Origin of the sequence: Rhizobium sp. S96, from assembly GCF_030382195.1 — a bacterium.
GTDB lineage: Bacteria > Pseudomonadota > Alphaproteobacteria > Rhizobiales > Rhizobiaceae > Rhizobium.
The window spans coordinates 57,672-100,170 of record NZ_JAUDRY010000003.1 but is presented as its reverse complement, the minus strand read 5'-3'; the positions used below and the strand labels follow the sequence as shown (position 1 = coordinate 100,170).

The window sequence follows — 42,499 nt, the reverse complement described above, 5'->3', positions numbered from 1 at the left end:
GCCTTTGCGCTGATGGCTGCAAGTTCGTCCGTCGAGAAGAGCGCGAGTTCGTCGCTGCTCAGCGTTGCAACCTGTGCGGAGCTGAGGCCGGCGATCTGATCCGAGTTCAGGGCCTGGATCTGGTCGGTCGACAGAGCAGCGAACTGGGTCGAAGAGAGGGCTGCGACCTGTGTCTTGCTCAGGGCGGCAACACCGTCAGTGCTCAGCTTGCTGACATCGAGACCTGCAAGAGCCTTGGTGCTGATGGCCTTGATTTCGTCAGAGGAGAAGGTAGCGAGGCTTTCAGAAGACAGCGAGCTGAGCTGTCCCGAGGACAGACCTGCGATCTGCGTCTTCGTCAGAGCCGTTGCATTGTCGGAGCTGAGGTTTGCAAGGGCGTCGGTGCCGAGGCCTGCGATTGCCTTTGCGCTGATGGCTGCAAGTTCGTCCGTCGAGAAAAGCGCGAGTTCGTCGCTGCTCAGCGTTGCAACCTGTGCGGAGCTAAGGCTGGCGATCTGATCCGAATTCAGGGCCTGGATCTGGTCGGTTGACAGGGCGGCGAACTGAGTCGAGGAGAGGGCCGCGACCTGTGTCTTGGTCAGAGAGGCAACACCTTCAGTGCTCAGCTTGCTGACATCGAGACCTGCGAGAGCCTTGGTGCTGATGGCAGCGATCTCGTCGGAGGAGAAGGTGGCGAGATCGTCGGAGGAGAGCGAGTTAAGCTGTGCCGAGGAAAGACCCGCGATCTGCGTCTTCGTCAGGGCCGCGGCGTTTTCGGTGCTGAGGCTTGCAAGGGCGTCGGTACCAAGGCCTGCGAGAGCCTTTGCGCTGATGGCGGCGATCTCATCGGTGGAAAAAAGCGCAAGTTCGTCGCTGCTCAGCGTCGCGACCTGTCCGGAGCTGAGGCCGGCGATCTGATCCGAAGTCAGGGCTTGAATCTGTCCGGTAGACAGGCCGGCGAACTGGCTGGTGTACAGCGCCGTAACCTGGGCCGCGGAGAGGCTATTGATCTGGGCGGAGTCCAAGACCTCAATCTGAGACAGCGTCAGCCCCTTGACGGCCGTCACCGAGATGGCGCGCAGGTCTTCGGAGCTGAAAAGAGCGAGGTTGTCGGTGCTCAGGGCAGCGATCTGCGAGGAGCTCAGCGCCTTGATCTGGGCGCTGCCCAGAGCATTCACATCATCCGACGTCAGGCCAGCAATTGTCGAGGTAGAAAGCTTGGAGATCTGTACGGCGGATAGTGAGGAAAGAATCGAAGTCATGAACGTGTCCTTGATACCGGTTAGCGACGGAGCACGCCTATCTGCCGCCAGACACCGCCATTGCTGGCAACAATCCGACTTCCGCAAATAAAGCGAAATGGTGGGGAACATGGCTCATGTGAACCTGCGCTGGAAAAGGCATCATGCAATACGAGCCGGAGAAAAGGGCCCGGATTTTCCGCGCTAGTTTGTGCGAGTGCCGCCTGACAATTTTCGCGACTTGGATGCCATAGCAGGCGAACGATTAAAGCCGAGTTAATGTCGACGGCAGTACCTTTATTTCTTAAATATCATGCATTGTAAAAATTTATAAAGTATAAAATGCAGAAATTATTCATGATCTGATTGGTAGTCGAAATGCGGCGCAGCCACATATTCGCGTATCTCGGACAAGTAGCGCCGCTAGCATGATCGCGACGAGAGTGGTAAAGCCGGCATCGGATTGGTTGGACTTGGCGTATCGCGGCGCGATATAGCCTTTGTTCTCGATCGTTTCATAAAGATCGCAGTTCTCTTTGAGCGCAAGGGTATGAGAAATACCTGCGATGGTCCCCGCCCAATTGTTGACGGCCCCGGCAGTTAAGCGCCGGCCATCGGCAGATCGTGAATGTGTTGCGCGAAACAAGATCGTGGCCCGAAGGCGTTTGTCTTATCGGTTGGCGTCGCGCTCAAGATCTGTGACGCCAACCGGCTTGGAACGAATCAGATGTCCGTTACCGCAGGACGTCGAACTGTTCTCTTGGGGTATCCTCTACCGACATCAGCCCGGTGCGTGGTGCGCGCGCCGGCACGTCGATATGGTCGGGCGCGAGACCGGCCTTGGCCCGTTCCGCCATCATTTCGTAGGCGTCTTCGAGATGCGCCGTGAAGCGGTCCGCGTCGAACAGCGGATACATGAAGCGGTTCGCTTCGAGCCGGGTCCGGTAACCCCGAACGGTTTCGCGATCGTTGGCAAGTGCGACCGCCATATCCTCGTAGCCGGCGGTATCCGCCGCCACGAGTTCCGGGAGGCCTACCGCATTCAACAGGCTCTCGCTGACGCGCGAGGCAAAGTTGGTGCCCTTCTTGGTCAGGACCGGCAGCGCCGCCCAAAGCTCTTCGGACGATGTGGTGTGGCCGTTATAGGGCCAGGTGTCGAGCGCAAGATCGGCAGCTGCCAGACGGCTGATGTGGTCGGCGTATTTGGCACGCTCGCAGAAAATGACGCGAGCGGCTGCAATGCCGCGTTGACGGAAACGCAGCGAGAGATGGGCCTTGCTCTTCTCCGACGTGACCATCAGCCACAAGACGCTGTCAGGTGCACGCTTCAGGATGTTGCACCAGGCGTCGACGACGGTCGACGTGACCTTGCGGTTGGCGTTGAAGGAGGCAAAGACAAACTTGTCTTCCGGCAACCCCAGCTGGGTCCGCGTGACAGGGCTCGGAGCTGGTCTGTGAACGGGATCGTTCGGCTGGTAGGTGTCTGGCAGGCGCACGAATTTTTCGTGGTAGTGCTGCTTTGCGATCTCGGGCAGCACGTAGCGGTCACCGATGACATAGTCGACGTCCATGCAGACAGTACTGCCGGGGTAACCGAGCCAGGAAACCTGGATGGGTGCCGCGTCATGGTTGAGCACCTCATAGCGGCTGTCGGAGGTGGGGCCCTTGAGATCGACGAAGATGTCGATGCCGTCGCGCCGCATCAGCGCGCCGATCTCGCTGTTCGACATTCCGCCGACTTCCACGACCCGACCCCAGCGTGAGCGGTCGGCGGTGTTGCGAGCCAGCTGGTCGGCCGGCGTGTGGCAATAGAGTGTGATCTCGAAACGCTTGCGGTCATGCTGTTCCAGCACGCGCTGCAGAAGTTTCATCGTTGCGTGCCCGTCCCAGTAGTCGGAGGACAAGTACCCGATGCGAAGCTTTTCGGACCAGCTGTGGGCGCGGGCGTGACGAGCCTTGGTCTGCTCTTCGGTGATCGGCGGCTTGCCCGCGACCGCAAGCTTGTTGAGCGCTTCGTCTTCGCACCATTGCAGATTGTAGAAAGCGCTCTCATGCCGGAAGAACGAGAGATTGCCCTGTGCGACCAGCGCATCGATCATCGGCTGATACCTGTCGGTCGCTTCGAAATCGCAGGTTTCGCGGCTGATGATGAGATAGAGCAGGCGCAGTGCGACGATCTGGGGGAAGCGACTGAAGAGGGCGCGAATGAGCTCGTCGTTGCTTCGGTCGTGCGGGTCGTTGCTCAGGAGGAAGAGTGAAAGCTTCACATGCTCCGGATTGTCGCTCTCGGCGAGCACCTTTCTGAAGGGGCTGAGCAGATCCATGCGCCCGCGCTTCAGATAGATTGACGTCAGGATGAATGCGATGTCGCGGTCTTGAGGGGTCTTGGTCATCAGCCGCAGCGCGAGAAGCAACGCTTCGTCTTCGTTCCCGCACTCGAAATGCAGCATCGCCGCACGGCGCACATGCTCGATACCGGCCTTGCCTTCGAGATTGCCCGCCAGCGCAAATGCCTTGGCCGCGTCTTCCTTCATCCCCAGCTGCAGAAGATTCTTCGCGATCAGGGCATAGGTCTTGGCATCCTTCTGTTCGCTGAGGAGTACATTCAGCGTTTCCAGGGACTGCAGAAAACGACCGCCTTGGTAATCTTTCGATGCGGTGGCGAATGAGACTTTGCTGTTCAAGACGAACTCCGTGGAGAAAACCGTGGCAATGCTGCGCGCTGGCTTTCGTCGTTTGCCCGAGCCCTTTTGGAGACCGTTCAGCGCTGAACGCAGCTTCGCTCATGCCACATTGCCCGACGAACCTTGCATGAAACAGGTGGTTCGCAAGGGTGCAAGCTGCTGTTAACCATCGCACTGTTTCCGCTCGATATTTCGCCGCGGCGTTAAGTAGTTCGCAAGCATTGCCTGCGACATTCACCCTCACATGACGGGTTTGGTTCCAAGGAAAAACGGACCGAGGGGCATGAGGCTGTTCCGTCATCACCGGTATTCAAGTCCGGTAATGTCCTCCTTTTGTATCTAGTTTTGGGGACAACCATGACAAGCATTAACACCAACAACTCCGCAATGGCAGCTCTCCAGACGCTGCGGAATGTCAACAGCAACCTGTCCAAGACGCAGAACCACGTTTCGTCTGGTCTGCGCGTTGAAAAGGCTTCCGACAACGCTGCGTACTGGTCGATCGCAACCACGATGAAGTCCGACAACGGCGCTCTGTCTGCTGTTTCCGACGCTCTCGGCATGGGCGCTGCCAAGGTTGACACCGCTTACACCGCCGTCGACAGCTCGATCGACGTCGTCAACCAGATCAAGTCCAAGCTCGTAGCCGCTACCGAAGAAGGCGTTGACAAGGACAAGGTCCAGGACGAAATCACTCAGCTGCAGGACCAGCTGAAGAGCATTGCAAGCTCGGCTTCGTTCAACGGCCAGAACTGGGTCCAGAACACGGTCGGCACCACGATGAGCGTTGTCTCCTCGTTCGTTCGTGACTCCTCTGGTGGTATCGCGGTCAACACGACGTCCTACGTTTCGACGGCAAGCGACCTGCTGCTCGACGACACCGGCACTGACGGTATCCTCGGTGCCTCGGGTGCTGCCTCGACCCAGTCGATCGTCGGTTTCTCCATCGGCAGCAGCACCACCAAGGGTGACATCGACAACCTGCTGACGGACGTCGAATCTGCGTTGAGCAGCATGACGGCTCTGGGCTCGAAGCTCGGCTCGATCTCGACTCGCATCGACCTGCAGTCGAACTTCGTTTCTTCGCTCAGCGACGCAATCGACACCGGCGTTGGCCGCCTCGTCGACGCCGACATGGAAGAAGAATCCTCCAAGCTCAGCGCCCTGCAGACGCAGCAGCAGCTGGCGATCCAGTCGCTCTCGATCGCTAACTCTTCTTCGCAGAACATCCTCTCGCTGTTCCGCTAAGACAGGCGCTAGTTCAAAACCAAAGCTTTTTGCGGCCGGGTATCCCCCGGCCGCAAATGTTTTAACAAGCAGTTAATGTTTTCGCCGCTAACCCACGGATTTTTTTACAAATTTTCTTATCCAATTTAGTAATTCTTAACCATGTTGCGGTCATATGTCCTCATCGAAACGGTGAGTTGACCCGCAACAAACGAAGGCGGTCAACAGGCATGAAGCTGAGCGCCGTTCCCGGTCAAGATCCGGATGTCCCTGTCTACATATTGCCGAACAAGGGGCACTTTACATGACGAGCATTCTTACCAACAATTCCGCAATGGCAGCTCTCCAGACGCTGCGGAACGTCAACAGCAGCCTGTCCACGACGCAGAACCACGTCTCGTCTGGTCTGCGCGTTGAGAAGGCCAAGGACAATGCTGCGTACTGGTCGATCGCGACCACGATGAAGTCCGACAACGGCGCTCTGTCTGCTGTTTCCGACGCTCTCGGCATGGGCGCTGCCAAGGTTGACACCGCTTACACCGCTGTTCAGAGCGCTATCGACGTCGTCAGCGAAATCAAGTCCAAGCTCGTAGCCGCTACCGAAGAAGGCGTTGACAAGGACAAGGTTCAGGACGAAATCACTCAGCTGCAGGACCAGCTGAAGAGCATTGCAAGCTCGGCTTCGTTCAACGGCCAGAACTGGGTCCAGAACACGATCGGCACCACGATGAGCGTTGTCTCCTCGTTCGTTCGTGACTCCTCTGGTGGTATCGCGGTCAACACGACGCAGTACGTTTCCACGGCAAGCGACCTGCTGCTCGACGACACCGGCACTGACGGTATCCTCGGTGCTTCGGGCGCTGCTTCGACCAACTCGATCGTTGGCTTCACGATCGGCGCAAGCAGCACCAAGGGCGACATCGACAACCTCCTGACGGACGTTGAAACCGCTCTGACCAGCATGACGGCTCTGGGCTCGAAGCTCGGTTCGATCTCGACCCGCATCGACCTGCAGACCAACTTCGTTTCTTCGCTCAGCGACGCAATCGATTCGGGCGTTGGTCGCCTCGTCGACGCCGACATGGAAGAAGAATCCTCCAAGTTGAGCGCTCTGCAGACACAGCAGCAGCTGGCAGTCCAGTCGCTCTCGATCGCTAACTCTTCTTCGCAGAACATCCTCACGCTGTTCCGCTAGTAGCAGGCGCCCCAGGCGTTCAGCAAAGACATCCGCCGGTTCGCCGGCGGTCAAAAAGAAAGCCGCTCTCGACCGAGGGCGGCTTTTTTATTTTGGCCGTTAACGCATCGTTAACCAAACTCATGTTTTCTGCCGTCAACGAAACGGTATGTTAACCAAGCTTAAGAAGCGGTTAGCAGGCATGACGCTAATGTCCGTTGCCGGTGGCGGTCCGGAATGTCCCTTTTATAAATTTGCCAACAAGGGGCGACTTTTTCATGACAAGCATTTTGACCAACGTGGCGGCAATGTCCGCACTCCAGACCCTGCGCAGCATCAGCGGCAGCCTAGAGGATACGCAGAACCGGGTTTCGTCCGGCTACCGCGTCGCAGAGGCCAAGGACAATGCTGCCTACTGGTCGATCGCGACCACGATGCGCTCGGACAACAAGGCCCTTTCGGCCGTCTCCGACGCGCTCGGCCTGGGTGCGGCCAAGGTTGATACAGCCTATTCGGCGATGGACAGCGCCATCGACATCGTCTCCGAGATCAAGGCGAAGCTTGTCGCCGCGACCGAAAACGGCGTCGACAAGACGAAGATTCAGGACGAAATCTCGCAGCTCCAGCAGCAGCTGTTGAGCGTTGCGCAGTCCGCGTCGTTCTCCGGCGAAAACTGGGTCGCCGGCAACACCACCAAGAGCGTCGTCTCCTCGTTCGTTCGTGACTCCAACGGCCAGGTCTCCGTGCAGACGACGCAGTACGTGCTGGACGACGCCTCGGACGGCAACGTGCTCTTCGGCGTGGACTCCACCGGCGGGATCGACACGTCCACCGGCATCATCGGAACGTCGACCGGAACGATCGGTTCTATCTTCGAGATGGATATCACCTCCTTCACTCCGGCTGATATTAACGATGCATTGACCGCTGTGGAAGGTGGCCTCAGCGCCCTTACTAAGGCGGCTTCCCAGCTCGGCTCGATCTCGACCCGCATCGACCTTCAGGAGAGTTTCGTCTCCAGCTTGAGCGACTCGATCGACTCCGGCGTGGGCCGCCTCGTCGACGCGGACATGGAAGAAGAATCGTCCAAGCTCACCGCTCTGCAGACCCAGCAGCAGCTGGCAATCCAGTCGCTCTCGATCGCGAACTCCAGCGCTCAGAACGTGCTTACCCTGTTCAAGGGCTAAGGCCGGCAAAGCCACGCGCAGGCGCTTTCGGCGCCGCCCGGACTATGAGAGAGCCGTATCCGCCGATACGGCTTTCTCTTTGTTTTTGAAACGAGATTTAAGGTTGCGCGAGGCTTGCGCGACAGTTTTACGACCCTTGCACAACCAGCAGGCCTTGGTTACCTTCCCTTAACAATTGATTTGTTTCAGCGACAACCGGCCACGAGCCGGGGCATGACGCCAAGTCGGTCGCTACCGGTAGTCCGGTCTGTCCCGTTCCCTACCTCAGAGCCCGAACATGACCTATAAAATCACGAGCGCCGCCCAGGTAAACGCCCTTGCCGCATTGCGTATCATCAACAAGGATGCCGCGACCGCGCAGCAACAGGTCTCATCGGGCTATCGCGTGGAAACGGCAGCCGACAACGCGACCTATTGGTCCTTTGCGAGCGTGCTCCGTTCGGATAGCAGCTCGTTGACGAATATTCACGATGCGCTCGGCGTCGGCGCATCCAAGGTTGATACGGCCTATACCGCAATGGACAGCCTGATCGACCAGCTCGGTGATATAAGGGCGACGCTTGTGACCGCCCAGGAAAGCGGCGTCGACAAGGACAAGCTCAACACCTCGCTGACCGAGATGAAGACGCAGATCCAGACGACCGTCCAGACAACCAGCATCGCCGGCGAAAACTGGCTGTATAACCAGGACCCCACTTTGCCGACCTCGCGATCGGTGATCGGCGGGTTCACGCGCGGTGCGAACGGCGAATATCAGGCGCAGATGATCAGCTATCCGGCCACACAGACAGTGATGGTCGATACCGTCGACCCCAGCCGTGGCCTGCTGACAAAGGCGACTGACGTGCTGAATGCCGACGGCACCTCGACGGGGCGCAGCTACTATCTGCTCGGCGCCGGCTCCGCGACTTCGACGGGCACCGAAATCAAGCTGGATAGCACGACGACGCCGGAAGAAATCGCCGACATGCTGTCCGCTGTCGATACGATGCTCTCCACGCTGACGACGACGGCTGCCGGCCTCGGCACCATGAGCGCTCGGATCAGCGATCGCGTCGACTATACCGCGAACCTCTCTGACTTGATCGACAAGGGTGTCGGCTCTCTCGTCGATACGGATATGGACGAGGCATCGACCCGTCAGAAGGCTTTGGAGACGCAGCAGCAGATGGGTGTGCAGGCGATCTCCATTCTGAACACGGCGGCCAGCAAAGTTCTGATTCTGCTGCAGTGATTGCATGAGGCGCTTGCCGCGCACCTTTCCGCCGGTGTGCTTCATTTTCGCACAAGTTTGACTTCCTAGGGTCGAACCATGAGGGCGTCGTGTGAAGCGGCGCCGGAAGAGTTGGCTGGTGCAAATTGAGGCAGGGCATGTTGCAGGTGTCTGCAGATACGAGGTGGTTTCGGTGAGTGCGCAGCTTTCTCGTTATCTGAAAGACTTTGGCGAGCCCGTTGTGGTGGCGCCGGTTGTCGAAGCGAACGATTTTTCGGACGACTTCGGCGACTTTCCCGAGATGCCCGCCGCGCCGGTGGTCGATGTTGAGGCGGAGCGCCATGATGCACATGCGCAAGGCTATGCCGAGGCGACCGCCGCGCTGACGGAGAAATACGAGTCCGAAGCGCAGACGGTTGCGCTGGTGCACCAGCGTGAGATCGAGGAGCTTCGGGAGCGCTACGAAACCGAGCTTGCGGCGCATATCGCCGCCCGCATCGAGGCGATTTCCGCCGAGATGGCCGATCTCGTCAGCGCGACGGTGGCAAAGGCGCTCGCGCCCGTGATGACGGACGTTCTGTCGCAAAGGGCCGCCGTTGAACTCGCGGCAACACTGCGGCAGGCGCTGCAGGAGGGTGATGCCGGAACGATCACAGTGCGGGGACCGACCCACCTGTTCGATGTTCTGAAGAACCAGCTTGGCGAGAAGGCAGGCCTTCTGCGTCATCAAGAAACGGCCGATATCGATTTGACGGTTGAATTCGGCGACGCGGTGCTTGTGACCCGCATGTCTGCCTGGACGGCGAGCCTGAAGAAAGTTCTGGAATGAGTGACAGCGAGAACCATCACCACGGCAAGAACGAAATCATCATCGTCAAGCGACATGGTGGTGGCGATCACGATGGCGCTCACGGGGGTGCCTGGAAGATTGCGTACGCCGACTTCATGACGGCAATGATGGCCTTCTTCCTCGTCATGTGGCTGGTCAACGCCGCCAACGAGGAGACCAAGGCGTCCGTCGCGACCTATTTCAACCCGATCAAGCTCGCTGACGAGAAGCCGACGCAGAAGGGCTTGAAGAAGCCGGTCGATCAGGCCGACGGCGAAGAAAAGCAGGACAAGTCGAAAGAGAAGGAAGATCAGCCCAACAAGGGCGCCGCCGCGGCGACCGGGGAAGATCAGACCTCCACCTCGGGCGACCAGACGAACTATTCGGAAGCGGATTTCTTCGAGAACCCGTATTCGGTTCTGGCCGAGATTGCCCAGGAAGTCGGCCAGCAGGCCAACGTCAGCGCCAAGGGCGAGGGCGGTGCCGCCGATTCCGGACCGGCTACCGGTGCCGATGGCGGTGAGGCGTATCGTGATCCCTTCGATCCCGACTTCTGGACGAAGCAGGTTCAGGTATCCAGCGCAAACAAACAGCAGCCGGCGGCAAGCGACACGGCAGCCGACACGCCTGTCGACAATACCGAATTCGCCAAGGCGGAGCTGCAGAAGCCGGATGAGCTGACCAAGGCGGAGAACCAGGACGCCAAGTCCGGTGAAGCCGCTGCAAAGGCGACTGCCGACAAGGCAAGCGACAAGGACGGCATCGAGAGCCAACCCACGCCGGAAATCAAGAAGGTGATGGAAGAGAAGCAGGCCCAGGACCTGCAGAAGGAAATCGCCCAGCAGATCAGCGGTGTTGCCGGCAAACTCGCCGAAGGCCTCACGGTAACGCCTGCGGAGGGCGGGTTGCTGGTCAGCATTTCCGACCAGAACGACGATTCCATGTTCAACGTCGGCTCGGCTGTTCCGCGCAAGGAAATGGTCCTGGCCATGGAGAAGATTGGCGAGATCCTGAAGGGACGGCCGGGCACGGTCGTCATTCGAGGCCATACCGATGGACGCCAGTACAAGGGCGAGAACGGGAACTGGCGCTTGTCCATGGATCGCGCGCAGGCAGCCTACTACATGGTCGTGCACGGCGGCCTCGACGAGAAGCGTATCTCGCAGGTTTCCGGCTTTGCCGATCGCAAGCTCAAGGACAGCGCCGATCCCTTCAATGCGTCCAACCGGCGTATCGAAATCCTCGTCCAGGCGGATCAGGGGTAATTGATGGCTCGTCGGCAGCGTCGTGATCTTCTTCTTTTGCTGATCGGCCTCGCGGTGGCTGCGCCTGGCGCAGTCCGCGCCGAGGAGCAGGAAGACCTCGTTCCTTACAAGATGCTGCGGTCGCTGCAGTTCGTGCAGGATTCCGTCGTGCTCGGCGATCATTCGGCCGCCGAGATGCAGCGTTTCATGCTCGGCACCATCGACAAGCGGCTTCGGTCGGTCGATCCATCGGTGTTCGATGATGACCGGAACGTTGACGCTGCTCTGATTTACGCAATGAGCGGCGGCAATCCGCAAACGCTCGAGTATCTCGTCTCGCGCGATGTGAACGGCTATTTCGACAATCGCGTAACTGACGTCCTGCGTAAGTACCTGAGCGGCAAGGGCCTGCTGGTAGCCAAGACGCTGGTCGATACCGCCAATGAATACAAGGACAAGAAGATCGGTCCTTATCTTGCGTTGGTCGGCGGCAACGTGACGATCGCCAAGAGCCCTGCCGAAGCGCTGAAACTCTACGATCAGGCTCGCCTCAACGCGCCGGGAACCATTGTAGAAGAGGCGGCGTTGCGCCGCTCCGTGGCCATCTGCGTTGATGCGGGCATGCTCGACAAGGGCCTGGAATACTCCCAGCGCTATGTCCGTCGCTTCCTGCACTCGCCTTATGCCAGCCAGTTCGCGGATCTTTTCGTAAAACTGCTGGTCGAGCATGACCACGAGGTCAAGCCGGACGACGTGGTCGACATCCTGTCGTTCATGGATGAGCCTCGGCAGCGGGAAATCTATCTCAGGATAGCACGCGCTGCTGCCATTGCCGGCAAGGGCAAGCTTGCCCAGATGGCCGCGGGCAAGGCGCAATCGCTATCCGGCGATTCCGGTAATGCCTTTGGCGCCCTGGCCGACTTCTATGGCGGAATGGCTGGAATTCCGACGGACAAGATCGACAGCGCGGCAAAGAGCATCAGCACGATTCCGGACGCTGACCTGTCGCCGCGCGACAAGGCCCTGAGGGCTGCAGCCAAGGCGGTCGCGGACCAGGTTCTTCGCGAACCGGACTCTGCAAGCCTGACGCAAGCCTCGACCCCTAAATCTAGTGACCAAGAAATTACTTCTGAGCAGGCTGCCGCAAATAATGCGGCGGAGGAGGGGATGGTACCCAATACCACGCCCGAGCCTGCTGTCGGAGCCGAGGCGCAAGTGCCGGTAGCCGATGCGGGGGGGCAACAGGATGCTGACCCTTCATTTAGTTCGTTTGTCACGTCAAGCCGATCGAAGTTGGATGAGATCGATGGCCTGTTGAACAAAGAAAGCTATTGATGATGGATATTAACGTTTCAGCGGGCGCGCCCGCTACGGATGCTGTCGCAGTTGCAAAGTCCGGTCGTCAAGCAGGTAAGGGCGATGCAAGCGGCAATGGGGGATTTGCCGACGTCCTGAACAAGGCCAACGGCTCTAACCGCCAGGGTGCCGGTTCCGCCGGCGATCAGTCGGATGGCGCGGCCACGAGCGCAAGCACCGCTGCGCCGACCGCCCCCCACAAGACGACCGCGAAACCGATCGTGGATGTCAGCGATGCCTCCCTGGTAGCCCAGGTTGAAGCAGACGTCAGTGCCACCGACGAGGTCATCCAGAAAACGGCTGATGTCGACCTCAAGAACGTCCGCAAGAAGATCAGCGGCAAGACGTCGGATGCCGACGCCGACAAGGTTGACGATGAACTGGCGGCTCATGGCACCAAGAACCCGAAGCCGTCGAAGACAGACAAGACGGAGATGGCGGCCGACGTTGCCAGCGACGGCACGGCTGCCTCCGATGTGCTGAGCCTTCTCAAGCAGGCGCCTGTCGACACCTCTTCGGCTGCGGCCGCGGCGGCAGCCCTGGCAGCGCAAAAGCAGGCCGGCAACGCGGTTCCCGATGCCAAGGACAAGTCCTCCGGCAACGGCAAATCGACGAACGATGCCGTTTCCGACGTAGCGAGCGCTCTGACAGCGCGGAGCACGGCCGAAACGGATGTCGAGATGCCGGCCACCGAGGCGACCGACAGCAGCAATGGCCAGACCTTCAGGCTGACCCGCGCCGATGGCCGCAGCGTCTCGATGGACATTCACCTGGGCAACGACAAGGACACGACGGCGAGCGGAAAGGCCGACGTCGAGTCGGTGACCATCCTCGATTCCCGCCGCTATATCGGCCTCGCGCAGAACACCAACTCCGCAGCCGTCACCGCCGCCATTTCAGGGGACTCTGAGTGGGCGCATGCGATGCAGGCAAGTTCGGCGCTGTCGAACGCTGCGGAGTGGACGAGCACCGGCAAGGTGGTCAACACGCTCAAGATCCAGATGAACCCGATCGACCTAGGCTTGGTGACCGCCACGATGCGTCTTCAGGGCGATGCGCTCAACGTCGATCTCAAGGTGGAGACGGGGGCGGCCTACAGGCAGCTCAAGGAAGACCACAGCAGGATCCTCGAGTCTTTGCGAAGCCAGGGCTATACGGTCGACAACATCACGATCAGCATGGCTCCAGTCGCCACGTCGGACACGAGCAACCAGACCAACACGCAGGGGCAGTCGCAGCAGCAGGCCTTCGCCCAGAACCAGGGCGGCGAGGCGCGCGAACGTCAGAACCAATCGGGACAGCGAAACGCTGGAGGCTTCAATGTTGAAACCGGTGTTGAGAGCGCTTCTTCTGGGAACGCTGGTAGCAGCGGCACAGGCGACGTTTACCTCTAGCGCGCAGGCCGCTGACGGCGCGTGTGAACAGGAGATCCAGTCGGCCGCACTGAAATACGGCATCCCCGAGGGCATCCTCTATTCCGTCGGACTGACGGAGACGGGGCGGAAGGGATCGCTCTACCCCTACGCGCTGAACATCGAGGGCAAGCCGGTCTTCCCGCCGTCCGAGCGGGATGCCTTGCGGCAGTTCGATGTCGCCCGTCACGCCGGCGCGAAGCTCATCGATATCGGCTGCATGCAGATCAACCAGTACTACCACGGTGAGAACTTCCGCTCGCCGGAGGAGATGTTTGACCCGCGCCGGAACGTGGAATACGCCGCGAAATTCCTGCGCAACCTGCACGACCGCCACGAAACGTGGACGATGGCCGTCGCCCGATATCATGCCGGACCGAACAACGACCCGGCACAGAAGCAATATGTTTGCCGAGTCATTGCGAATCTGGTCGCGACCGGGTACGGCAAGTGGACTCCCAATGCGAGCAATTTTTGCCGCGGCTGACTCAATCAAAAAGAGCAAAAATAGAACAAAACAGAAATGTGTCATATTGTGGCAGGAATCTGTCTCAATGTGGCAAGGCAAGTCACGATTTATATTTCGTTAACTTTTCCACGAAATAATTGTGTGCATAATTCCGAAGACCCACTAGATGTAGGTCAAATCGGGACCCAATTCTTAATCAATTATTAATTTCTGCCTGTAAGTTCCTACAGCTTGTCCCAGAATCGTGCGATTCGTACCCATAGATCATCGATGTGCCACAACTGATTCGGAGGCGGACGAATGATCGTAGTGGTTGATGAGCGTGAGCTCGTGAAGGATGGTTACACTTCATTATTTGGTCGGGAAGGCATCCCTTCAACGGGGTTCGATCCTGGCGAATTCGGGGAATGGGTTCAGACTGCGGCAGATGCGGATATCGCAGCTGTCGAAGCGTTCCTGATTGGACAGGGGCAGCAGGCTTACGAGCTGCCGCGCGCGATCCGTGATCGCACGCAGGCTCCGGTGATTGCGGTCAGCGACCAGCCCTCCCTGGAAAACACCCTTGCACTTTTTGATTGTGGCGTCGACGATGTCGTCCGCAAGCCGGTGCATCCCCGCGAAATTCTTGCGCGTGCAGCCGCTATCCGGCGCCGCCTCAAGGCAATTTCCAGCCACACGGACATCGGCGCGATCCGCGTCTTCTCCGACGGCCGCGATCCAGAAATCAACGGAGAGGTCTTCGCGCTTCCCCGTCGTGAGCGTCGCATCCTGGAATACTTGATTGCAAACCGTGGTCGTCGCGTCACGAAGACGCAGATCTTCAACGCGATCTACGGGATCTTCGACGAAGAAGTCGAAGAAAACGTCGTTGAAAGCCACATCTCCAAGCTGCGCAAGAAGCTGCGCAAGAAGCTTGGCGTCGATCCGGTCGATTCGAAGCGGTTCCTCGGCTATTGCATTGATTGGGAATAGTTTTTTCAGATGGGCCTGATGGGCTCGGCTTGCCTGGAATTGCTTTCGGCAGATGCGCCAACTCCATACAGCTTCACGCAAGGCCCACCAAATACTCTCAAGCCTACTAAGGGAATCGAGGTTTTCAGATGAGCATTTTTGGCAGCATGAAGACGGCCGTGTCCGGTATGAGCGCTCAGGCGAACCGGCTCAGCACCGTCGCGGACAACATCGCGAACGTGAACACGACCGGCTACAAGGCAGTCTCGACTGCTTTCTCCTCGCTGGTCCTGCCTTCCACGTCCGGTAACTACAATTCTGGTGGCGTTCAGACCTCGGTTCGCCAGGCTGTTTCCGAGCAGGGCGACATCTCCTACACGACGTCGAACTACAATCTGGCGATCTCCGGCGACGGCTTCTTCATCGTCCAGGGCGGCGACGGCGTTCCGGTTCTGACCCGCGCAGGTGACTTCTCCGTCGACTCGAGCGGCAACCTGGTCAACAGCGCCGGCTTCACGCTGATGGGTTACTCCTACAGCGCCGGTACTCCTGCTGTTGTCGTCAACGGCTTCGATGGCCTCGTTCCGATCAATGTCGCGCAGTCCGGTTTGACCGCTGTTGCGTCCACCTCGGCTTACTTCACCGGTAACCTGAACTCGAACGCGACGGTCGTCTCGGATCCGACCACGCTGCCGAGCGCCAACGATGCGACGACCTTGACCAGCGACACCAAGAAGATGTCGCTCGTGGCATACGACAAGGTCGGCAATACGGTTCAGTACGACTACTACTACACCAAGACCGGTGTCACCACCGACGCCAGCGGCGCCGTCACGGGCAGCACCTGGGAAGTCGCGGTTTACCGCAAGGATGATGCGACGACCGGCGGCACGACCTCGTTCCCATACGCCGATCCGCCAGGCGCAGTCAGCGTTGCCACGCTGAACTTCGACGCCAGCGGTCAGCTCACCAGCTCGACGGGTACCGACATCGTCGATCCGGTCACGGCACAGACGATCACGATGGACTACTCCGGCTTTACGCAGCTGGCATCCGATTTCGCCGCAACAGGCGCATCGGACGGCCAGGCGGCAAGCACGGTCAACTCCGTCAGCATCGGCAAGGACGGCACCGTCACGGTTTCCTATTCGAACGGCACCACGAAGTCGCTCTATCAGATCCCGCTCGCAAACGTCGCCAGCCCGGACAACCTGACCCTGCTCAGCGGCAACGTCTACAGCGCCAACGGCGCGTCCGGCGTGACCGTTACCGGCTTCCCGCAGAGCAACGGCCTTGGCTACATCCAGTCGGGTGCGCTTGAGAGCTCGAACGTCGACCTCGCTGGCGAACTGACCGAGATGATTGAATCACAGCGCAGCTACACGGCTAATTCCAAGGTGTTCCAGACTGGTTCTGACATCATGGATGTCCTCGTGAATCTGAAGAGATAACAAGGGAATACCGTAGTCCATGTCGCTTTCATCCGCACTCAACAGCGTACAGAGCATATTCAACAATACCGGCATTCAGAGCAGTGTCGTATCGACGAATATCTCGAACTCCGGGAACTCGGACTATGTGCGCCGTCAGGCGTCGGTCACGACATCGCTGAACGGCGCGCAGGTCGTCAAGATCGACCGGGCCCAGGAAGATGCGCTGCTGAAGCAGTATCTGAAGAGCAACTCTCAGGACACCGCGCAGCAGACCTTGCTGAGCGGTCTCGAAGACCTGAAGTCGCTGATGGGCGGCAACGACTACGAAACGTCCCCTGCAACCTACCTTTCGGCATTTCGGGACGCGCTGCAGACTTTCAGCGCGTCTCCGAGCAGCACGACCGCCGCGCAGGCCGCGGTCACCGCTGCCACCGACGTCGCCAATTCGCTGAACAACGCTTCGGCCTCCGTTCAGAAGATCCGCGCCGACGCTGACAGCCAGATCGCGACCGATGTTGCTTCGCTGAACAGCTTGCTGGCGCAGTTCCAGACGGCCAACGACGCGGTCAAGCAGGCGACAGCGACGGGTACGGATACTTCCGCTGCGCTCGACGAGCGCGACAAGGTCCTGAAGCAGATTTCCTCCATCATCGGCGTTAACGCGGTCACCCGCGACAACAACGACATGGCGCTCTACACAACGGACGGAACGACCCTTTTCGAAACGACGGCGCGCAGCGTCACGTTCCAGTCCACCAATACGTATGTGGCGGGGATGTCCGGCAACGCCGTCTACATCGACGGCGTGGCGCTGAAGGCCGGCGACGGCTCAAGCACCACAGCGCAGGGCAGCATCCAGGCTGAACTCCAGATCCGCGACGAAATTGCGCCGACCTTCCAGTCGCAGCTCGACGAAATTGCGAAGACCCTCGTTTCGATGTTCTCGGAGACGGATGGCACGACGACCGCGCCTGGCCTCTTCGTCTGGACGACGTCGACGGGCGCAGTCGGCGGAACGCCGACGACCGGTAACGTGATCGACGGCATCTCGGCCACCATTTCGGTGAACACGAGCGTCATCACGAGCCAGGGCGGCGATCCGATGAAGCTTCGCGATGGATCGATCAGCGGCCTGACCAATCTGAATACGGACGGCAGCAGCGGTTTCTCTTCGAACCTCGATGCACTCTACTCCGCACTCGGAACCGCTCAGAGCTTCTCGTCCGACGCCGGCATTTCGTCGAACGTCAACCTCATGACCTATGCGACGAACTCGATCGGCTGGCTTGAGCAGTATCGCAGCGACGCGACGACCGCTTCGGAGAATACTTCCGCTGCGCTGTCCCGCTCGAACGAAGCTTATTCCAACGAAACGGGCGTCAACCTCGACGAAGAACTGACGCTGCTGCTCGATATCGAGCAGTCCTACAAAGCTGCCACGAAGATACTGAACGCCATCGACGAGATGTTGAAGTCGTTGCTGGATATAGCGAGTTAAGCCATGAAGAGCTCATTCATTTCTAGTTCGGCAATTCAGAATGCCATGCGGTTGACGATCCGTCAGTCGCAGCAGCAGCTGGTCACCTCCTCCCTGGAGGCGACGACTGGCGTTTATGCCGACATTGGTGTCTCGCTGGGCTCCGGCGCCGCAAAGAGCGTCAACTTCACGAGCGAAATCAGCCGTATTGCCGCGCTGAAAAGCAGCAACTCGGTCGTTAACATGCGCCTGGAATCCTCCCAGCTCGGCCTCACGAGCATGAAGGACGCCGGTGACGCGCTGGTCTCCAAGCTGACGGCGCTGCAGGGCAGCCAGGACGCGACCAGCATTACCGTTGCGATCCAGTCGGCGAACGATGCATTGTCCTCGCTGATGGATACCGCCAACACGATGGTCAACGGCGAATATCTGTTTGCCGGCGTCAACACGGATGTCCAGCCGCTGACGAACAAGTCGGCGGCCGCATCCAGCGATATCACGACGGCGCTGACCAGCTATGCCACCGGACTTGGAAAGACCGTTGACCAGCTGACCGGCACGGAGATGGACGACTTCATCACCAATACCGTCGAGCCGATGTTCTCCGAGGCCAACTGGACCGATCCGACGAACGGCTGGTCGAGCGCCTCGAGCCAGGACATGACGAGCCGCATCAGCAGCTCCGAGGTCATCACGTCATCGACCAACGCCAACTCCGAGGGCATGCGCTACTTCGCGATGGCGTCCGTGATGACATCGGCCTTGTTCAGCATGAACCTTGGTGCCGACGCTCTCAGCTCGGTCACCTCGAAGGCGATCGGTTACGCTGCGCAGGCGACGAGCGGCATCGTCACGCAGGCCAGCCAGCTCGGTCTGTCGCAGGAGCGCGTCGAGAAGGCAAACGACGCCCTCGATGCACAGTCGAACATCATCCAGAACAAGCTCGTCGATCTTCAGGGCGTGGATACCTCCGAAGCATCGACACTCGTCAACACGCTCCAGACGCAGCTGGAGACCGCCTACACGATCGTATCGAAAATCCAGCAGTTGAGCCTCGTGAATTACCTTTGATGATCAAAGGGCTTAGTACAAAGAAGGATGCATGAATGTATCAGTTCTCTTACGCCGAGGTCATGCAGGACTCGGTGGCCGATGCGAAGGAGCGGGAACGTCAGGTTCTCGACCGGTCGATCGAGCTGCTGTCCGTTGCGCGGGACAGAGGGAAATATAGTCGGGAGGCGATCGATGCATTGTTCTACACCCGCCGAATTTGGGTGAGCTTTATCGAGGACCTCAAGCATCCCGACAACCAGCTTGAAGTGCAGCTGCGGGCCAATCTCATCTCCATCGCCATCTGGATTTTGAAAGAGTGCGATCGGATCAGGCGGCGGCTATCGACGAATTACCAAGGCATTATTGACGTTACCACCATCATCAGGGATGGACTTAAATGAAAAGTACACTTCGAATCTCTCTTAAGGCCGGGGAAAAGATCTTCATCAATGGTGCTGTTCTGCGCGTTGACCGCAAGGTCGCGCTGGAATTCCTGAATGATGTAACGTTCCTTCTTGAAAACCATGTTCTCCAGCCTGAGGACGCCACCACGCCTCTGCGCCAGCTCTACTTCATCGCGCAGATGATCCTCATCAATCCGGAAGGCAAGGAACAGTCGACGGCGATGTTCCGCAAGTCGGTGACGATGCTCTTGACCTGCTTCAGGAACGAGGAAGTTCTTGCCGAGCTGAAGCGCATCGACGGTCTCGTCTCGACCGGCCGCGCCTTTGATGCCCTCAAGGCGATCCGCGGGCTCTATGCCATCGAGGATAACATCCTGAACAACCACGAAATGCCGACGACCATGGTCGAGCAGATTCGCAAGGAGATCGCACCATGGCGGTAGACGCAACAGGCTCGGCCACATCGACGACCTCTACGACGTCGACCGCCGCAAAGTCTGCAACGCTCAACTACGACAATTTCCTGCAGCTGCTCATCGCCCAGATGAAGAACCAGGATCCGACGGATCCGGTCGATGCCAGCGAGCAGATGTCGCAGCTGGCAAGCTTCTCCCAAGTCGAGCAGACGATCCAGACGAACACCAAGCTGGACAGCCTGCTGGCAAGCTCGAGCCTGACGCAGGGCAGCAGCTACATCGGGAAATACATGACCAGCGCCGACGGCACCGTCAAAGGCACGATCGCTTCGGTCAAGGTTTATTCCGACGGCATCGTTGCTACGACGACGGATGGGGGTAATATCCTCGTACAGGCGGGAATCACTCTGTCTGATTCCGCACCGGCAGACACGTCGACGTCGAGCTGAGCTGCAAACGACTGAACACAACGGTCCGGCCCGCATGGGGACGGACCGAAAGGCGATATGAGGTTGCCTGAGTATGAATGAAGCTGATGCACTCGATCTGTTCCAGGCGGCGATCTGGACGGTACTTGTTTCTGCCGGCCCTGCCGTTGCCGCGGCAATGATCGTGGGCCTTGTCATCGCGCTGATCCAGGCGCTGACGCAAGTGCAGGAAGCGACGCTCACCTTCGTTCCCAAGATCGTAGCTGTGCTGGTTACCATCGGCATCTCCGCACCGTTCGTCGGATCGCAGATTTCGATCTTCACGAACCTGGTGTTTTCGCGCATTCAATCCGGCTTCTGAGCCACCTTCGCGCAAGCTTCGCCATTTAACTCTCGATCCGAATTGGTGGGCATCATGCCCGCACCTCTCATGAAGAGACGGAATCGAAATGGCGCAACCTCCTGCACTTCCCCTCCCGAAAGCCGGACCTAGCCTCCGCGATATCGGATTTGCCCTCGGCATCATCCTGATTATCTGCGTGCTCTTCCTGCCGATCCCGCCGTTCTTGATCGATATGGGCCTGGCCTTCTCGATCGCGTTCTCGGTGCTGATCCTGATGGTCTCGCTCTGGATCCAGAAGCCTCTCGATTTCTCGTCATTTCCGACCATCCTGCTGATCGCGACCATGACGCGATTGTCGCTGAACATTGCGACGACGCGCGTCATCCTTTCGCACGGCAACGAAGGACATAACGCCGCTGGCGGCGTGATCGCGGGCTTTGCAAGCCTCGTCATGTCCGGCGACTTCGTCATCGGTCTGATCGTCTTCCTGATCCTGATCACGATCAACTTCATCGTCATCACCAAGGGTGCGACACGTATCGCGGAAGTCGGTGCGCGCTTCACCCTCGACGCCATCCCCGGCAAGCAGATGTCGATCGACGCTGACCTCTCGGCCGGCATCATCGACGAGAAGGAAGCCCAGCGCCGCCGTAAGGAACTCGAGGAAGAAAGCTCCTTCTTCGGTGCCATGGACGGTGCGTCCAAGTTCGTGCGAGGCGATGCGATCGCCGGCCTGCTGATCACCTGCATCAACGTCTTCGGCGGCATCATCATCGGCTACTTCCGCCATGGCATGCCGATCGGCGAAGCAGCCGACGTTTTCGTCAAGCTCTCCGTCGGCGACGGCCTCGTCTCGCAGATGCCGGCCCTTATCGTGTCGCTCGCAGCCGGTCTTCTCGTGTCGCGCGGCGGCAACACCGGTTCGACCGACAAGGCTGTTGTCGATCAGCTGAGCGGCTATCCGCGCGCTCTGTCGGTCTCGGCCGTCCTCATGGTTATCCTAGGCCTGATGCCCGGCCTGCCGTTCCTGCCTTTCATGGTCCTTGGCGGTCTGCTCGCCTTCGGTAGCTGGTTCATCCCGCGCCAGGCCGAAGCTGAAAACAAGGCGCGCCGCGAACAGGAAGAAAAGAGCGTCGTCCAGAACAAGGAACTGGAGAAGGACTCCGTCAAGTCGGTGCTGCGCACCTCCGAGATCGAACTCGCGCTCGGCAAGATGGTCTCCACCCGCCTGCTCGGCGCCCACCAGGAACTCGCCTTCCGTGTCGGCAAGATGCGCAAGAAGTTCGCGACGCAGTACGGCTTCGTCGTTCCCGAGATCAAGGTCACCGACGACATCGCGATTTCCGAGAAGTCCTACCAGATCCGTATCCACGGCACGACGGTTGCCTCGAACGCGCTGCGTGTCGGCGAAGTGCTTGTCGTGACCGGTTCCGGCCGCAAGCCGCGGATTCCGGGCGACGAGATTCGTGAACCCGCGTTCGGCATGCCCGCGGTGTCCGTGCTCGAGGCCTTCACCGAGGATCTCAAGCGCGAAGGCTTCCAGCCGATCGACAACGTCTCGGTCGTCCTGACGCACATGAGCGAAGTCATTCGCAACAACCTGCCGGCGCTGCTGTCCTACAAGGACGTCAAGGTTCTGATCGATCGGCTCGATCCTGAGTACAAGAAGCTCGCGGACGAAATCTGCTCCTCGCATATGTCCTATTCCGGCCTGCAGGCGGTCTTGAAGCTGCTGCTTGCCGAGCGCGTCTCGATCCGCAACCTGCATCTCATTCTCGAAGCCGTCGCCGAACTGGCGCCGCATGTGCGCAAGACCGAACAGATCGTCGAGCACGTTCGCGTGCGCATGGCTCAGCAGCTTTGCGGCGACCTTGCCGACAACGGCGTGCTGCGCGTCCTGCGACTCGGCAGCAAGTGGGATCTCGCCTTCCACCAGGCGCTGAAGCGCGACAACAAGGGCGAAGTGGTCGAGTTCGACATCGATCCGCGGCTCTTGGAAGAATTCAGCGAAGAGGCGACGACAGTTATCCGTGAATTCATGGACAGGGGACTGCCTTTCGCCCTTGTAACGTCGCCGGAAACACGATCCTATGTGCGCATGATCATCGAACGGCTGTTCGCAACGCTCCCCGTCTTGTCGCATGTGGAGCTCGCCAAGGGCATCGAGATAAAGATTCTGGGCTCTATTTCATGATAACTGACCCGCAAGGGACCGTGCTGGCGCTTTTCCTGGTTTTCTGCAGGATCGGCGGCTGCATCCTGGCGATGCCTGGCTTTTCGTCGGCTCGTGTTCCCATGATCTTGCGGGTTTTCATTGGTGCGGCTCTGTCGCTTGCGATCATGCCGGTGCTCTGGGATACGGTCTATCCTGCCGTACACACCTCGAGCGCCACCTACATCGGCTTCATCTTCAGCGAAGCGCTCATCGGTGTGATGTTCGGCATGCTTGCGCGCCTCTATACGCTCGGTCTGCAATTTGCGGCCAGCATCATGGGCATGATGGTTGGTTATACCCAGCCGAGCGCCGGCGATATTTTCGAAGACACGGCAGAAAGCGCGCTTTCCGGCTTCGTCACCTTCGCAGGCATGATGATCCTGTTCATGATGGATTTCCATCACATCGTCTTTCGGGCGCTGATCGATTCGTACACATCGATGCCCTTCGGCGGCCTCATTCAGATGCGCGCCACGCTGATATCGTTCACAGATACGCTGTCGTCCACGACCTTCATCATGTTGCGGCTCTGTAGCCCGTTCCTGATCTATGGCCTGTTGTTCAACATCGCCATCGGCTTCATCAACAAGCTCGCGCCGCAGATTCCTGTCTACTTCATCTCGACGCCGTACCTGCTCATGGGCGGTCTGTTCCTGTTCTATTTCTCCGTAGCGGCGCTGATCAGCCAATTCGGCCAGTCGTTCGCCAGCGTCTTTGTCGGCAGGTAGGGGCCATGGCGGAAAAAACACGCTCGCAAAAGCTCAAGCGGTTGGTAGCGGTCCAGCGTCATCTCGAACAGATGGCGGAGTATGATCTTGCCGAAACCAGCCGCCAGCGCGCCGAGGTCAATAACCAGATCGACAACGTCGTTCTGGCGCTGGGCTCGATGGATCCCGTGCACCACGCATTCTCCCAGAGTTATGCGGATCGGTTCAACCGATTGGGCATCAAGGACAAGCAGCTGAACGGCATGCAGGAAGTCCACGAAATGCGCGTCCGGCAGGAGCGTGCCAAGGGCGACCGCCTAGAGGACAACATGCGCGAGGCGCTCGACGGCGAACGGCGAGAGTCCGACGACAACGCGGTATATGATCTCATCGATCAAAAATTCGGTACACCAGCCTCCAGCAAGCTTCAAAAATCATAATCGTCACGATCTTAAATCAAGAGGATTGTGACTTGGCTATTTCACCTCCGAGTGATCTGGTCCTGGATGTTGTCAAAGCTGCCGACCCGCTAGAGGTCCAGGCGGCCCAGGAAAAACTGAAGGCGAACCAGGCGGCGTTTGCGGCCAACAGCCTTGCCGAAGCAGGCAATGGCTTTACGTCGGCGGTCGACGTACTCGATCGCGCGACAGGCAAGACCGGTCTCGGCGACACCAAGAACCGCGCCAAGACGGAAGAAATTCCGCAGACCTATCGCAAGTTCGAAGCGATGGTCCTGCAGAACTTCATCAAGAACATGCTGCCCAGCGACAGCGAGGACGTCTACGGCAAAGGCGCCACCGGAGATATCTGGAAGGGCATGATGGCCGAGCAGCTCGGCAACGAGATCTCCAAGGGCGAAGGCATCGGCGTCGCCAAGCAGCTTTATCACGATGCGCTGAAGAAGCAGGAAGGCCGGGTCGTCAACGCCTCCGCCGACCAGAACGATCGCAGTGTCGCGCTCAGCATGGTCGACGAATTCCAGCGCAAGACTTTCGGTACACCCACTGCGGACAACAAGTCCGCCAACGACGCCTAAGAAAATCGAGGAAAAGACATGGAAATAATCTCGAACGAATACCGCATCAAATCGGTTCTTGGACGCCTGGAAATGATCATCGAGAACGAGAACACGCGCATCGGCAACGATCCGCAGTTCGATCTCAAGGTATCGAATGCACACAAGAGCCGTTGCCTTTACGAGCTCTCGATGCTGTTCCGCGATACCGATCCCAAGGAATTGGCCGCTTCGCACCTCGATCAGCTGCACGGCCTGAAGAAGAAGCTCGTGCTGAACGCACGCCGCGTCGAGGCTCATCTGGAAGCCGTTCGCACGGTTGCCGACCTGCTGAAGAATGCTGTCCAGGACGCGGATGCTGACGGCACCTACTCGCAAGAGCAATTCGTAGCGCGTGATGCCTGATGATTAAGCTTGTTCTCACAGGTGTCTGGGTCTGCGCGGTTACGCTGGCATCGGTCTATTTTTCGGTGCACCTGGCGACGGCCCCTGCGCCGGCGCCGGATGAGTCCAAGCAGAGCCAGCTTGAGCTTGTGAAGGGCGAGAGTATCACCGTTCCCATCGTCCATGACGGTGCGGTTTCGGGCTACTTCCTCGGAAAAGTCTCGTTCATGATCAACAAGGATCTGGTCAAGAACGCTTCGCTGCCGCTGACCGAAATGACCACCGATGAGCTGTTTACGCTGCTCGTCGGCAACAAGATGGTCGACGTTTCGAACATGAAGGAGTTTGATCCGCAGGCCTTCCGCGACATGATCAAGAAGGACCTGAACCAGCATCTCGGCGGCGAATACATCGAGCAGGTGATGCTGGAGCAGCTCGACTACCTCTCGAAGGAAGACGTCAAGGCCAGCGAAACGGGCCAGCAGAAGAAGACCGGCAAGCCGGTCAACGTCGTTGCTCCCCAAGCGGTCAAGGATCCCGCCACGGAATAGTGGCAATGGCTTTTGACGTGAACGGCGCCTCTGGCGCCGTTTTGCGTTTCTGTCTTCCTCGGATGGTTAACACTTCCTTGAATAACGCCAGCGAATTCAATGGGTTTTCCTAAAGGTTGTTTGAATTTCCGTTGCTATAAGCTCCCTTGATGGGCTGACGTGTGCGCTTCTGGCGTGGACTCACACAATCCCAGGCGGACACGCTCGGGAGCTTCCCGGCGTGGATCAAGTCCTTTGTTGCCCGGGAAGCTGAACGCATGAAGCACTATCGTCAGGATGCAGGCATGAATCTGATTGCGAACTTCGCCGTCCTGTCGTCGCGTCGCACGATTTTCGATCTGCCGGTTTGCGACCTTGGATGGGATGACGCGCTGGTCTTCATCAACGAGCTGATCTCGATGCCGGTCGGACAGACGTCGATTTCATTCGTGAACGCCCACAATATTCTGATGACGCTGCGCGATAGCGAGTATCGCGGCATTCTCGCGCAAAACCTCGTGCTCCCTGATGGCATCGGTCTCAACATCGCTTCGCAGATCGAGCACGGTTCTCCGTTCCCGGCCAACCTGAACGGGACGGATTTCGTGCCGGCGCTGCTGACGTTCATGGAGCAGCCACGCCGTATCGGCTTGATCGGCGGTCGGCGCGAGGTCGTCGAAGCCGCCGCTGCAAACTTCCACCGCCATGCGCCCTGGCACGAGTTTGTGGTCGTCTCTGACGGCTTCTTCGACAAGGACAACCCTGTCGCCATCACCAGCGAGCTTGATCGCCAGAAGTTCGACATCATCATTGTCGGCATGGGTACGCCGCTCCAGGAAAAATGGGCGGCACGGCATATCCGTGCCGATCACGCCCGTCTGGTTCTCACAGTCGGCGCCCTGTTCGACTTCGTCTCCGGCAGCATTCCGCGCGCCCCGAAGGCTGTGCGGATGATGCGCATGGAGTGGGCCTATCGGTTGATGCAGGAGCCGACCCGTCTGTGGCGGCGATATGTTCTCGGCATTCCGCTCTTCCTGTACTTTGTCCTGCAGTACCGCTTCACCCGTCGCGGCCGCATTCTGGGGCAATCGCCCACCTATCGCCGCTGATCGCCGGTTAACCATTTCTTTGCCAAGAATGTTTAAGCTCGCTTAACCATCCGCAATCGCGGCTGGGGATCTATCGTTCTACGCATGAGATCTGGCGATGCGCGACCACCATTCGAAACGGCTGCCTCTTTCAAAGGCTGCGGTATCCCGCGGGCAGGAGCACGCTGGCGCGCCGGCTTCTGAAGACAAGGGTTGGTCGGTCGCCTCTCCGGAGGCGGAGTTGCTTCGCGTCATCGAGAAGACATTGCAGGCCCAGCGCGAACAACAGGAGCTTGCGGCCGATCAACAGCCATTGGTCAGCCGAATCGAGACCATCCTGGGTAAGCGCATCGAAGCGGCAAATGATGTCGGCACAACGGCCGAGCCGCTCACCGTCGAGCCACCAGCCGTCATTCAAGAAACGCACGCGATGGACCTTCGGACCCCCGCCGTCGCACGGCCGAAGACAACAGGGCGTTCGGCTTATGCGAGGTCGTGCGCGATCGTCGGCCTTCTGTGTGCCGCGGGTGCTGCCGGCGGTGCGCTGATGCCGGTCGAGCCATCTCGGTACCAGGCCGACGCCGTCTTCAAGGTCGACGCGCCCGCTGATACGCGTATGGCGTTCGCCCGGTCAGCCGAGAAGGCACTCCTGTCCCGACGGGCGATTGCCGCTGCTGTGACTGCGCTGCAGCTCGAACGCGATCCGGAATTCGCCGCCTCTGGTTCGGATGCGCTGACCGTGGCGGTCGACCTCCTCTCTGCCAGTGGCGCCGCGTCCGATCCGCTCTCGCGCGCTGAGGCATCGCTCGCCGCCGCTGTTCAAGCCACGACGGATGCGACCGGACAAACGATCGGTTTCAATGTCGTCACAGATTCTGCCGTCAAGTCCTCGAAGATCGCGGCTTACTTCGCGTCGACGATCGCTCGGCCCGTCGATGCCAACCACACGGAAGACGGTGCGCTGAAGAAGGCAAATGACGAGGCACAGCAAGCGCTCGCCGCCTTTACGCAGAGCAGCGGCGAAGGCAATGTCAAAGTCGCCGTCAGCCTGCAGCAGCAGATTGCCGATGCCGACGCGGAGCTCAAGGCGGCAGATCAACGGCTGCTGGACGCCAAGAGCAGGGCGGATCGCCTCGGTGGCGCCAAACTGGGCGATGTCCTGGCCGGTGCATTGCCGCCTGAAACCATGTCGCCCTCGCTCGAAGGACAGCGCAGCAAGTATGCGCTTGCAAAAAGCACGCTGGCTCAGCTCTCCGCGAGCCTGGGCCCAAGGCATCCGCGGCTGCTGGCTCAGCAGGCCGAGGTGGATGGGCTGACGACGGCGATCACGGCCGAGCTTGGCCGCTTGCAGCGGGACGCCGGCAACGACGCGAAATCCGCGGCAGCGGCAAAGCGAGCCCTGAACGATCGTCGCAACACGCTGATCGCACAGAGCCGCGATACGGGCGTCGACGTCGCGAAATTGACCGAACTGCGCGACAAGGCCAACGCCGCGCACACGCGCATGGAAGACAATATTCAGACGGGTAGCCTCTCGTCCGAAGCCGGGCACCTCTCGCTTGCCGGGGCGCCGCAGATCACCGCGGTATCGTCCGGCCGCGGCCCGTGGACGGCGCCTGTTCTTGGCGCCCTGGCTGGCCTGGTCTTCGGCATCGCCGCGACCTGGCGCCAGGCAAAGAACAAGCCGACGGCGAAGCCGATCACCGACGCTGTCGTTACCGAGCCATATCTCGACATGCCGGCACCAAGCCTGGAAACCGGCACTCCTGACGAAATTGAGGTCCTCCGCACGGAGCTCTCGGTCATGCGGGAAAAGCTGAAATCCTACGCTGCGGCATCGTGAATTCCGTCTTGGCTGCGGCACGATTGTTCTTGCATTTGTCGTTTTAAGCAGGATAGGGCGTGGACAGGCAAATAGCGCTGAACGCCACCGGCTAAGATGAGCGAAAGCAAGGGCAGGAGACAGTCTTGACGACAGTAATCGACGGTAAACAGGTCGCGGCTTCCGTAATTGAAACGGTCAAGGCGTCCGCATCGGCCCTTCACAAGCAAAGTGGCGTCCAGACGGGTCTTGCAGTCGTGATCGTCGGTGACGATCCGGCCAGCCACGCCTATGTCAATTCCAAGAGCAAGATGGCCAAGGAATGCGGCTTCAAGTCGATACAGCATACCTTGCCGGTCGAGACGACCCAGGAGGAACTGGCGGCGCTCGTTGCGACGCTTAACGCTGATCCCTCGATTCACGGCATCCTTGTCCAGCTGCCGCTGCCGAAGCACCTGAAATCTGAGCCGATCATCCAGTCGATCTTGCCGGAGAAAGACGTGGACGGCTTGCATGTCGTCAACGCCGGCAAGCTTGCGACCGGCGATCTGGAGACCGGTCTTGTGTCTTGCACGCCCGCCGGCGCCATGGTTTTCGTGCGTCGCACGCATGGCGAAGACCTGTCGGGGCTGAATGCCGTCGTGATCGGCCGATCGAACCTTTTCGGCAAGCCGATGGCGCAGCTCCTGCTGAACGCGAACGCCACCGTAACCGTTGCCCATTCCCGCACCAGGGACTTGCCGGCGGTCTGCCGCAACGCCGACATTCTGGTAGCCGCCGTCGGTCGTCCCGAAATGGTCAAGGCGGATTGGGTAAAGCCCGGTGCAACGGTCATCGATGTCGGCATCAATCGCATTCCAGCGCCTGAAAAGGGCGAGGGCAAGACCCGCCTGGTCGGCGATGTCGCGTTCGACGAGGCTGCAAGGGTCGCGGAAGTCATCACTCCCGTTCCCGGTGGCGTCGGGCCGATGACCATCGCGATGCTGATGGCCAATACCGTCGTTGCGGCTCACCGTTCAGCCGGTCAGACGCCACCCAAGTTCTGATCCTGCCGCGGGACAGGGCCCGTCGAGGCCCTGACGATCAGCTCGGTTTTCCAAAGCTCCTGCTCGGGGTAGGGGGCGTCTTGCTTCACCGTTGCGATCAGTCGCTGGGCAATCCGTATGCCGGCGGCGCGCAGCGATGAGCGCGTGGTGGTCAACGGCACCGAGAAGTTTTCCGGCCTCAGATGCGGCAGCACGTCGTCGTGCGCGATCAGCGAAATGTCTTCCCCGAGCTTCAGTCCGGCCTGATTGACGGCGCGAATGGCGCCGAGCGCCAGAACCGTGCTTGAACAGAGGATTGCTGTCGGACGATCCGGCAATTGCAGAAAGCGTTCCGTTGCGAATTGCCCGTGCTCGTCGGTCATCGTCGTGTGGCTGGCGCAGTCTTCGGGCAGGTCGAGGCCTCGCTCGGCGAGCGCCGCCACCAGACCGTTCTTGCGACGGATGGCAAAATCGAGATGCGCCGGGCCGTTCAGAAGTGCGAACCGCGTGTGTCCGAGCTGGAGCAGCAGCCGCGCGGCGTCATAGAAGGCGCCCTCGTTGTCGATGTCGAGATAAGGGTAATCGGGCTCGGAGCCGAAAGAGCGCCCGTGTACCAGAAACGGCATGGAAAGCGACTTCAGCATCGGCAGGCGCGGATCGTGGCCGCGCATATAGGCGACGAACAAGGCGTCGACGTTGCCGCTGATGGCCAGTCGTCGCAAGGCGCCGACCTCGTCATTGGGATCAGCCGGCATGATGACGAAGTGAAAATCGTGCCGAACCGCCTCCTCCCCGAGCCCCGTCAGAAACTCGCCGAAATGAACGTCGGAATAGTGGTCGGGGGCGGTTGGCATGACAAGCCCGATCGAGCCCGCCTTGCCGGTCGCGAGCCGCTGAGCAGCCTTGTTGGGCCTATAGCCCGTTTCCTTCACCGCCTGCAGTACGCGTTCGCGCGTCGCCTCGTTGACTTCGGGATAACCGTTCAACGCACGGCTCACCGTCGTCTGCGACAGACCGAGCAATTCTGATAGCTGTTTGAGGTTCACGTGTTATGCTTCCTCCCACTCGCTTTGGGTGTCATCTTCTCCCAAATGCATCCAAAGCGCTTTTAATTATGTAGCAGTTGCGCCGCTTGACTCAAGAAAAATCGCTCCATATTCCGATGGAAGCATTGCTGCGCTGCGATAATTGGGCGTGATAAGGCAGTTTTTGCGAAATGGCTTGACTCTTTTCCGCCGACGGTGAAATGAGTGAGGTGTCAAAGCGCTTTGGAATTATATTCGAATAGTTGCAGGGCGTGATTAGGATTGTGATGGGAGGTTGATCACATGAAAAAGTCATTCTTGGTGAGCGTCGCCGTTGCGGCGCTTTTTGCCGGTGCCGCTTCCGCTGCTGATTTGAAGTTCGCGCCGGGCGAAGATTCGAAGTTCAACTGGAAGAGCTACGACGAGTTCAAGGCCGCTCACGCCGATCTCAAGGGCGAGCAGCTGACGATCTTCGGACCGTGGCGCGGCGAAGACGAAGCATTCTTCCGCAGCATCCTCGCCTATTTCACCGAAGCGACCGGCATCGATGCCAAGTACTCGTCTTCGGAAAACTATGAGCAGCAGATCGTCATCGATACGCAGGCCGGCTCGCCGCCGAATATTGCGATCCTGCCGCAGCCTGGCCTTCTGGCGGACCTTGCAAGCAAGGGCTTCCTGACGCCGCTCGGCGACGATACATCCAAGTGGGTCAAGGATAACTATGGCGCCGGCGACAGCTGGGTCGGCTACGGTACCTACAAGGGCAAGGATGGCAAGGAAGCCTTCTACGCTTTCCCTTACAAGGCTGACGTGAAGTCGCTGGTCTGGTACGTTCCTGAGAACTTCAAGGAAGCGGGCTACAAGGTTCCGACGACCATGGAAGAGCTTCATGCTCTGACCGACCAGATCGTCAAGGACGGTGGCGTTCCGTGGTGCATCGGTCTTGGTTCCGGCGGCGCGACCGGTTGGCCGGCAACCGACTGGATCGAAGACATCATGCTGCGTCAGCAGAAGCCTGATGTCTACGACAAGTGGACCACCAACGAAGTCAAGTTCACCGATCCGGCCGTTGTTGCCGCTATCGAGGAATTCGGCTCGTTCGCCAAGAACGAGAAGTATGTCAGCGGTGGCGTTGCAGCCGTCGCGGCGACCGACTTCCGCGATAGCCCGAAGGGTCTCTTCGGCGTGCCGCCGAAGTGCTACCTGCACCACCAGGCATCGTTCATTCCGTCCTTCTTCCCTGAAGGCACGAAGCTCGGTCAGGATGCGGACTTCTTCTACATGCCGACCTACGCGTCGCACGCGGATCTGGGCAAGCCGGTTCTCGGCGCAGGCACGCTGGTCACGATCGCCAAGGATTCCAAGTCTGCTCGTGCCTTCGTCGACTTCCTGAAGACGCCGATCGCCCATGAAGTCTGGATGGCCCAGTCGAGCTTCCTGACGCCATACAAGGGTGTCAACACGGCCGCTTACGCCAATGACCAGATGAAGAAGGAAGGCGAGATCCTGACGACCGCCACCACATTCCGCTTCGACGGTTCCGACCTGATGCCGGGCAAGATCGGCGCGGGTGCTTTCTGGACCGGCATGGTCGATTTCGTTGGTGGCAAGTCTGCTGAAGACACCGCCAAGGAAATCCAGAGCGCCTGGGATGGCATCAAGTAACATCGCCTGAATATCCATGCCGCCGGTTCCGGCGGCATGGTCGCAATGCCTGGCCGGACGCTCTCGCAAGCGCCGGCCATCGCCGCCTTATGTGCCGAAAGTCATTCGCAAGCGCACCGGCGGATTGGCCCTGAATAGACAAGGGTAGCAGGGGAGGGACGAATGCTATCGCAGATAGTTTCCGCTTTGGGAGTTGTGGTCGTCGCGGTTTTCGCATGCTCGGCCTATTTCTATTTCTCGAACAAGATCCTGGATCTGGCGCTTCCGGTGAAGGATGGCGACATCCGCACTGCGTCGCAAAACTTGAACCGCCGCTCGGTGATCCGGCCGTGGCTGTTTCTGTTTCCCGCGCTCTTCCTCCTGATCGTCTATCTCGTCTATCCCGTCGTCGCGACGCTGATCCTGTCCTTCTATGATCGGTCCGGCGCCGAATTCGTCGGGCTCGCGAACTACAAGTGGGCCTTGGGTGACCGCGAATTCCGCCAGTCGATCTTCAACAATATTCTCTGGCTGGCGGTCGTGCCGGCGGCCTGCACCTTCTTCGGTCTTGTCATTGCCGTCATGACCGACCGCATCTGGTGGGGCAACATCGCCAAGAGCATCGTCTTCATGCCGATGGCGATCTCCTTCGTCGGTGCCTCGGTCATCTGGAAGTTCATCTACGAATACCGCGGCGGCAACGACACGCAGATCGGTCTTCTGAACGCGATCGTCCAGCTGTTTGGCGGCACCCCGCAGGTGTGGATTTCGGTGCCTTTCTGGAACAACTTCTTCCTGATGATCATCCTCATCTGGATCCAGACCGGCTTTGCCATGGTCATCCTGTCCGCGGCCTTGCGCGGCATTCCCGAGGAGACGATCGAGGCTGCCGTCATCGATGGCGCCAACGGCTGGCAAATCTTCTGGCGCATCATGGTGCCGCAGGTATGGGGCACGATCGCCGTCGTCTGGACGACGATCACCATCCTCGTGCTGAAGGTCTTCGACATCGTGCTCACCATGACGAACGGGCAGTGGAATTCGATGGTGCTCGCGAACCTGATGTTCAACTGGCTGTTCAGGGGCGGCGGCGACAGCGGACGAAGCGCTGTGATCGCGCTGATCATCATGCTGGCCGTGACGCCGATCATGGTCTGGAACGTTCGCCGTGCGAACCGCGAGCTGGGAGGCCATTGAGATGACCCTGTCAGGTAGTTTCTTCAAGATCGGCCCAGCCCGTCTTTTCGTTCACTTCGCGGTGCTCGTCATCGTCATCATCTGGCTGATACCGACGCTCGGCATTTTCGTCAGTGCCTTGCGAGACAAGGACCAGCTCGTTTCCTCTGGTTGGTGGACGGCATTCGCCGGCTCCTCCCGTACGGTCGCGTCGCGCCTTGGCCAGCCGGACCTGCAGAAGCAGGACGGTGCCGTCTACGTCATTTCAGGCAATGTTCTCGAAGGGCAACAGGGTCGCTCGATCCGCGCCTTCGGCACGCGTGTCCAACAGCCGTCCGCTTACAAGGCCGGCGAGACAGCTGATCTCGGCGACGGCCTCTCGCTCACAGTCAACGAGGACGGCAGCTATCGCTATACGAAACCCGCCGCCTTCGGCCCGGATGACGGTGGCCGACGCGTCTACATTTCAGTTGCCACGCCGCCGGAATTCACGTTGCAGAACTACCGGAACGTTCTCACCAGCGAAGGCATCGGGCAGTCCTTTATCAACTCGCTCACGGTTACGGTCCCGGCAACGATTATCCCGATCCTGATCGCTGCCTTTGCCGCCTACGCATTGAGCTGGATGGAGTTCCCAGGTCGTGCTCTGCTGATCGCGCTCGTGGTCGGACTGATTGTCGTGCCGCTGCAGATGTCGCTTATCCCACTTCTGCGCCTCTACAATCACGTCGGGATGCTGCTTGATGCGCCGTCCAAGACCTACCCCGGCATCTGGCTTGCGCACACCGCCTTCGGCATGCCGCTCGCGATCTATCTGCTCCGCTCCTATATTGCGGGCTTGCCGAGAGAGATCATCGAATCGGCGCGCGTCGATGGCGCGAGCGACTTCGAAATCTTCACCCGTATCGTACTGCCCTTGTCCTTCCCGGCGCTCGCGTCCTTCGCGATCTTCCAGTTCCTTTGGGTGTGGAACGACCTGCTTGTCGCCATGGTCTTCCTCGGCACCGACAGGGACCACCTCGTGCTAACAGGAGCCTTGAATGCGCTCCTCGGTTCGCGCGGCGGCAACTGGGAGATCCTGACGGCCTCGGCATTCGTCACCATCATCGTACCGCTGCTCGTCTTCTTCGCCTTGCAGCGCTATCTGGTGCGTGGCCTACTCTCGGGCTCGGTCAAGGGCGGCTAGAAATCCCAAGACGAAATCCAACAGGACCAAACGAGCATGGCATCTCAATCCATTTTGACGGCGGACAAGGACTGGTGGCGTGGCGCGGTGATCTATCAGATCTACCCGCGCTCCTTCCAGGATTCGAACGGCGACGGCATCGGCGACCTGAAGGGCATCACCGCCCGCCTGCCGCACGTGGCGTCGCTTGGCGCGGACGCGATCTGGATTTCGCCCTTCTTCACGTCGCCGATGCGCGATTTCGGCTATGACGTCTCCGATTATGAGAATGTCGACGCCATCTTCGGCACGCTGGTGGATTTCGACACGATGATTGCCGAGGCGCATCGCCTCGGCATTCGCGTGATGATCGACCTTGTCATCTCGCACAGCTCGGATCAGCACCCATGGTTTGTGGAGAGCCGGTCCAGCCGGACCAACGCCAAGGCGGATTGGTACGTTTGGGCGGATTCCAAGCCGGACGGCACACCGCCAAACAACTGGCTGTCGATCTTCGGCGGCTCCGCATGGGCGTGGGATCCGACGCGCATGCAATATTACATGCACAACTTCCTGACCTCGCAGCCGGACATGAACTTGCATAATCCCGAGGTGCAGGATCGCCTGCTCGACGTCGTGCGCTTCTGGCTGAAGCGTGGTGTCGATGGCTTCCGTCTCGACACCATCAACTTCTATTTCCACGACAAGCAGTTGCGCGACAATCCGGCGCTCGCGCCTGAGCGGCGCAACGCATCGACCGCGCCGGCCGTTAACCCCTACAATTTCCAGGAACACGTCTACGACAAGAACCGCCCTGAGAACATCGAGTTCCTGAAGCGGTTCCGCGCCGTGCTCGAGGAGTTTCCGGCGATCGCCGCCGTGGGCGAAGTCGGCGACAGCCAGCGCGGCCTGGAGATCGTTGGCGAGTACACATCGGGCAACGACAAGATGCACATGTGCTACGCCTTCGAGTTCCTGGCGCCGGATCCGCTGTCGCCGGAACGCGTCGAGGAGGTCATGGAAGACTTCTCCGCTGCTGCGCCGGATGGCTGGGCCTGCTGGGCGTTTTCCAACCACGACGTCATGCGCCACGTCAGCCGCTGGGGTTCGCTGGTCGCCGACCGCGAAGCCTTCGCCAAGCAATATGCCTCATTGCTGATGACGCTGCGCGGTTCCGTCTGCATCTACCAGGGCGAGGAACTGGGGTTGACTGAAGCCGATCTGGCCTACGAGGACCTGCAGGATCCCTATGGCATCCAGTTCTGGCCGGAGTTCAAGGGCCGTGATGGTTGCCGCACACCGATGGTATGGGACAGCCAGGTCGCCCAGGGCGGGTTCTCGACGGTCAAGCCGTGGTTGCCGGTCCCGGTCGAACATATCCTGCGCGCGGTCAGCGTTCAGCAGGGGGACGAGAACTCGGTGCTCGAGCACTATCGGCGGTTCCTTGCCTTCCGCAAGCAATACCCGGCCTTCGCCAAGGGTGAGATCGAGTTCGCCGAGCCGCAGGACGACGTGCTGATCTTCATCCGCGAACATGGTAACGAGAAGCTGCTCTGCGTCTTCAACATGAGCCCCGTCGAAAGCAACGTTGTTTTGCCGGCAGGCGATTGGCAAGCGTTGACGGGTCATGGTTTCGTCAGCAATAACTATGGTGACAAGATCGATATTCCGGCTTGGGGTGCGTATTTCGCTCGCCTTGCCTAAGGGACTCTGGAGGAGGAACTAGATGACTGGACTGACGCTCAAGGACATTCGCAAATCCTATGGTTCCGTGGACGTGCTCCACGGGATCGACCTGGATATCAAGGAAGGCGAATTCGTAGTCTTCGTCGGTCCGTCGGGCTGCGGCAAGTCGACGCTGCTGCGCATGATCGCCGGCCTCGAGAACATCACGGGCGGCGACATGTACATCGATGGCCAGCTGGTCAACGATGTTCCGCCCTCCAAGCGCGGCATCGCCATGGTCTTCCAGTCCTATGCGCTTTACCCGCACATGACTGTTTACGACAACATGGCCTTCGGCATGAAAATCGCCGGTGAGAACAAGCAGGAAATCGACCGTCGCGTTCGCGCGGCAGCCGAGAGCCTGCAGCTCACCAAGTATCTCGATCGCCTCCCGAAGGCGCTCTCCGGCGGTCAGCGCCAGCGCGTGGCCATCGGTCGCGCCATCTGCCGTAATCCGAAGGTCTTCCTCTTCGATGAGCCTTTGTCGAACCTCGACGCGGCGCTGCGCGTCGCCACGCGTATCGAGATCGCGCGTCTCAACGAGCAGATGGCTGATACGACGATGATCTACGTCACCCACGACCAGGTCGAGGCGATGACGCTTGCCGACCGCATCGTGGTTCTGTCTGCGGGCAACATCGAGCAGGTCGGTGCACCGCTCGAACTCTACGAGCGCCCGGCCAATCTCTTCGTCGCCAAGTTCATCGGCTCGCCAGCCATGAACGTCATCCCGGCAACGATCACCGAAGCCGGTGGTACAACGACGGTCACGCTGACGGGCGGCAAGTCGGTAACCCTCGATATCCCGACCGCCGCCTCCGAAAAGGGCAAGACGGCCAGCTTCGGCGTCCGTCCCGAGGACCTGCGCATCGCCGGCCCGACGGACGACTATCTCTTCGAGGGCGAAGTCTCGATCGTCGAAGCGCTGGGCGAAGTAACCTTGCTCTACATCGAAGGCCTTGTTCAGGGAGAGCCGATCATCGTCAAGCTGCCGGGCATCTATGATGTGAAGCGCGGCCAGAAGATGCATTTTTCGGCTGACCGCTCGAAGCTGCATCTCTTCGATGCCGACGGTCGTACCTACCGCAAATAATCCACCAGCCATTTTTGGGCCGTTGATCAAAAACGGCCCAAATCGGAACGGCTCTCACCTTCTGTTAAAGGTTCGATTGGTAAGATTCCCCCATTGCATTTCTAGGGGACTACGGCCATGGCTGCATCCAATCAGCTTCCCGGACATTTTCTGAACAAGGAAGAATCCTTCATGTACGACCGCGAAGTGCGGTTCAAGATGGAGGACACGATGAACGCTGCCCGTATCGAGTATACGGAGAAGGGCGTTCTAAACATGGCGTCCCGGCGTTGCGACATCATCCGGATTTCCAAGAGCAGCGCTGTCCTTGCGATCCTGACGCAGTTCAATCTTCCGAGGCAGTTCTACCTCGATCTCCCCGACGCGCGCATCACCAAGATCGGCTGCATGCTGACGCGGGTGAACGCAAACAACACCGTCGAAGTCCGCTTCCTGCGCATGTTGACCGACAAGGAACTCAACAAGATCTTCGTCTACAGCAGCCACCCCGCCCACCGCGACCGCGTGCTTGATATCAGGGGCTGACGATCGTCCCTTTCGAGCTAGCCATTAAATGACAAAACCCGCGAGACAGCCTCGCGGGTTTTTCGTTTTCGGGACCGTTCGGGCCGCCGCGTCCTCAGTGGAAGAGGACGCTTGCACCGCGGTCGGAGGCGCCGACTGCGCGTCGGAAGGGTGCAAACAGTTCGCGACCCATGCCGAACTCGTTGTCGGACAGATCGGCGACCACCGATTCCCGCTCGGCCAGATCGGCTGCATCCACCAGGACTTCAAGCGTGCCCGCGATCGCATCGAGACGGATGATGTCGCCGTCCTTGATGCGTGCGATCGGCCCGCCATCGACAGCCTCCGGCGTGACGTGGATCGCTGCCGGTACCTTCCCCGATGCGCCGGACATGCGACCATCGGTGAGCAGGGCAACCCGGAAGCCGCGATCCTGCAGCACGCCGAGCGGCGGCGTCAGTTTGTGCAGTTCCGGCATGCCGTTGGCCTTCGGGCCCTGGAAGCGGACGACAGCGACGAAATCCTTGTTCAGCTTGCCTTCCTTAAAGGCATCCTGCAGCTCCTGCTGGCTATGGAAGACGATAGCCGGGGCTTCGATGATGTGGCGGTCGGCCTTAACCGCGGAGATCTTGATGACCGCCTTGCCGACATTGCCGCGCAGCATCTTCAGGCCGCCATTGGCCTGGAACGGCGTTTCGATGTTGGCGAGAACCTTCGGGTCCACGCTCTTTTCGGGCGACGGTTCGCGAACGATGCCGCCATCCTCGCCGAGGCGCGGATCGATCGTGTAGGCCTGCAGCCCGTGGCCGAAGACCGTGCGGACGTCTTCGTGAACGAGGCCGTGCTTCAACAGTTCCTTGATCAGGAAGCCCATGCCGCCAGCGGCATGGAAGTGGTTCACATCGGCAAGGCCGTTCGGGTAGACGCGCGCCAGCAACGGCACGACCTCGGACAGCTCGGCGATATCCTGCCAGGTCAGCTGGATACCGGCAGCGCGGGCCATGGCGACAAGATGAAGGGTGTGGTTCGTCGAGCCGCCGGTGGCATGCAGGCCGACCACGCCGTTGACGATCGAACGCTCGTCGATCATCTCGCCGGCAGGCGTGTATTCGTTGCCCTGTGCGGTGATTGCAAGCGCACGCTTGGCGGCTTCGCGCGTGAAGGCTTCGCGCAGCGGCGTGCCCGGGTTGATGAACGACGACCCGGGCATATGGAAGCCCATGATCTCCATCAGCATCTGGTTGGAGTTGGCGGTGCCGTAGAAGGTGCAGGTGCCGGGGCCATGGTAGGACTTGGATTCCGCTTCCAGCAGCTCCGCACGGCCAACCTTGCCTTCAGCGTAGAGCTGGCGGACGCGTGACTTCTCGTCATTCGGCAGGCCAGATGTCATCGGTCCTGCTGGAACGAAGATAGCAGGCAGGTGCCCGAAGGAGAGCGCTGCAATCACCAGGCCGGGAACGATCTTGTCGCAGACGCCGAGATAAAGTGCCGCGTCGAACATGTTATGCGACAGGCCGACGCCCGCGGCCATCGCGATCAGATCGCGGGAGAATAGCGAAAGCTCCATGCCGGGCTGGCCTTGGGTGACGCCGTCGCACATGGCGGGCACGGCGCCTGCCACCTGGGCGATGCCGCCTGCTTCCGCCGCCGCCTGGCGGATGATCGCCGGGTAGGTTTCGAAAGGCTGGTGGGCCGAGAGCATGTCATTGTAGGAGGTGATGATGCCGAGATTGGCCACGCGGTCGCCCGCGAGGGCCTCCTTCTCGGCGGGGGAACAGACGGCAAATCCGTGGGCGAGGTTCGCGCAGCCGAGTATCGAGCGGCTCACGCCCTTGGAAGCTGCGTTGCGCAGGCGTTCGAGATAGACGCCGCGGGTCGGTTTGGAGCGTTCGACAATACGTGCGGTAATCGCAGCAATGCGTGAATGAGCGGACATGGGAGATCCTGCCTTTGTCTGGTCTTCAATGTGTCTGTTCGCCGGCTCCGTGCCTGGCTGCTTACGGAGCCCAGTAGATATCGACCGGCGAAGCGGCGCGGCGCAGAATGGCGCGGATCGGCATGTCTGCCTCGTCGCCGTTGCCTTCTGCCTTCGTCAGGACGTCTTTCTTGCTCTCGCCTTCGATATGAAGCACGAGCAGCCTGGCGTCCCGCAGGCTTGAAAAGGTAAAGGTAAGGCGAGGCTCGCCAGCACCTTCCGCGTCCATGGTAATGATGCCGCGCGGGGTCGTTGGATCAAGTGCCACGGCAAGATTGTTCCCGCCGGGGAAGAACGATGCCGTATGGCCATCGCCGCCCATGCCGAGAATGGCTACGTCGAACGGATTTCCGATCGCCTGCGTCGCGGTGGTCGCGAGCTTGGCGGCGTCCTCGACGGAACCGGCGGCCTGATAGAGCGGCTGGAAGGTCGCGGCGGTCGCCTTGTTCTGAAGCAGGTTGGTCGCCACCAGCAGGTGGTTCGAGCGCGGATTGTCGGCGGGCACGAAGCGTTCGTCGACGAGCGTGATCGTGACCTTGCTCCAGTCCAGGTCGCGCGTCGACAGCTCCTGGAAGAAGAGTTTCGGCGTCGAGCCGCCGGAAACGGCGATGCTCGCCGTCCCCCGTGATGCAATGGCCGTCGAAAGCGATGCGGCGACCTTGTCTGCGAGGTTGCGCGCCAGTTCGGCGGCATTGGCAAAAGTGTGCATCGTCGCTGCCATCGCTCTCTACCTTAAATGTCGTCGTGCCAGGTGCGGCCGTCACGCTCGATGAGCGCGATCGACTGGCTGGGACCCCAGGTGCCGGCGGTGTAGCCCTGAACCTTCTGGCCGGTCGATTCCCATCCCTTGAGGATCGGGTCGACCCACTGCCATGCCGCTTCCACTTCGTCGCGACGCATGAACAGCGTCTGGTTCGAGCGGATCACGTCCATCAGCAGACGCTCGTAGGCGTCGGGATTGCGCACCGAGAAGGCTTCCGCGAAGCTCATGTCGAGCGAAACGTTGCGCAGGCGCATGCCGCCCGGGCCTGGGTCCTTGATCATCAGCGACTGCTTGACGCCTTCGTCAGGCTGCAGGCGGATGATCAACTGGTTCTGGTTGATGCGGCCGGCCGACTGGTCGAAGACCGAGTGCGGTATCGGCTTGAAGGTGATGACGATCTCCGACATGCGGCCGGCAAGGCGCTTGCCGGTACGGATGTAGAAGGGAACGCCAGCCCAACGCCAGTTGCCGATCTCGGCCTTGATCGCCACGAAGGTTTCGGTGTTGGAAACGCCGCCTTCGAGCTCTTCGAGATAGCCTTTGACCGGACCGTTGCTGGAAGCGCCGGCGCGATATTGGCCACGGACCGTGTTCAGCTCGACATTCGAGGCGTTGATCGGCTTCAGTGCGCGCAGCACCTTGAGCTTCTCGTCGCGTACGGCTTCGGAATCCATCGAGGACGGGACTTCCATCGCCACAAGGCAGACGAGCTGCATGATATGGTTCTGCACCATGTCGCGCAGGGCGCCAGCCGTGTCGTAGTAGCCCGCGCGGCCTTCGAGGCCGACGGATTCGGCAACGGTGATCTGCACATGGTCGATGTGATTGGCATTCCACAGCGGCTCATAGAGCGCGTTGGCAAAGCGCAGCGCCATCAGGTTCTGCACGGTTTCCTTGCCGAGATAGTGGTCGATGCGGAAGATCTGCTCTTCCTTGAAGACCCTGCCGATCGTGTCATTCAGCTGAAGGGCGGAATCGAGATCGCGGCCGATCGGCTTTTCGACGACGATGCGCGTCGTCTTCGTGATCAGCTTGTGGTCATGAATCTTCTGCGAGATATCGCCGAAGATGCCCGGTGCGACAGCAAGGTAGAAGGCGCGAACGCGTTCCTTGCCCTCGTCGAGAAGCTTCTTGAGCTGGTCCCAGCCGGCGTCGGAGCGGGCATCGACAGGCACGTAGTACAGTCGCTCGCAGAACTTCGCGACCTCTGCCTCGTCATACTCGCCCTTCTTCAGATGCTCCTTCAGGGCGTCCTGTGCGAACTTCCGATATTCTTCATGGGTCAGCGGGCTTCTGGAGGCGCCGATGATGCGGGTCGGCTCGGTGAACTGGCCCTCGATCTGCCGATGATACAGCGCCGGAAGCAACTTGCGCTCGGCGAGGTCGCCGCTGCCGCCGAAGACGACATAATCAAAGGGTTCAACGGGAATGATTTGACTGCTCATGAGGATGTCTCTCAATCATGCTTGGTACTGGCTCTTTAATCTAATCGATTTAAAAAAGCCAGTGTGCGCTGCAATGAATCTGTCGGAAACCGGTTTTAGATCGAATTGCAGCGCGAGGAAATGCGCAATCTGACTAAAACTTGTCGCGGAGCGCATACCACGAGAGCGCCAGGAAAAGCAGCGGCGCGCGCATGGCGGCACCGCCCGGGAAAGCAGGGACATTGAGCGATTTGAAGAGCTCCAGGTCCGCCGTTTTGCCGAGCACTGTTTCCGCGTAGAGTTTGCCGCAATAGTTCGACAGCATGACGCCGTGGCCGGAATACCCGCCGATGGAGATCACGCCCGGCATGACCTCGCGAACGAAAGGCTGGCGCGGCAGCGTGATGCCGACGGATCCGCCCCAGGCGTGGGTGATCTCGATATCCTTGAGTTCTGGATAGATCTCCGCGATCTGGCGCCGGATATGCTCCGTTATGTCGCGAGGGTTGTCGGATGTATAGGCCTCGCGCCCCCCGAACAGCAGGCGCCCATCCCTGGATTTGCGGAAGTAGCGGACGACGAACCGCGAATCGGCAACGGCTTCGCCGCCAGCCAGTACCTTGGGATGATCGGCCAAGGGCACCGTGGCGCCTATAAACGAGCGGATCGGCATCACATGGCTGGCCGTGACCGGCTCCA

At 59.8% G+C, this 42,499-nt stretch carries 38 protein-coding genes and 1 pseudogene (1 of these 39 running past the window's edge); 32 read left to right on the top strand and 7 right to left on the bottom strand.

What is annotated here, in order from left to right:
- Both QTL94_RS01380 and QTL94_RS01375 read right to left on the bottom strand, forming a co-directional pair.
- Positions 1-1,241: pseudogene (locus QTL94_RS01380) on the bottom strand (ice nucleation-like protein); the annotation flags it as partial.
- A 713-nt stretch (positions 1,242-1,954) separates the two neighbouring features.
- Positions 1,955-3,904 (bottom strand): O-linked N-acetylglucosamine transferase, SPINDLY family protein, encoded by a 1,950-nt coding sequence (locus QTL94_RS01375; RefSeq protein WP_289800338.1) that lies wholly within the window; start codon positions 3,902-3,904, stop codon positions 1,955-1,957.
- Between the two features lie 357 nt (positions 3,905-4,261).
- Between QTL94_RS01375 and QTL94_RS01370 the strand changes: the two genes are divergently transcribed.
- The 26 genes from QTL94_RS01370 (at position 4,262) to folD (ending at position 29,327) form a co-directional block, all read left to right on the top strand.
- Positions 4,262-5,152 (top strand): flagellin N-terminal helical domain-containing protein, encoded by an 891-nt coding sequence (locus QTL94_RS01370; RefSeq protein ID WP_289800337.1) that lies wholly within the window; start codon positions 4,262-4,264, stop codon positions 5,150-5,152.
- Positions 5,153-5,435: 283 nt separating this feature from the next.
- Positions 5,436-6,326, top strand: a complete 891-nt coding sequence (locus tag QTL94_RS01365; RefSeq protein ID WP_065689510.1) for a flagellin N-terminal helical domain-containing protein — start codon at positions 5,436-5,438, stop codon at positions 6,324-6,326.
- Between the two features lie 257 nt (positions 6,327-6,583).
- Positions 6,584-7,492: a flagellin N-terminal helical domain-containing protein gene (locus QTL94_RS01360; RefSeq protein ID WP_065689511.1), complete on the top strand. Its 909-nt coding sequence runs from the start codon at positions 6,584-6,586 to the stop codon at positions 7,490-7,492.
- Between the two features lie 277 nt (positions 7,493-7,769).
- The gene (locus QTL94_RS01355; RefSeq protein ID WP_289800336.1) at positions 7,770-8,726 is read left to right on the top strand and encodes a flagellin N-terminal helical domain-containing protein; all 957 of its coding nucleotides are present in this window, start codon (positions 7,770-7,772) and stop codon (positions 8,724-8,726) included.
- 172 nt (positions 8,727-8,898) lie between these two features.
- On the top strand, positions 8,899-9,534 hold the full coding sequence (locus QTL94_RS01350) for a FliH/SctL family protein (RefSeq protein ID WP_065690211.1): 636 nt from the start codon (positions 8,899-8,901) through the stop codon (positions 9,532-9,534).
- The gene (locus QTL94_RS01345; RefSeq protein ID WP_065689513.1) at positions 9,531-10,799 is read left to right on the top strand and encodes a MotB family protein; all 1,269 of its coding nucleotides are present in this window, start codon (positions 9,531-9,533) and stop codon (positions 10,797-10,799) included. Before QTL94_RS01350 ends, QTL94_RS01345 begins: the two co-directional genes overlap by 4 nt.
- 3 nt (positions 10,800-10,802) lie before the next feature.
- Positions 10,803-12,113, top strand: a complete 1,311-nt coding sequence (motC, locus tag QTL94_RS01340) for a chemotaxis protein MotC (RefSeq protein ID WP_065689514.1) — start codon at positions 10,803-10,805, stop codon at positions 12,111-12,113.
- A complete protein-coding gene (gene fliK, locus QTL94_RS01335) occupies positions 12,113-13,528 on the top strand; it encodes a flagellar hook-length control protein FliK (protein ID WP_289800335.1) in 1,416 nt (471 codons plus the stop codon). Before motC ends, fliK begins: the two co-directional genes overlap by 1 nt.
- Positions 13,455-14,033: a transglycosylase SLT domain-containing protein gene (locus tag QTL94_RS01330; protein WP_198928650.1), complete on the top strand. Its 579-nt coding sequence runs from the start codon at positions 13,455-13,457 to the stop codon at positions 14,031-14,033. Before fliK ends, QTL94_RS01330 begins: the two co-directional genes overlap by 74 nt.
- A 282-nt stretch (positions 14,034-14,315) precedes the next feature.
- Positions 14,316-14,987, top strand: coding sequence for a transcriptional activator Rem (rem, locus tag QTL94_RS01325; protein ID WP_065689517.1), 672 nt, complete (start codon positions 14,316-14,318; stop codon positions 14,985-14,987).
- A gap of 128 nt (positions 14,988-15,115) precedes the next feature.
- On the top strand, positions 15,116-16,417 hold the full coding sequence (locus QTL94_RS01320) for a flagellar hook protein FlgE (RefSeq protein ID WP_065689518.1): 1,302 nt from the start codon (positions 15,116-15,118) through the stop codon (positions 16,415-16,417).
- A gap of 19 nt (positions 16,418-16,436) precedes the next feature.
- Positions 16,437-17,897 carry a flagellar hook-associated protein FlgK gene (gene flgK, locus QTL94_RS01315; protein ID WP_065689519.1) on the top strand — a complete coding sequence of 487 codons (1,461 nt, stop codon included), beginning with the start codon at positions 16,437-16,439 and terminating at the stop codon, positions 17,895-17,897.
- 3 nt (positions 17,898-17,900) lie between these two features.
- Positions 17,901-18,947 carry a flagellar hook-associated family protein gene (locus QTL94_RS01310; protein ID WP_065689520.1) on the top strand — a complete coding sequence of 349 codons (1,047 nt, stop codon included), beginning with the start codon at positions 17,901-17,903 and terminating at the stop codon, positions 18,945-18,947.
- 35 nt (positions 18,948-18,982) lie between these two features.
- Entirely contained in the window at positions 18,983-19,330 is a 348-nt protein-coding gene (gene flaF, locus QTL94_RS01305; RefSeq protein ID WP_065689521.1) for a flagellar biosynthesis regulator FlaF, read from the top strand.
- The gene (gene flbT / locus QTL94_RS01300) at positions 19,327-19,776 is read left to right on the top strand and encodes a flagellar biosynthesis repressor FlbT (protein WP_065689522.1); all 450 of its coding nucleotides are present in this window, start codon (positions 19,327-19,329) and stop codon (positions 19,774-19,776) included. The genes flaF and flbT overlap by 4 nt, the downstream gene beginning before the upstream one ends.
- The gene (flgD, locus tag QTL94_RS01295) at positions 19,767-20,198 is read left to right on the top strand and encodes a flagellar hook assembly protein FlgD (protein ID WP_065689523.1); all 432 of its coding nucleotides are present in this window, start codon (positions 19,767-19,769) and stop codon (positions 20,196-20,198) included. Before flbT ends, flgD begins: the two co-directional genes overlap by 10 nt.
- A gap of 73 nt (positions 20,199-20,271) precedes the next feature.
- Complete coding sequence (gene fliQ / locus QTL94_RS01290) at positions 20,272-20,538, top strand: flagellar biosynthesis protein FliQ (protein ID WP_065689524.1); 267 nt, start codon at positions 20,272-20,274, stop codon at positions 20,536-20,538.
- Between the two features lie 88 nt (positions 20,539-20,626).
- Positions 20,627-22,714: a flagellar biosynthesis protein FlhA gene (gene flhA / locus QTL94_RS01285; RefSeq protein ID WP_065689525.1), complete on the top strand. Its 2,088-nt coding sequence runs from the start codon at positions 20,627-20,629 to the stop codon at positions 22,712-22,714.
- On the top strand, positions 22,711-23,463 hold the full coding sequence (locus QTL94_RS01280; protein WP_065689526.1) for a flagellar biosynthetic protein FliR: 753 nt from the start codon (positions 22,711-22,713) through the stop codon (positions 23,461-23,463). The genes flhA and QTL94_RS01280 overlap by 4 nt, the downstream gene beginning before the upstream one ends.
- 5 nt (positions 23,464-23,468) lie before the next feature.
- Positions 23,469-23,882, top strand: coding sequence for a hypothetical protein (locus QTL94_RS01275; protein ID WP_113520207.1), 414 nt, complete (start codon positions 23,469-23,471; stop codon positions 23,880-23,882).
- Positions 23,883-23,914: 32 nt separating this feature from the next.
- A complete protein-coding gene (locus QTL94_RS01270) occupies positions 23,915-24,478 on the top strand; it encodes a rod-binding protein (protein ID WP_065689528.1) in 564 nt (187 codons plus the stop codon).
- An 18-nt stretch (positions 24,479-24,496) separates the two neighbouring features.
- Entirely contained in the window at positions 24,497-24,862 is a 366-nt protein-coding gene (locus QTL94_RS01265; RefSeq protein WP_065689529.1) for a hypothetical protein, read from the top strand.
- Positions 24,862-25,392, top strand: coding sequence for a hypothetical protein (locus QTL94_RS01260; RefSeq protein WP_289800334.1), 531 nt, complete (start codon positions 24,862-24,864; stop codon positions 25,390-25,392). Before QTL94_RS01265 ends, QTL94_RS01260 begins: the two co-directional genes overlap by 1 nt.
- A gap of 284 nt (positions 25,393-25,676) precedes the next feature.
- Positions 25,677-26,480, top strand: a complete 804-nt coding sequence (locus tag QTL94_RS01255) for a WecB/TagA/CpsF family glycosyltransferase (RefSeq protein ID WP_289800757.1) — start codon at positions 25,677-25,679, stop codon at positions 26,478-26,480.
- A 97-nt stretch (positions 26,481-26,577) separates the two neighbouring features.
- Complete coding sequence (locus QTL94_RS01250) at positions 26,578-28,302, top strand: GumC domain-containing protein (RefSeq protein WP_289800333.1); 1,725 nt, start codon at positions 26,578-26,580, stop codon at positions 28,300-28,302.
- A gap of 125 nt (positions 28,303-28,427) precedes the next feature.
- Positions 28,428-29,327 carry a bifunctional methylenetetrahydrofolate dehydrogenase/methenyltetrahydrofolate cyclohydrolase FolD gene (folD, locus tag QTL94_RS01245; protein ID WP_289800332.1) on the top strand — a complete coding sequence of 300 codons (900 nt, stop codon included), beginning with the start codon at positions 28,428-28,430 and terminating at the stop codon, positions 29,325-29,327.
- Here folD and QTL94_RS01240 read toward each other — a convergent pair.
- Positions 29,306-30,352 (bottom strand): LacI family DNA-binding transcriptional regulator, encoded by a 1,047-nt coding sequence (locus tag QTL94_RS01240; protein WP_113520204.1) that lies wholly within the window; start codon positions 30,350-30,352, stop codon positions 29,306-29,308. The genes folD and QTL94_RS01240 overlap by 22 nt on opposite strands.
- 282 nt (positions 30,353-30,634) lie before the next feature.
- Between QTL94_RS01240 and QTL94_RS01235 the strand changes: the two genes are divergently transcribed.
- The 6 genes from QTL94_RS01235 to QTL94_RS01210 all read left to right on the top strand — a co-directional run bounded on the left by QTL94_RS01235 (position 30,635) and on the right by QTL94_RS01210 (position 37,659).
- Positions 30,635-31,996, top strand: coding sequence for an ABC transporter substrate-binding protein (locus QTL94_RS01235; protein WP_289800331.1), 1,362 nt, complete (start codon positions 30,635-30,637; stop codon positions 31,994-31,996).
- Positions 31,997-32,158: 162 nt separating this feature from the next.
- The gene (locus tag QTL94_RS01230; protein WP_289800330.1) at positions 32,159-33,172 is read left to right on the top strand and encodes a carbohydrate ABC transporter permease; all 1,014 of its coding nucleotides are present in this window, start codon (positions 32,159-32,161) and stop codon (positions 33,170-33,172) included.
- Position 33,173: 1 nt separating this feature from the next.
- On the top strand, positions 33,174-34,337 hold the full coding sequence (locus QTL94_RS01225; RefSeq protein ID WP_289800329.1) for a carbohydrate ABC transporter permease: 1,164 nt from the start codon (positions 33,174-33,176) through the stop codon (positions 34,335-34,337).
- Between the two features lie 36 nt (positions 34,338-34,373).
- Positions 34,374-36,020 (top strand): beta-galactosidase BglA, encoded by a 1,647-nt coding sequence (bglA, locus tag QTL94_RS01220; protein ID WP_065689537.1) that lies wholly within the window; start codon positions 34,374-34,376, stop codon positions 36,018-36,020.
- Between the two features lie 22 nt (positions 36,021-36,042).
- Entirely contained in the window at positions 36,043-37,134 is a 1,092-nt protein-coding gene (locus QTL94_RS01215) for an ABC transporter ATP-binding protein (RefSeq protein ID WP_065689538.1), read from the top strand.
- Between the two features lie 117 nt (positions 37,135-37,251).
- The gene (locus tag QTL94_RS01210; protein WP_289800328.1) at positions 37,252-37,659 is read left to right on the top strand and encodes a hypothetical protein; all 408 of its coding nucleotides are present in this window, start codon (positions 37,252-37,254) and stop codon (positions 37,657-37,659) included.
- A 94-nt stretch (positions 37,660-37,753) separates the two neighbouring features.
- Here QTL94_RS01210 and edd read toward each other — a convergent pair whose 3' ends face one another.
- The 4 genes from edd to QTL94_RS01190 all read right to left on the bottom strand — a co-directional run.
- Positions 37,754-39,574 carry a phosphogluconate dehydratase gene (gene edd, locus QTL94_RS01205; protein WP_065689539.1) on the bottom strand — a complete coding sequence of 607 codons (1,821 nt, stop codon included), beginning with the start codon at positions 39,572-39,574 and terminating at the stop codon, positions 37,754-37,756.
- Positions 39,575-39,635: 61 nt separating this feature from the next.
- Positions 39,636-40,334, bottom strand: a complete 699-nt coding sequence (gene pgl / locus QTL94_RS01200; protein ID WP_289800327.1) for a 6-phosphogluconolactonase — start codon at positions 40,332-40,334, stop codon at positions 39,636-39,638.
- A gap of 11 nt (positions 40,335-40,345) precedes the next feature.
- Complete coding sequence (gene zwf, locus QTL94_RS01195) at positions 40,346-41,821, bottom strand: glucose-6-phosphate dehydrogenase (RefSeq protein WP_065689541.1); 1,476 nt, start codon at positions 41,819-41,821, stop codon at positions 40,346-40,348.
- Positions 41,822-41,954: 133 nt separating this feature from the next.
- Positions 41,955-42,499 carry the 3' portion of an NAD(P)/FAD-dependent oxidoreductase gene (locus tag QTL94_RS01190; RefSeq protein WP_289800326.1) on the bottom strand. 754 nt of this gene lie beyond the right edge of the window, so 545 of the gene's 1,299 nt are visible here — the last part of the coding sequence; its start codon lies beyond the right edge, outside the window; it ends in the stop codon at positions 41,955-41,957.

What these genes read in the sequence shown, in the direction of transcription:
- QTL94_RS01365 (WP_065689510.1), top strand. Translation starts at nt 5,436, where the DNA reads ATGACGAGCATTCTTACCAACAATTCCGCAATGGCAGCTCTCCAGACG.
- flbT (WP_065689522.1), top strand. Translation starts at nt 19,327, where the DNA reads ATGAAAAGTACACTTCGAATCTCTCTTAAGGCCGGGGAAAAGATCTTC.
- fliQ (WP_065689524.1), top strand. Translation starts at nt 20,272, where the DNA reads ATGAATGAAGCTGATGCACTCGATCTGTTCCAGGCGGCGATCTGGACG.
- QTL94_RS01275 (WP_113520207.1), top strand. Translation starts at nt 23,469, where the DNA reads ATGGCGGAAAAAACACGCTCGCAAAAGCTCAAGCGGTTGGTAGCGGTC.
- QTL94_RS01310 (WP_065689520.1), top strand. Translation starts at nt 17,901, where the DNA reads ATGAAGAGCTCATTCATTTCTAGTTCGGCAATTCAGAATGCCATGCGG.
- fliK (WP_289800335.1), top strand. Translation starts at nt 12,113, where the DNA reads ATGATGGATATTAACGTTTCAGCGGGCGCGCCCGCTACGGATGCTGTC.
- QTL94_RS01260 (WP_289800334.1), top strand. Translation starts at nt 24,862, where the DNA reads ATGATTAAGCTTGTTCTCACAGGTGTCTGGGTCTGCGCGGTTACGCTG.
- edd (WP_065689539.1), bottom strand. Translation starts at nt 39,574, where the DNA reads ATGTCCGCTCATTCACGCATTGCTGCGATTACCGCACGTATTGTCGAA.
- QTL94_RS01215 (WP_065689538.1), top strand. Translation starts at nt 36,043, where the DNA reads ATGACTGGACTGACGCTCAAGGACATTCGCAAATCCTATGGTTCCGTG.
- flgK (WP_065689519.1), top strand. Translation starts at nt 16,437, where the DNA reads ATGTCGCTTTCATCCGCACTCAACAGCGTACAGAGCATATTCAACAAT.
- QTL94_RS01370 (WP_289800337.1), top strand. Translation starts at nt 4,262, where the DNA reads ATGACAAGCATTAACACCAACAACTCCGCAATGGCAGCTCTCCAGACG.
- pgl (WP_289800327.1), bottom strand. Translation starts at nt 40,334, where the DNA reads ATGGCAGCGACGATGCACACTTTTGCCAATGCCGCCGAACTGGCGCGC.
- QTL94_RS01330 (WP_198928650.1), top strand. Translation starts at nt 13,455, where the DNA reads ATGTTGAAACCGGTGTTGAGAGCGCTTCTTCTGGGAACGCTGGTAGCA.
- QTL94_RS01360 (WP_065689511.1), top strand. Translation starts at nt 6,584, where the DNA reads ATGACAAGCATTTTGACCAACGTGGCGGCAATGTCCGCACTCCAGACC.
- QTL94_RS01355 (WP_289800336.1), top strand. Translation starts at nt 7,770, where the DNA reads ATGACCTATAAAATCACGAGCGCCGCCCAGGTAAACGCCCTTGCCGCA.
- QTL94_RS01265 (WP_065689529.1), top strand. Translation starts at nt 24,497, where the DNA reads ATGGAAATAATCTCGAACGAATACCGCATCAAATCGGTTCTTGGACGC.
- QTL94_RS01255 (WP_289800757.1), top strand. Translation starts at nt 25,677, where the DNA reads ATGAATCTGATTGCGAACTTCGCCGTCCTGTCGTCGCGTCGCACGATT.
- QTL94_RS01250 (WP_289800333.1), top strand. Translation starts at nt 26,578, where the DNA reads ATGCGCGACCACCATTCGAAACGGCTGCCTCTTTCAAAGGCTGCGGTA.
- QTL94_RS01230 (WP_289800330.1), top strand. Translation starts at nt 32,159, where the DNA reads ATGCTATCGCAGATAGTTTCCGCTTTGGGAGTTGTGGTCGTCGCGGTT.
- flaF (WP_065689521.1), top strand. Translation starts at nt 18,983, where the DNA reads ATGTATCAGTTCTCTTACGCCGAGGTCATGCAGGACTCGGTGGCCGAT.
- QTL94_RS01280 (WP_065689526.1), top strand. Translation starts at nt 22,711, where the DNA reads ATGATAACTGACCCGCAAGGGACCGTGCTGGCGCTTTTCCTGGTTTTC.
- QTL94_RS01320 (WP_065689518.1), top strand. Translation starts at nt 15,116, where the DNA reads ATGAGCATTTTTGGCAGCATGAAGACGGCCGTGTCCGGTATGAGCGCT.
- QTL94_RS01235 (WP_289800331.1), top strand. Translation starts at nt 30,635, where the DNA reads ATGAAAAAGTCATTCTTGGTGAGCGTCGCCGTTGCGGCGCTTTTTGCC.
- zwf (WP_065689541.1), bottom strand. Translation starts at nt 41,821, where the DNA reads ATGAGCAGTCAAATCATTCCCGTTGAACCCTTTGATTATGTCGTCTTC.
- QTL94_RS01210 (WP_289800328.1), top strand. Translation starts at nt 37,252, where the DNA reads ATGGCTGCATCCAATCAGCTTCCCGGACATTTTCTGAACAAGGAAGAA.
- motC (WP_065689514.1), top strand. Translation starts at nt 10,803, where the DNA reads ATGGCTCGTCGGCAGCGTCGTGATCTTCTTCTTTTGCTGATCGGCCTC.
- flgD (WP_065689523.1), top strand. Translation starts at nt 19,767, where the DNA reads ATGGCGGTAGACGCAACAGGCTCGGCCACATCGACGACCTCTACGACG.
- bglA (WP_065689537.1), top strand. Translation starts at nt 34,374, where the DNA reads ATGGCATCTCAATCCATTTTGACGGCGGACAAGGACTGGTGGCGTGGC.
- rem (WP_065689517.1), top strand. Translation starts at nt 14,316, where the DNA reads ATGATCGTAGTGGTTGATGAGCGTGAGCTCGTGAAGGATGGTTACACT.
- QTL94_RS01345 (WP_065689513.1), top strand. Translation starts at nt 9,531, where the DNA reads ATGAGTGACAGCGAGAACCATCACCACGGCAAGAACGAAATCATCATC.
- flhA (WP_065689525.1), top strand. Translation starts at nt 20,627, where the DNA reads ATGGCGCAACCTCCTGCACTTCCCCTCCCGAAAGCCGGACCTAGCCTC.
- QTL94_RS01225 (WP_289800329.1), top strand. Translation starts at nt 33,174, where the DNA reads ATGACCCTGTCAGGTAGTTTCTTCAAGATCGGCCCAGCCCGTCTTTTC.